Raw genomic sequence first — 57,671 nt, 5'->3', positions numbered from 1 at the left:
TCGTCATTGGTGCGCATTTCGTGAAACAGCGCAGTACCGAGACCGGTGCGTTTGATGGTCTTCAGGAACTGCTTTGGAATGATCATATCCGTATCGATATTGACGATCGGAAGGGGCGCAGCGACCCCGGTCAGGGTTTCAAATTTTTCCATTCTTCTATCTCCTGAAAGATGTGCGCGTCTTGCCGGACCGGGTCCGGCCGGCCCCTTGAGACCGGCCCCCTGAAACCGGCGTCACTGCCGGCCTCAAGGCCCTGGTCCTTAGGCCGCCAGGCTAGTGGCCTGATCGACGCCGAGCATCAAGTTGAGGTTCTGGACCGCCGCGCCGGACGCGCCCTTGCCCAGATTGTCGTAAATCGCGATCACTGCTGCCTGCGCCCGTGCATCATTGGCAAAGACATGCAGGCGCAGCAGGTTGGTATCGTTCACCGCCTGGGGGTCCAGGTATTCCGACTTGTCCAGCGCCTCCAGCGGCGTCACCTCCACGAAGCCGTTGGCGGCATCTGCAAAGTGATCGGCAAGCGCTGAATGCAGTTGCTCTCCGCTCGGAACCGTCTCCAGTGCGGCAAGGTTCAGCGGCAGCACGGTCAGCATGCCCTTGTAGTAGTTGCCAACAGACGGGGTGAACAAGGGCGCTGAGTCCAGCAGCCCATATTCGGTCATTTCCGGCAGGTGCTTGTGGTTGAAGCCCAGCGCATAGGGCGCAAACACATTGGCCTCCGTGCCCCGGCCTTCATAGTCGCCGATCAAGCCCTTGCCGCCGCCGGAATACCCCGAAATACCCTGGTAGGTCACGGGGAATTCAGATGGCACCAGACCCGCCGCCACAAGCGGGCGCAGGGACGCGATCAGGCCCTGGGGCCAGCAGCCCGGATTGGTCACCCGCATGGCACCGGCAATGATATCGGCCTGATCCCGGTCCATTTCGGCGAACCCATAGACCCAGCCCTCTGCGACCCGGTGGGCGCTGGAGGCATCAATGACGCGGGTGGTGTCGTTTTCGATCAGCGCGACGCTTTCCTTTGCCGCCGCATCGGGCAGGCACAGAATGGCCACATCCGCCGTATTCAGACACTCGGCACGGGCAACGGGGTCCTTGCGGCGGTCTTCGGGAATGGAGATCAGATCCAGGTCACGGCGCGTGGCAAGGCGCTCGCGGATCTGCAAACCCGTCGTTCCCGCTTCACCATCAATAAATACGCGCGCAGCCATGGCCCGCTCCTCTCCTTCCTCAGATAAAAGTCGACGCCGTCATACACCCAAACGCCGGTCTTGTCACCGGATTGTCGTGCGACGAGACTTCAACGGGCCCTTGAGTGATACTCATCATTGGGCCTCATGTCGGAGGCGGCCGCGACCCGGTTGCTCATGTTGAAAAAGGCTGCAACAGAGGCAATGTCCCAGATGTCCCGGTCACTGAACCCCGCATCCCGCAGGGCCTGGCGGTCGCTTTCCAGAATCTCCGCCGGTTTTTCAGTAAGCTTCACCGCAAAATCCAGCATTGCCCGCTGCCGAGCGCTGAGATCCGCGACCCGGTAATTCATCACCATCAATTCGCCCAGCACCGGGTCTCCCGACAATTCCCGTACCGCTGCTCCGTGCGCGGTCAGGCAATAGAAACAACGGTTGACGGCAGATACCGCAACGGCAATCATCTCCCTCTCAAGCTTGGAGAGTCCGCACTCTGCCAGCATGAGGTCGTTATACATGCCGGTGAAGGCCCGCAATTTCGCCTCATCGAAGGAATAGGCCGTCAGCACATTGGGAACCAAGCCGAGCTTCTCCTTGCACAATTCGAAATAGCTTTGCGTTTTTTCACTCAAAGAATCTGTTGACTCAATTTGCAAGGCCGTGACTTTGCTTGACAATTTTTTACTCCCGTCATGAAAATTTTTAACAAGCTGCACTAGAAAAGCATACCACGCGGCCGAGCCACAACGAAGATCGCCTAGGGGGATTAGGAATGCCGGACAAACACGACGTTGAGAAACAAAAGCTCATCGGCGAGGTGCAAGCAGGGCTGAACAAGACCGATCCTGAGCTGGCGGAATTTGCAGCCGCCTTCTTCGACAGGGCCGCAGCGGAAGACCTCGTCGCCTATACTGCCGATGATCTGACGGGCTTTGTCAGCGACGCCTGGCAGGACTTCCAGACCCACGACCTTGGCACCCACCGCATCAGCATCACCGACCCGGCCTTTGCCAAGAAGACCTCCCGGGCCAACGGGCTCTCCGTGATTGAGATCGTCAATGACAACATGCCGTTTCTCGTTGATTCGGTCATGGACGAGCTGCATGCCAGCAAGCTGGACGTGCATCTTGTACTGCACCCGATCTTCATCGTGGAGCGGGACGATGCCGGCAAGCTTGTCACGGCAGCAGCGCGCAAGAAACCGGCCAAACGCAAGGACCGGCAGGAAAGCCTGATCCATATTCATGTGACGCGGATTGATTCAGAAGAAGCCCGTACCGCCCTGAGCGGCCGCCTGGACAAGGTCCTTCACTCCGTGCGCTCGGTGGTCAATGATTTCAAGCCGATGCAGGAACGGCTGGCCGACGCCATCGACACCTACAAGACCACGCAGATTCCCGGCAGCAGCGACGATCTGTGGGAGGCCATCCACTTCCTGGAGTGGATGGAAAACAACAATTTCATTTTCCTCGGCATGCGCGAATACAAATTCGAGGGCGGCGCGGAAGAAGGCGAACTCTCCCCGCACGAGGGAACCGGGCTCGGCCTTCTGGCAGACCCGGATGTGCGCGTGCTGCGGCGCGGTTCCGAATTCGTCCAGATCACGCCGGAAATCCGCGAGTTCCTGAAAAAGCCCGAACCGCTGATCATCGCAAAAGCCAATGTGAAGAGCACCGTACACCGGCGGGTGCACATGGATTATGTCGGCGCCAAGCTCTATGACGATGATGGAGTGCTGACAGGTGAATTGCGCATTGTCGGTCTGTTCGCCTCCACCGCTTATACCGAGCCCACCAGCACGATTCCGTTCCTGCGGCGCAAGGTGGCCAGTGTCCTGGCCCGGGCCGGATACGGCTCCGAAAGCCATTCCGGCCGGGCGCTGCGCAATGTTCTGGAGGCTTTTCCAAGGGACGAGCTGTTCCAGATCGACAGGGAGCGGCTTTACGACTTTGCAATCGCGATCCTGCAGCTGGACGAGCGACCGCGCATCCGCGTTCTGGCGCGCCCGGACAAGTTCGACCGCTATGTCTCCATTCTGGTGTTCGTGCCGAGGGACCGCTATTCGACCGAAGTGCGGATCAATATCGGCACCTATCTGGCCTCGGTCTTTGAGGGCCGCCTGTCGGCCTGGTATGTCACCTATATGGAAGGGCCGCTGGCCCGGGTGCATTACATTGTCGGCCGTGACAGGGGCGAAACCCCGGCCCCGGAGCAGGAAGAGCTGGAAACCGCCGTGGCAGACATGGTGCGCAGCTGGTCGGACAGCGTGCGCGATGCCCTAACCCGCGACTTTCCAAGCGCCAAGGCGCGCCAGCTCGCCGACCGCTATTCCCTGTCGTTCCACGGCGGCTACAAGGAAGTCTACAATGCCCAGTCGGCGGTGCTCGATATCGTCAAGCTGGAAACCCTGTCCGGCCTGGACGACACCACCATCACCTTCCACCGTCAGACCGGCTCCAATGCCAACCGCCTCGGCCTGAAAGTCTACCATTGCGGTTCCCCGATCCCCCTGTCGGCCCGGGTGCCGCTGCTGGAGAATATGGGCTTCAACGTGATCAACGAGCGGACCTACAGGGTGACGCCCGCCGACAAGCCGCTCTCCTATCTTCATGAAATGACCCTGGAAAGCCATTCGGGCGAGGATTTCGAACTGCCCGAAGACCTGCGCGAACGGCTGGAAAGCATGTTCATGGCGATCTGGAAGGGCCAGGCGGAAAATGACGGCTACAACCGCCTTGTCATGACCGCAGGGCTTGCCTGGCGGGATGTGGCTGTTGTCCGCGCCCTGTCAAAATATCTGCGGCAAGCGGGCATTCCGTTCTCCGAAGACTATATGTGGCGAACGCTGAACAACTATCCCGTGATCACGGCCAAGCTGGTGGAACTGTTCCATCTGCGCTTCAACCCGGATGTCACCGGCAAGGACCGGGATCTGGGCTCGGCGCGGCTGGCGGCGGAACTCACCAGCGATCTGGAGGAGGTCTCCAGCCTTGATGACGACCGCATCCTGCGCCGGTTCCAGAATGTGATCGGCTCGATCCTGCGCACGAATTTCTATCAGTTGGACAGCGGCGGCCAGCCTAAGCCGACTTTCTCCTTCAAGATCGACAGCCGCGAGATCGACGATCTGCCACAACCGCGCCCGTTCCGGGAAATCTTCGTCTACAGCCCGCGGGTGGAAGGTGTGCATCTGCGCTTCGGCATGGTGGCGCGCGGCGGCCTGCGCTGGTCGGACCGGCCCCAGGATTTCCGCACCGAAGTGCTCGGCCTCGTCAAGGCCCAGCAGGTCAAAAATGCGGTGATCGTGCCGGTTGGCGCCAAGGGTGGCTTTGTGCCCAAACAGCTGCCCCCGGCCAGCGACCGGGAAGCCTGGTTCACGGAAGGAACGGAAAGCTACAAGACCTTCATCAACGCCTTGCTGGATGTGACCGACAATCTGGACGAAGACACGATCCTGCCCCCGGACCGGGTGCAGCGCTTCGACGGCGACGACCCCTATCTCGTGGTTGCCGCAGACAAGGGCACGGCGACCTTCTCCGACACGGCCAACGGCCTGTCCGAAGGCCGGTCCTTCTGGCTTGGCGATGCCTTCGCCTCCGGCGGCTCGGCCGGGTATGACCACAAGAAAATGGGCATCACCGCCCGGGGCGCCTGGGAAGCGGTCAAACGGCATTTCCGGGAAATGAACCGGGACATCCAGAGCGAACCGTTCACAGCCGCCGGTGTGGGGGACATGTCCGGCGACGTCTTCGGCAACGGCATGCTTCTGTCCAAGGCGACACGGCTGGTCGCCGCCTTCGATCACCGGGACATATTCCTGGATCCGGACCCCGACCCGGCCAAGACCTGGGTGGAACGCAAACGCCTGTTCGACCTCGGACGGTCTTCCTGGAACGACTACAACACGGATCTGATTTCCAAAGGCGGCGGGATATTCTCCCGCCAGCTGAAATCCATTCCACTGTCGCCGGAGATCCAGGAAATGCTTTCGCTGGACAAGGCCAGCGCGACGCCACAGGAGGTGATGACGGCCATCTTGAAGATGGAGGTGGACCTTCTTTGGTTTGGCGGCATCGGCACCTATATCCGCGCCACCACCGAGACGGACGCGGATGCTGGTGACCGGGCCAATGACCCGATCCGCATCACCGCGCCGCAACTGGGCGCCAGGGTCATCGGCGAAGGCGCCAATCTGGGCCTCACCCAGCTGGCCCGGATCGAGTTCCACAAGAAGGGCGGCCGCTGCAATTCCGATGCGATCGACAATTCTGCCGGGGTGAACTCCTCCGATATGGAAGTCAATATCAAGATCGCCCTGGGAGCTGCGGTGAAGGCGGGCAAGCTGAGCCTGGAACAACGCAACGACCTGCTGGCGGAGATGACCGACGAGGTCGCCGATCTGGTTTTGCGCAACAACTACCTGCAGACCCTTGCCCTTTCCATGACCGAACTCAGGGGCGTGGAGGATTTCGGGTTTCAGGTGCGCATGATGCGCCGCCTGGAACAGGACGGCCTTCTGGACCGGGAGGTGGAGCAGCTGCCCGACGAGGCAGCCCTGCGGGACTTGCGCAAGGCCGGTCAGCTTTTGACCCGCGCAGAACTCGGCGTGCTTCTGGCCTATGCCAAGATCACCCTTTATGATGCGCTGCTGGACAGCACCGTGCCCGATGACGACTACTTGGCGCGCGAACTGGTGCGCTATTTCCCCAAGCAGATGGCCGCGACCTATCAGGACGAAATCAACGGCCACCGCCTGCGCCGGGAAATCATCGCCACCATGCTCGCCAATTCCATGGTCAACCGGGGCGGGTCCACCTTCCTGACCCGGCTCATGGACCAGACCGGAGCCAGCCCGGCGGAGATTGCCCGGGGGTTTGTGGCCGTGCGCAACAGTTTCGACCTCACCGACCTCAACACGGAGATCGATGCGCTCGACACGAAGGTCGACGGCGCCCTGCAGCTCGACCTCTATTCCGAAGTCCAGACCCTGCTGCTTGAACGGGTGATCTGGTTCAAGCGCAATGTGTCCTTCGACAAGGGCCTGTCGGCGGTGGTGGAACGCTTCCGGACCGGCATTGCCGATCTGCGCGGCCGCCTGGAAACCCTGCTTCCGGAGCAGCCGGCTGCAACCCTCAACGATCGCGCCGCCGACTTTGTCGCCAAGGGCGTTCCGGAGGGCCTTGCCCGGCGCATTGCCTGGCTGCCGGCGGAACAGGCCATTCCCGATATCGTGATTGTTGCAGAGGGAACCGGAGCGGATCTGGAAACAGCGGCGCGGGCCTATTACGAGGTCGCCCACCACTTCCAGATCGGTGCCATGCATGAAATGGCCGGGAACCTGGAAGTTCGCGACTACTATGACGGCCTGGCTCTCGACCGGGCGCGGGCGACCCTCTTTTCCGCTCATCGGACTCTTGCCAGCGCCTCGATCCGGGCAGGCAGTTTCCCGGCCTGGCTGGAAGCTCATGAAACCGAAGCGTCAAGCAGACACCGGGCGGTCCGGGAAATTCTGGATGGCGGTTTGAGCGTCTCCAAATTTTCCGTAGCGTCCAGTCTTTTGGCGGAAATCTGCGGAGCAGACTAGCTCAGAAGACGAGCCTTTCTGGCGCTGGACCCGCGTCCAAAAGGCCTATAAAGATCACCTGGGAGAACCGGCCGGCAGCCTCGCTGCGGGCCGGTTTCGCGTCAGGTACAGGATCCAGTATGACTTCCGCTTCCAACGTCCTGCCGCCCAAAACGGATCGCCGCGCGATCCTGTCATGGGCGTTGTTCGACTGGGCTGCCCAGCCCTTTTTCACCCTGGTCACCACCTTCGTCTTCGCCCCCTATTTTGCCTCCGCTTTGGCACCGACGCCGGAAGCAGGGCAGTCCCTCTGGGGCTATGCGACAGCGGCCGCCGGGCTGGCCATCGCCCTTCTGGCCCCGGTGCTGGGCTCGGTGGCAGATGCAAGCGGACGCCGCAAACGCTGGATCTTTGCGCTGTCGGTGCCCTTTGTTATCAGCTGCTGGGCTTTCTGGTACGCAGCTCCTGGCAATCCGAACGGTATTCTCATCGCCCTGGCCGCGTTTGCGGTTGGCACGCTGTGCATTGAAATCGCGACTGTCTTCAACAATGCAATGATGCCTTCGCTGGTGCCCCATGATCAGGTCGGGCGCCTGTCCAGTTTCGGCTGGGGCATCGGATATGTCAGCGCGCTGGTGACCCTGGTCATCGCCCTGGGGTTCTTCGCCGCCAGCCCGCAGACCGGTGTCACATTGCTGGGGATCGAGCCGGTGTTCGGTCTCGACGCCACAACACAGGAAGGCGACAGGGCGGTCGGACCGTTTTCTGCTCTCTGGTATCTTGTCTTCGTGCTGCCAATGTTCCTGTTTGTGCCGGATGCACCCCAGCGGGCCCGGATGGGTGCTGCGGTCCACCGCGGCCTGCAAGCGCTCACCCGCAATCTGGCCACTGCTCGCGGGAACAGGAACATCTTCCTGTTCCTGATTGCCAATATGGTGTTCAAGGACGGTCTTGTGGCCCTGTTTGCGTTTGGCGGCATCTATTCGGCCGGTCAGCTCGGCTGGGGCTCCATCGAAATCGGCACATTCGGCATCATTTTAACAATCACCGGAACCCTGGGCCTGGTTTTGGGCGGCCCGCTGGATGACCGGCTCGGCGCAAAACCCGTGATCCTGGTGTCCCTGATTGTGCTGATGATCAGTGGCCTCGGCCTCATATCGGTTGACCGAACAACCGTCTTTTTCGTCATCCAGACCCCCCCGGCCCCCGAAGGCGCCCTGTTTGCCTCCCTGCCGGAGCAGGTCTTCATCGGCCTCGGCGCATTGATCGGCGCTGTGGCCGGCCCGTTGCAGGCCTCCTGCCGGAGCCTTCTGGTACGCCTTGCCCCGCGTGAGCACATGGCCCAGTATTTCGGCCTGCTTGCCCTGTCAGGCAAAGTGACCAGCTTTCTGGCCCCGCTGACCGTTGCCCTCGTCACTGCGCTCTTCAACAGCCAGCCGGCGGGCATGTCGGTCATTTTGGTCTTCTTCGGCGTGGGATTCTGGCTGATGACCCGGGTTCAGGAACCCAGAAGCTGATATCAGGAAAAAAGCAACCCGCTGCTCCAGCCCCTGAAAGGGTCCTAATCGCCTGCGGCTCGAAGCGGAGGTCTGACCGATACACAGTGGACCTCTGCTTCCCGCTTCTGGTCATAAACTAAAGCCGAAGGCCCGCATTCCAATCAGCAAGCCTTGACCACATGCGCGATCGCGTTCGATTCAAAGCGGTCGTGTCGGAATTTTGGGCAAGAAAAGGCGGAAATTTACGACAATGAACGCGTCGGCCGAAAATAAATCAAGTTCCGACGAACACCTTGTCTCATTCCCGCTTTCGCCGATGCGAAGCGCTTAATGCGCGATCATGATATGGCGCACAGCAGTATAGTCCTCCAAAGCATACATCGACATATCCTTACCGTAGCCGGACTGTTTGAGGCCACCGTGAGGCATTTCATTGACCAACATAAAGTGCGTATTCACCCATGTGCAGCCATATTGAAGAGCCGCCGAAGCTTCCATGGCTTTGCCTATGTCCTTTGTCCAGACAGATGAGGCAAGGCCGTAGGGGCTGTCGTTGGCCCAATCAAGCACCGGATCGTCATCGCCAAAACGGGTGACTGAAACCACCGGACCAAAGACTTCACGTTGCACAATTTCATCAGATTGGGTCGCACCTGCCACCACCGTTGGCTGGAAGTAAAAACCGCCGCCGTCAACAACCCCGCCACCAGTTGTGATCTCGATATGGGACTGTTCAGCGGCCCGTTCCACAAAGCTTGCCACACGGTCCCTTTGGCGGGAGGAAATCAGCGGGGGGATTTCATTTTGGCCGTCGTCATCGTTGTTGAAGACGATGCTTGCGGCGGCCGACGTTAAATCGGCAACAAATTTGTCGTAGATGGATGCATGTGCATAGACACGGCAGGCCGCCGTGCAATCCTGACCTGCATTATAGTAGCCGAAAGCCTTGAGACCTTCGACTGTGCGGGCAAGGTCTGCGTCGCCATACACAATCACCGGCGCTTTGCCACCTAGCTCCAAATGGGTGCGTTTCACGCCCTTTGACGCGGCCATCAGCACCTTCTTGCCCGTCGCGACATCACCGGTAATTGAAATCATATCAACCCCGGAATGGTTCACCAGCGCATTGCCAACGGACCCGCCTTGCCCGGTAATCACGTTCACGACACCGTCGGGAAGAATGCCCGCTAAGATTTTCGCGAAAGCGAGTGCCGTAAGAGGTGTCTGTTCTGAGGGCTTCATGACCACTGTGTTGCCTCCGGCAAGGGCGGGCGCCAATTTCCAGGCCATCATCATGATCGGATAGTTCCAAGGGGCAATAGAAGCGACAACACCGATGGGATCGCGTCGGATCATTGAGGTGTGACCGGCCATGTAGCTGCCCGCAACGGGCCCGTGCATGTTACGAACAGCCCCGCCAAAAAAGCGGAAGCAATCCGCGACGGCCGGAATTTCTTCGTTGCGCACTTCGTTGATGGGCTTGCCGCAGTTGAGCGCTTCCAATTGGGCCAGATTTTCCAGGTCTGCTTCGACAGCGTCCGCGATCTTCAACAACAGAGCCGACCGTTCACTCGGTGTGGTTTTGCCCCAAGCTGGCGCAGCGGCCCGTGCGGCAGCCACAGCGCGGTTGATCTGGTCGGTGTTCGCTTCTGGCATTTTTAACAGGGTTTCGCCGGTCCGTGGGTTCAAAACCGTTTCTTCGTTTTCCGTTCCCGCTTCAAATTTGCTTCCAATCAGCATTTCCGTTTGCATGGGTATGTCTCCCTTTTTTATTTACCCTGACCGGCAATCGTCTCTGTTCCGCGTGTCAGGTAGTAGGCGGCGAGAATGGGGATGAAAGTGACGAGAACAACCAGCAGCGCGACCACATTGGTGACGGGGCGTTGCCGGGGCCTGACAAGTTCCTCCAGCATCCAGATCGGAAGCGTCTGCTGTTGCCCGGCTGTGAAGGTTGTGACGATGACCTCGTCAAAACTAAGCGCGAAGGCAAGCATGCCACCGGCAAGCAACGCGGTTGCAATATTTGGCATGATGATGAAGCGCAGTGTCTGAAAATAGGTCGCACCCAAATCCATAGACGCTTCCACGAGAGAACCGGAAGTTCGCCTGAAGCGGGCCACGGCATTGTTGTAAACAACCACGATGCAGAAAGTCGCGTGGCCTAGCACAATCGTCCAGAAGTTGAACGGAATGTCAGCGATATTGAAGGCAGACCGCAAGGAAATGCCTGTAATTATGCCGGGCAGCGCGATCGGAAGGATAACCAGGAGCGAAATTGTTTCTCGCCCGAAGAACTTGAACCGCGCGACGGCTGCTGCACAAAGCGTACCGAGAGCCATGGCAATAGCCGTCGAAATTGCCGCGACCCGGAGCGACAAACCCAAGGCCTCCCAGACATCGGGACGGTTCCAAGTGACTCCAAACCATTGAAGCGTGAAACCGGGTGGCGGCCATTGATATGACTTGTCCTCGGTGGTGAAGGCGTAGACAAAAATGAGCAGGATGGGCAGATGCAGGAACAAGAGCCCACATGTCGCAGCAATTTTCAAACCAAGGGAGGCATTAGAGCGCATCGAAAGCCCCCGCGCGTTTGGCAAGTGTCAGGTAGATGCCCATCATTAAAATGGGCACAACGGCAAAAGCAGCGGCGAGCGGGATGTTTCCGGCTGTGCCCTGGAATTGATACACAGCCTGACCGATCATCCTTGCCGACGTGCCGACTATTTGCGGAATAATGTAGTCGCCCATGGTGAGCGAAAAGGTGAAGATCGAGCCTGCGACAATGCCCGGCAAAGCAAGCGGGAGAATGACATTGCGCAACGTTTGGCTGGGCGAGGCGCCAAGATCGCCGGAGGCTTCCAACATGCTGGGCGGCACCCGCTCCAGCGCAGCCTGAACGGGCAGAATCATGAATGGCAACCAGACATAAACAAAAACCAGGAATGTGCCGGTCCAGCTGACAGACAGGGAGTTGCCACCGATAACCGGTATGGCCAGATAGGCCTGCAGGATCCAGCTCAAATGCAAAGTATCGAACAGCCAGTTTAGGATGCCTTCTTTCGCAAGGATCAGCTTCCACGAGTAGACTTTGACGAGGTAACTCGACCAAAGCGGCAACATGATTCCGAGATAGAAAACAGCCTTCCAACGGCCCTTGGCATAGCGGGCAGCATAGTATGCGATTGGAAACGCTATGATCGCCGATGCGATTGTCACCGCGCTTGCCATGACAATCGTCCGGACGAGAATGTCGAAGTTCGACGCGCGAAACAGTTCAGCATACGTTTTTAGAGTGAACTCGTACCGCACCAGACCCGTAAATTCGTCGATCGAGAAAAAGCTCTGGGCAAGCAGCGCAAAGAGTGACCCAAGGTAAACGATGCCGAGCCAAAGTAACGGAGGCGTCACAAGCAAAAGCAACAGGATCGTCGGCCGCCGCCAGAGCGAATCCGAAATTCGCGAAGATACCGTCGCTGGTTCAGACATGTTGACCCCGCATCACGTGCAGCGCACCGTCATCCCAGGTCAATTGCACCGATGCGCCCAGATCCGGCACGGTTGCGGTCTTGGGCAGCAGCACGGACAGACGCGCTTCACCGACATCCAGCTCAATCCGGTGGGCGACTCCCAAAAAAGCTGAGCCGATGACTTTGCCAGTCAATTTGCCGCCGGTATCGGTCAATCGGATTTGCTCAGGTCGCAAACTTGCCGGTGCGCTTTGTCCGGCGAGATGCTTGACCATGTGAGGCGCAAGCACGTTGGAAGAACCGACAAAGTCTGCCACGAATGGCGTTTCAGGCCGGTCGTAAACATCCTGCGGCGCACCGATCTGTTGAATGTGGCCCCGATCGAAAACCGCCACTCTGTCGGCCATTGAGAGCGCTTCGCCTTGATCGTGAGTCACAAATATGAAGGTGATGCCGAGCCGGCGTTGCAGCGTTTTAAGCTCACTCTGCATTTGCTCGCGGAGCTTGAGATCCAGCGCCCCCAATGGCTCATCAAGAAGCAAGACTTTCGGCTGAAGCACCAATGCGCGTGCCAGCGCAACACGTTGGCGCTGGCCGCCCGAAAGTTCCGACGGCTTGCGGCCCGCAAAGCCCCCGAGAGCAACAAGCGACAAGGCTTCCTCAGCCGCCTGATGCCGTGCCGCTTTTTTCGCGCCGCGGACCATCAATCCGTAGGCAACATTGTCCAGGATATTCAGGTGAGGGAACAGGGCGTAGTCTTGAAAGACGGTGTTCACCGGGCGGCGATAAGGAGGAACCCGGGTCGCGTCTTCGCCGAAGATCACAACGGCGCCACTGGTTGGTTGTTCAAACCCGGCAATCAGGCGCAAACAAGTGGTCTTGCCAGAGCCTGAGGGGCCGAGAAGAGCAAAAAACTCGCCCTCCGTGATGTCCAGGTTTACCGCATCAACTGCCCGGACTTGGCCAAAATGACGAGATACGGATCGGAGAGATACAGCTGGTGTCATATTTTCCAACGCGGATTGGCGAATGTGATTTTTGCTTAAATCCTGATCTGGCCTAGCGGCCACCAATCACTCCAATGTAGTCTGAGACCCAGCGGTAATACGGAACACACTCATCCTGGCTTTCACAACGGGTGACAGGTGTCGTCCAAAAGCTAACTTTTTCGAAATCATCGAAACCATTCTTTGTACAGCCCTCAGCTGTTTGCATACCGCGCCCGTCGGTGCAGGCCGCCGGAACGGCCGGGTTGGCCCCGAACCAGACGGAAAGATCGGACATTAGGTTTGAGCTGAGAGTGTGCTCCATCCACATATAGGCGCAATTCGGGTTTGAACTGTCCACATGCATCATTGTCGTGTCCGCCCAACCCGTTACGCCCTCTTCGGGAATGACACTGGCGATCGGCGCACCGTCGCCTTGAAGCAGGTTGCGCTGGAAAGGCCATGAACCTGACGCGGCCATGCCCTCGTTTTTGAAGTCATCGATCTGGATAAAGGCATCGTGCCAGTACCGGCTGACGAGCTTGCGCTGCTCGCGCAGCAAATCAAGTGCTGCTGCATATTGGTCAGCATTCAGCTCATATGGCGATACGATGCCGAGTTCCGGCTTGTGTGTCATCAGATACAAGGCGGCATCGGCGATGTGGATCGGGCCGTCATAGGCTTGAACACGTCCAATATTGGTTTCGCCGTCCGGCAGATTTTGCTCCTCAAAAACCACCGACCATGACTTTGGTGGAGCGTCACCAAACACCTCGGTGTTATACATCAAGATATTGGGACCCCACATATACGGTACTCCGTAATGGGTGCCGTTGACGAAATGCCAAGGTGCTTCTTTCAAACGGTCATCAACGGTGTCCCAGCTCGGGATCAATGCCGTGTTGATCGGTTGAACCCGCTTGCCGGCAACCATTCTGAGGCTGGCATCTCCGGAGGCAGTAACGAGGTCAAAGCCACCCTCGTTCATTAACGCGACCATCTCATCAGATGTATTGGCTGTTTTGACTTTGACCATGCAGCCCGTTGTTTCTTCGAACTTGGTGACCCAGTCAAAATCGCCGACCGTCTCTCCGCGTTCAATGTAGCCGGGCCAGGCAACGATATTCAGCTCGCCTTCGCCCTTGCCAAGTTCCGTCACCATATCTTGAGCAAAAGAAGGCGCAGCGATGGACGCACATACGCTTACAACTGCGGTGGTTTTCAGTAACTGTTTCATGATCACCCTCTGAGGCTTTTTCTGCGCTGCAGAAAAAATTGAGCCAGCCAGCTTGAATTGGCAAATTCAATATTCAATGACGTCGTATCGGAAATTCCGATATCAACGTAGGCGAGGGGCGTGAAAACTCTGAGCTACCGAAATGAAAGCCCGCGTAGTTCCTGAGATGCTTGCACCGCGCCGCCAGACCAGGCCCACTTGGACCACTGGCAGCTGCCCGGAGACGTCTCGGCTCTCAATCCGCTCGCCTTCAAGTGACCAGGGCCGATATACAAGATCGGGCAACAGTGCGACGCCAGCGCCACTGGCGACCAAAGACCGAACGGCCTCAACTGAGCGTGTCTTGAACGCAACGGTCGGTTTTTGGGCAAATACATCAAGGAGGCGCATGGACTCTGCCTGCATTTCATCCACGTCGAGCAGAATGAGCCGCTCCTCGGCAAGATCCTCAACCGCAATGCTCTGCTTAGTGCCCAGCCGATGCCCAAGCGGTAGCCATAACCGATAAGGCGACACAACAAGGATTTCGGAATGGAGCGCATGATGGTTTCGAAGATTTGTAACCACCATGATGCCGATGTCGAGTTCGCCACCAACGAGAAGATGCTCCAGGTAATCGCCCGTGTCTTCGATGGCCCGGGTATCAATATTCGGTTGAGCGCGGCGGAACCGAGACAACAATTCAGAAAGCACGTAACCGGCTGTCAGGGATGTAACACCCAGGTTGAGCACTCCGGAAACGGTACTCTCCCGGGAACTGAGGTTGATCTCGGCGTTCGAAACTTCCGTTAAAATGGCTTTCGCATGCCGAAGAAACACATGACCGTCATGGGTGAGTTCAATACCGCGTCTACGCCGTTCGAAGAGTCTGACACCAAGGCGGGCCTCAAGATCCTTGATTGCTTCTGTAACCGCGCTTTGGGATACAGACAGCTCGACTGCGGCCCGGCTAATCGTACCGAACTCGGCGGCCCCAACAAAGTAGCGGGCTTGTTTTAGCGTAAACGACATGGCAAAGCCTCAAGAAGAGCCAAATGATCAATCGAATCAAACATTAGGCTCTTCAAACAGCTTTGCAAATTAGCATCAGAGATCCAGCACAAAAACGAACTGAGTATTTTGGTGAAACTTCCAGGCGGGAGACCTTCTTTCAACCCGCAGGGAGCCTCCGTTGCAAGCCCTTACAGATCTTCACAAGCGGTGCAACCAGCGGCCGTTTTCAGGACAAGACCTCAAGCGGGCCAACGACCGAAAAGGGGACGCAAAGAGGCCGTTCGTGTCATCCGTGATGAAAGCCTGTTCTGAACCCAAATTGCGAGATGCTGCACAAAGTCTGAATGGTGGCTTACAGCATAGTCTACTTGCGTGCCCTTTAGCGCGATGCGATCACCGCCGCAGCCCCGCCAAGACAACCTGCACCCAAGCGGTTGGCCATCCTCACCGCACGCGGGGTGTTCAGGAACCGCCGGGCGTGGTGGGCAACAGCGATCCAAGCGAGGTCGACAAAGGCGAGGCTTGCGACTGTCACGCAGGCCACGACTGCCCATAGCCCGATGCTCACACCCGAAAGGTCGATAAGCGTGGGCAGAAACGCAACATAGAAGACCATTATCTTTGGATTGCCCAATGTCAGGGCCATCCCGGCAGCGAACATGGACCAACGCGATGAAGCATCGGGTACGGCATCGGCCCCAGTTGCGGCCGGCTCGGTCCACATGCGCCATGCAAGCCAAAGCAGATAGGCCACCCCCAAATACTTGAGGACAACAAACGCGGTGTGGAAGGTCTCCGCTAGGGCCGACAGCCCCGCCATCGCGAGCGTTAACCAGATCACCTCGCCTAGCCACATCGCCGCGACGAAAGGCGCGACGTCGTGCCAGCCACGCGTGATGACACGCGACACCAGCGCAGCAATGCTGGGTCCAGGTGTGCCCGCGTTCAGGATCAGCGCGGTGACGAAGAGAAGAAGTGCAATAGGTTCCATTCGTGCGCTCCGGAATGGCAGTTGTTTGCGGTCGAGGTTCTATGGCCAGACGGGTAAGCTAATGTTCTGGTGTCACCTTTACCTGCCATGCAACGAACGGCGTTGTTCAAGATGAGATTATGCGCTGGCAAATGACCCGTTTTCGGCCGCGGCTCGGACAGCCTAAGCTCATACCACCGCAGAGCCGGGGAAGTCACCGTTTCTTATTTGTTGCAGTTTCCCAAAACCTGTCCGAACCCGGAAAGCCCTACTGAACCAAGGAGTTCAGCTCAATCGATTCCGATATGCCCACATTTCAGTTGGGGGCTGGCCGATGAGCCGTTCTTTTCTTTTTCAGAAAACGCCGCCCGCACCGGTGAAGGCGTGCGGCGTGACACGGCCAGGCGGGCCTGAAAAGCCACCGGAGGTCACGACATGAGAGCGTTCCGCCGTGTCGCGCGTCCTGGACGATGCCCCCGCATCACCCCGTGACACGCGCCTTGCTGAACGCTCTCATGGCACAGTCCAACAGGTGCTTGTTTGGTGAGGTTGATATTATAGCGTGTCACGATCAATCGGGTTTGCCTTTCGCTGCCTGAAATCAGAGGTTTCAACGCAAAAGACAAAACGGTTTGAAACCATTTGAAGGCGACACGCCCTAGTGGCGGAAGTGGCGCATGCCGGTCAGCACCATGGCAAGGCCCGCCTCATCTGCAGCAGCAATCACCTCGTCATCACGCATGGAGCCGCCCGGCTGGATGACCGCCGTTGCCCCGGCTTCCGCTGCCGACAAGAGCCCATCGGCAAAGGGGAAGAAAGCATCTGACGCGACCACGCAGCCCTTGGTCAAGGGCGTTTCCAGCCCGGCAGCTTCCGTAGCATCCAGAGCCTTGCGGGCCGCAATGCGCGCGGAATCCACCCGGCTCATCTGACCCGCGCCAACGCCGACGGTCGCCCCATCCCTGGCATAGACAATGGCGTTGGATTTCACATGTTTGGCGACGCGGAAAGCGAATTTGAGATCCGCCAGTTCCTCTGCGCCCGGTACGCGTTTGGTGACGACATTCAGATCCAGATCGTCAACCACTCCGTTGTCCCGGGACTGGACCAGAAGCCCGCCTGCAACGGATTTGACAAACAGGCCCCTGGCGCGGGCATCGGCCAGACCACCGGTCACCAGCAGGCGCAGGTTCTTTTTCGCCGCGATGATCTCACGGGCTGCGTCATCGGCCTCCGGCGCGATGATGACCTCGGTGAAAATCTTGACGATTTCTTCCGCTGCAGCCGCATCCAGCGGCTGGTTCAGGGCGACAATACCACCAAAGGCAGACACCGGGTCACAGCGCAGCGCCTTTTCATACGCTTCCTTCAGGCTGGCCCCTTCGGCCACGCCGCACGGATTGGCGTGTTTGATGATCGCAACAGCGCTGGTGCGCTCCGGGTCGAATTCACTAACCAGCTCGAAAGCGGCATCCGTGTCGTTGATGTTGTTATAGGACAGCGTCTTGCCCTGGAGCTGTTCGGCAGTGGCGACACCCGGCCGCTGTTCGCCGGTCTTGTAAAACCCTGCCGTCTGATGCGGGTTTTCGCCATAGCGCATGACTTCCGCCAGTGCCCCGCCGACCGCCCGGTGCGCAGGCGTGGCCTCGTCCAGCTGGTCCGCCATCCAGTTGGAGACCGCAGCATCATAGGCCGCCGTGCGGGCAAAGGCTTTCAGGGCCAGTCTCTTGCGCAGACCAAGAGGCGACTGGCCGCCATTCGCGTCCAGATCCGCAATCACCGTGTCATAATCTACCGGATCGGTCACAACTGTCACATAGGCATGGTTCTTGGCCGCAGCCCGGGTCATGGCCGGGCCGCCAATATCGATATTCTCAATGCCCGTGGCATAGTCGGCGCCGGACGCAACCACTTCTTCAAACGGATAAAGATTGCCGCAGAAGAGATCGATGCCGGTGATCCCGTGCGCTGCCATCGCCGATTTGTGGTCCGCATCGTCGCGAATGGACAAAAGACCGCCATGAACCATCGGATGGAGCGTCTTGACCCGCCCGTCCATGATTTCCGGAAACCCCGTGACTTCGGAAATGTCCAGAACCGGCAGCCCCGCGTCCTTCAGAGCCTTGTAGGACCCGCCCGTGGACACCAGTTCGACACCGCGCTGCGAAAGCGCCTTGGCAAAGGCAACCAGGCCGGTCTTGTCAAAAACGGACAGGAGCGCGCGCTTGACAGGCACCAGTTCGGGAACGGGAACGGCTTTGGACACAATGGCCATGAATTTGCCTCGCAAATGGGAACGATCAGGGAATTGACGTCGCCCTATCACGTCTCAAGACAAATCGGAAGGTCTGGGGCAGCCCTATTCCTCAAGCGGCAGGCCGGACGGCTCGTCGAAATCACTGGTCCCGCGGCGGCTCAGCCGCGCCGAGGCGGTCTTGCGGAACTGCCAGCCAACGGACGGTGCTTCCTGAAGCGATCCGGACACCACGATCTGCGCGGTCTTGCGATGGCCATAAACATCAGAAAGATAAATACTTTCCTCCAGCATCATCTCACAGCCCGGCGCCTCAAACTCCCAGGCTTCACCATCCCGGCAGACCAGCAGCACCGCCGAGCCGCCCCGGAGCATGGAGGTGCGCAAGGCCGGGTGAAGATGAAAGCGCAAGGCATAACGGTGTTTGGCATTGAGCGGGCCAAGGGCCCGCAACGTGTCAATTCCATCCAGAACCGTGCCATCGCCGGACAGGCGCATATCCCGTTCATGGATAACCTGGAATGCGGCCGCATAGCCGTCATGGGAGGCCGTGATCCGGCTGCCCGCCTGATCATCCTCCCGTTCCAGCGGCACGGAGAGCGGACCCGACAGGACCGGCGCCCCGAGCAGGCGACCGAAGGGCTCATCCGCCAGAAAGCGGCAGGATGAAGTGTCCTCGATTGTCACGGTCGAATGGGCTGCGGTCGACCGGCTGACCTTGCGCCAAAGGGCGTTGGATTTCGGCGACACCCCGCAGTTAACCACAAGACGGTTAGGGCCGGAGGAAAATTCGAAGGACAGACACCCGGCATGGGCATCGCCTGAAACATAAAGGGCCGGAACCGGCCCCGTATCGACAATCACGACGGAATTGCCGCCCACCAGCCGCTGGTACCCCGAATGGGGGGCATTGAGCGGCGGCGCCCCGCGCGCATCATCATAGGCCAGGATCGTCGCCACAAGGTCGTTTGGCGTGGAGCCCATGCCGTTGAAATGGGCCAGCGCTCCGTCCCCATGGCGGAAGAAGCGCAGCAGCGGCATCATCCGGTCCACCGATTGCAACATGGCCGGGGGCATTTCCAGCCCCTGGGCGACAAAGGCCTGACGAATAGGCAAAAGGTCTGCCATAATATCGATAAGCGCGCGGGGACTGCGCGAGATATGCCCGCCATCGGGCAAGATCTGACGGCTCAGCTCATGTTCCAAACGGCGGATGCTCTGGCGGGAAAACCGGCCTTGTCCAGCCATTGAAATACAGGCGGATGCAACGGCCAGCGCTGCCTGCAGCCGGACAACCCCGTCCTCGGTCTCGTTGATGGTCTGGCGCAGATACCGCACCTGATAGGCAAGCGACTTGACGAAGGCCCGGTAGAAATCGTGGTCCCCGTCCTGAAGGATGAACGGCGAATGGGCCAGCCAGGACAGGATCCGGCGGGTGACAACCGGAGCTTCCCAGCCAATATCATGGCGGCGGCCACAATGACGGATCCAGTCTGCCACCAGCACGCGGGCATTCTGGCGCGCAATCTGGCTGTCGGAGGCCCTGAGATCCCGCAGCCAGCCAAAACTGTGCAGCGCGCGCAGCCAGTCTTCATGCACGGCGCGCATTTCAAACGGGGAGCGGCCCTGGGTTTCCACCAGGTGGCCTGAGAACAGGAACCGGCCGCCATAAATATCGCCCGCATTGGTTTCGTCGGCGGTGCGCAGGTCCTGAGGAGCAATCAACAGACGTGCGGGCACGGCTGAGAAGGGCTGCAGGCGGAACAACGGTCCGCCATGCAACCATCTCAGTGTCCGGTGCCAAAAATGCAGGACCACAAGACGCCAGATCCGGCCCCTTTCATGCAGGCTTGCAAATTTCACCGGACCATCCCCGACGCTGATGGTCTGCGCGCGACTATAAGGTTTCTCCACCTTGTGGAGCCGATCGGGCACAGGCTCCTGAGCCACATCCGTTTCAAGAGCCTGTGCCCTATTGCTCTTCAACATGACAACTGTTCGTTAAGGTTAGCATTTCGTTGATGAATCATTGCAACCGAACCGTTTATGCACCGTTAAGACAGCTGAAATCTGGCCGCAAAGAATCCATCCATGCCCATATTGCCATTGCCGGAGCTGGCGTCGTGACACGGCAGGCAGCGCAGATAGCCCTCCGCCGAAATGCACTGGCTGAGCCCTCCGGTCTCCTCCGGCGTGACCGGCTTCAGCTGCACACGGCCGGCCTGACGCTCAAGAAAGGCCGACGCCTGGGCCTCCCCTTCTGCCGGTTCCAGCGAACAGGTGCAGTAGACAAGCAGACCCCCGGGCTTGATCCAGGACAACACCCGGTCCAGCAGATCTTGCTGAATTTCGGCAAGTTTTTCAATATCATATGGCTTCTTGATCCAGGCCACATCCGGATGGCGGCGGAGCGTGCCCGTCGCGCTGCAGGGCGCATCCAGCAGCACGGCATCAAAGGGGCTTTCGGGCTCAAAGCTGCGCAGGTCCGAAGCAACGGCCGTGACTGCCAGCCCAAGCCGCGCCATGTTCTGGTCCAGACGCTTCAGGCGGCTTGCGGAAATGTCAACCGCGGTCACCTTTGCCCCGGCTGCAGCCAGCTGGGCGGTCTTGCCCCCCGGCGCAGCGCACAGATCGGCAACCCTCAGGCCCTCAATCTCCCCCAGAAGGCGGGCCGGCAAGGCCGCGGCAGCATCCTGCACCCACCAGGCGCCATCGGCGAACCCGTCCAGCGCCTCCACGGCACCCTTCTTCTCCAGCCGGATGCTGCCGGCCCCGACAAGAGTTCCACCGAGCCTTTCTGCCCAGCTTTGCGGGTCAGCCTTGGCGCTCAGATCCAGCGCCGCTTCTGTCTGGTGCGCCCTGGCAATCGCCCGCGCGGTGTCCGGTCCATACGCCTCCTGCCAGCTCTCCCACAGCCAGTCAGGCGTGTTCAAGCACTCCGGATCCAGATCTTCGGTGATATCGTCCCGCTCCCGCCCGAGACGGCGCAGAACTCCGTTGACGAGGCCCTTATAGGGCCGGGCTCTGCGGTCCAGCCCCGCATGATCCACCGCAAGCGAGACCGCAGCCCGGTCCGGAATGTCCAGAAACAGCATCTGCGACACAGCCGTGTGCAGAATATCCAGCACCCTGCCAGTCTTTTCCGGGATCGGCCGGTCCAGCAACCGGTCCAGAACTTCGCCTATTTCGCCGCGGTGGCGCAGGGCCGCTCCGATGATGGCCCGCACAAGCGCCCGGTCGTTGGCCGCCAAAGCCCGGAAGCCGGAATGGCCGGAGACGGTGTCCAACTCTCCGTCCAGTGGCCGTTTCTTGTGGACCACATTACCCAGAATATCGGCAGCAACCTTACGGGCAGCAAATCCGGGCTTTTCCGCAGTGTCTGCAGAGCTCCCGCTGGGGGCGCCCGAAGGCTTTTGGAAGGGCGGTTTTTTCGGGCGCGTGGTCAAGTAAACTTCCTGAATGGGCCGGCAGAGCGGCGAAAACCAAGCGCCGCAGCCGGGATCTCCGGCTGCGGCGCATGTCCATGATTTTAATCCGATTGGGTCGCGGGGAAAAGCGATTTGTTGCCGCACGCTTTTTAACGCTGGAGGCCTAGAGTATCGTAAGGTGAATTTGAAATTTGCCAGTAACCTTCTTGAATCTGAAGTTCGTTCGGAACCTGCCTGAAAATGTGACGACTTCAGATCAAGGTGACTAACCCCAGGGACCTTTCGGGCGCCGGGGCTGCGGGGGGGACCGGTCACGGCCTCCGAGCCCCGACCACGGGCCGGATTTCGATCCAGTGTCCGGGCCGGACCGGGCGCCTGGCCGCGCAGTTGCGCCGGACCCGGACCAAGGGCCTTGCTCAGCGGCAGGCTGGGCCCGGGAGAACAGGCCGCTGGAGCGCCCCCCGGTGCCAAGGCCCGCATCGGAGAGTTTGCGCAACTCGTCAATCCGGTTCTGGGTGTTCGGGTGGGTCGAGAACAGATTGTCCATGCGCTCCCCGGACAAGGGGTTCATGATAAACATATGCGCTGTTGCCGGATTGGCCTCAGCGTCCGGATTGTGAATGCGCTCGACACCGCCTGCGATCTTCGCCAGAGCGGAGGCCAGCCACATGGGTTCGCCGCAGATCTGGGCACCCATGCGGTCCGCCGCATATTCACGCGTGCGCGAGATCGCCATCTGCACCACCATTGCCGCCATGGGGGCAACGATCATCATCAACAGAGCACCGACGATACCCAGCGGGTTGTTGCGGTTGCCACCAAAGAAAAAGGCAAAATTGGCAAGCATGGAGATGGCCCCGGCGATGGTCGCCGTGATGGTCATGATCAAGGTGTCATGGTTCTTCACATGGGCCAGTTCATGGGCCATCACACCAGCAGCTTCTTCCGGCGTCAGCATGTTCAACAGTCCGGTGGTGGCAGCGACCGCAGCATTTTCCGGGTTCCGGCCCGTTGCAAAGGCATTGGGCTGCGGATTGTTGATGATATAGACCTTGGGCATCGGCAACCCGGCATTGTGAGCAAGCCGCTGCACCATGCGGTAAAAGTCCGGCATGGACCGCTCATCGACCTCCTGCGCATGATGCATGCGCAGAACCATCTTGTCCGCATTCCAGTAACTGAACAGGTTCATGGCCGCAGCAATGGCCAGGGCAATGATCATGCCCGCCTGTCCGCCGATCATGAAGCCGATGCCCATAAAGAGCGCGGTCATGGCCGCCAACAGCATGGCTGTTCGAAGATAGTTCATTGCCGCGTGTGTCCGTTTCCTGCGTCCAAACAACAGGCGCCGAGGCCCGGCCCCCGTTCAGGCCGCCCGCGCTCAACGCGCTCTTCGCACCGGATCATCATGGCGGGATCCAGCCGCTTCAAATCACCTGTCTAGATGGGTATGGCTGCCATTTTTGGCAAGCTTACCCTATAACCCATGACAGAACCTTTATTCTTCTCAAAGGCAAGCCCGAGCCACACGATCATGACCGACCCGAACAAAGACCCGATCACCGCCTACAGCCAGAGCGACGCGCCGTCTCTCAAAACGGATTTGGAAGAAACGCCCCGCAAGCGGTTCGAAGACCTGCCCCCGGCCGCCCAGCGCGCTCTTGCCGAAGCCGAAGAGCGGCGCAAGGAGATCGATGCAAAACAGGCCACCCTGCCCGAAGAAGTCAATGGCCGTGGCGGGCTGGAACCCACCCGCTATGACGATTGGGAAATCAAGGGCCTGACGGTGGATTTTTAAGACAGACCAACCCCACTGGCCGCCGCGCATGGGCGGGCCCGGTCCGCCGGAGGCTCACGGCTTAAGCGGACATTTAGGGTTTCTTGGGATGATACGGGCCGATCCGACTTGACGTTCCAGTACCCGGCCGAGAGGCAAATTCCTTGGCATCTTCCCGTAGTCTCCTGCCCTTCTGGCAGTCCCAAGCCGTCCGGATGGGTTTTGGCGGACCCGCCTTTCTGTGGCTCCTGATCATCACGGCGGCAGGAACTCTGGTCACCCTCTGGAACGCCCGCAAGGAAATATTCACTCTGCCGGCGGCCTTGAAGGATACGCGGGTGGAGGATCTGGCCACGTTCTACCGGGCGTCGGAAATGACCAATGCGGGCGCGGCGGCCAGTGTCTACACGCCGGACCTCTTCCGCAGCGGTCTGTCCGAACGGCTTCAGGACCTGATCTTCCTGAACCCGCCCCATGCCCTGGCGCTGTTTCACCCCTTCGCCTGGACGGATTTCGCTACATTCAAGGCCGCCACCATGGCGCTCACCTTGGCTGCGTTGCTGGCCCTGCCCCGGATTACCGGACAGCCCTGGGTGCTCTGCCTTCTGTTTGCCGCTTCCACCGGGGCGGTTCAGATCCTGTTGCGTCTTAACCTGTCCCTTTTTGTGATCACGCTGATGGTCTTTGCCCTTGTGAAGGCGCGCGAGCGGCCGGTTCTGGCCGGGCTCGCCCTGTCGCTGGCGACCATCAAACCGCAATACGGCCTTCTGGTGCCGTTCTTTTTGATGGGCATTGGCGCCTGGCGCTGCATCTTGTGGGCGGCAACGGGCACGCTCGCGCTTGGTGCTGCCACCCTTGCCCTGTTCGGGCCACACGTGTTTGAGGCCTATCTGGCCTCCCTGTCCCATCCACTCTACCAGGCCTATGCCCTTACCGCGCTTGAATGGGACACGTCCTTACGGTCGTTTCTGGGCCGGTTGGGCTTTCCCCCGGGCCTGCGCACCGCAGGCGTCGGCCTGGCACTCGTCCTCGGGGCGGTTTGCGCCTACCGGCTGCCACAGACCTGGCCTTATCCTCTGCGCCTCGGGTTCCTGCTGCTGTTATGCGCGGCCTGCGCGCCATCCTTCATGTATTATAGCTGGCCTCTGTTTGCCGCCGGGATCCTGTTCATGACCCGGGATTTGCCGGACTGGCCGATGGGTCTGCAGTTTCTGGCCGGGATCGCCTGGATGCAGCCCCTTCTTTATGTGCTCCTGCTGCCCCTGCCGCACACAGTGATCACGGCCCACGCCATGCTGGTCTTCATCCTGATGATCAGCGTGCCTGTCTGCTTCTTTCAGCTGGCCCGCTCCAGGCTGCCCGGCCCGGGCTAGGGGCAGCCTGTGTTTCGCACAGTTGCAAATCCGGACATCCCTGTCAGGATTGCACCATGCGGAACGATGTTGAAGCGTGTGTGCGCGGCTGGGATGGCAAAAACCCGAAATGTCTTACCGCCGCTTGCGAGATCTGGAGCGGCGACCCAGCGTTTTTGTCCTGCCTTGTCGAACTGTGTGAGGCAGACGCCACCCAGACCGGCGCAACCTGGTTGATCAAACGAAACTTTGACAGAAAGGGGCCGCCGCTTTCAGCAGAACTTACGCAAAGGCATCTCAAAGCGCTTCCCAAAATAACCCATTGGGAAGCCCGGCTGCATGTGCTGCAATATCTGGAACATCTTGATCTGCCGGAGGCTTCCGGGCCCGCCCTTTCAGAGTTCGTCCGCGCAGCCAGGTCCTCAGACAACAAATTTGTCCGGGCCTGGGGCTTTTACGCCCTTGCGGTGCTTGCAGAGCGCTTTCCCGGTTTTCACTCCAAAGCGCAAGAGCAGCTGCTGGCCGCGCAAGCGTCAGAAACTGCGGGCTCGGTCAAAGTCCGCATCCGCAAAGCCCTGGAGAGGCTGAAGAAGAACCGGGCGGCACTCGGCTAGAGCGTCTTTCAAATTCGGAAACCACACTAGAAACATGACCTTGCTAGTCACCTTCTTGACTCTGAAGGTCGTTCGGAGCGGGCCGGTAAATGTGACGAACTTCCAAGTCAGGTGACGAGAATGCAAATCGCGTTAGATCGATTTTGCCTTCCACAGCCTGACATCAGAGATTTCAAGGCAAAAGACAAAGCGGCTTGAATCCGGATGAGAACCCGGCACACCCTAAACCAGCTTGCGCACTTGCCCGGCCACGGCCCGGGCAAGGTCCGCTTGCGGGGCCGCGTCGAAATGGACCGCGTCAACCGGGCTGGAGGAGATCACCGTGCCCGTATCGAAAAAAGCCGTGCCATAGATTTTTGCAAGTTCGGCATAGACGCCCGCCAAGAGCCGGGACTGAACGCCACCATGGGCGTTTGAATACACCCCCTCAAATTCCAGCCCGGTGAAATCCCCCAGCGGCGGCGGCGACATCAACAGCACTTTGGGTGCCCGCCCTTCCACATCATCGCTTGCGCGGGTCGCGGCAAAGAGCACCCGGCTCATGGCCCGGCCGATGGCCTTGGCGCTCAGGTTGAACCGGTCCTGCAGATCATTGGAGCCGAGCATGATGATCAGGACATCGATCGGCATATGAGTGGTGCGGATGGTGGCAAGATGGGCGAGCCCGTTCTTGTCACCCCGGACCGGATCATCATACACGGTCGTGCGCCCGTTGACGCCCTCCTCGATCACGTAGAAATCCGGGCCGAGTTCGGCCTGCAGCCGCCGGGTCCAGCGTACATCATGGCCGTATCTCGATTTGTCCACAGGGTTGAATCCCCAGGTGAGGGAGTCGCCAAAACAGACTACGGAAACGGGGTCCTTTTTCCCGGTCATGGATTTCCTTTCACAATCAAGGTGTGAACCGTTTTCAGACCTTAGAAAAGTTCGATTCATCAGGCAATCGGGACCCCGAAAACGCTTGGCCCCGCGCTTGGTTAATAAGAGATTTACCAAGGAGACGATAGGGTCGGGTCACCGTAATGCGTAATGACAGCCGGATGTTGAATGACTGCCAGCTCCAAAGCCTATAAGCGCGGCGCCGTCCTGCCGGGCTCCAATCCTTTTCAGCGCCTTGCCGAGCTTCTTGACGGCGAGACCCCGGGGCGTGACCCGATTATGATGACCATCGGAGAGCCCCAGCACGCGATCCCGGATTTTACGGCCAGTGTCCTTGCCGATAATATGGCCGATTTCCGCCGCTATCCGCCCATTGCCGGAACACCGGAGTTCCGCAAGGCCATCGCCAGCTGGCTGGACAAGCGTTACAATCTTGATGGAATGGTCGATCCCGAACATGGGGTGCTGCCGCTCAACGGGTCCCGCGAGGGTCTGTCCTTCGGCGCCATTGCCGCCCGCGACCAGCTGGACAAGGGACTGGACCATCCGGTGGTGATCCTGCCCAATCCATTCTACCAGACTTATGCCGCCGCCGCCCATATTGCCGATGCCGAGGCCGTTCTGCTGGACGCCGTGCCGGGCCATAATTTCCTGCCGGACCTGGACAATCTCGACCCTGAGCTTCTGGACAGGACGGTTGCCTTCTACGTGGCCTCACCGACCAACCCGGAAGGCTACCCTGCCGGTATGGCCTTCTGGCAGCGCCTGATCGGACTGGCGCGTGCCCACCGCTTCTATATTTTTGCCGATGAATGTTATTCGGAAATCTACCGCAGCACGCCGCCGGCCGGTATTCTGGAAGCTGCCAAGGCGATGGGCACGGATTTTTCCAACATCATCGTTCTGAATTCCCTGTCGAAACGCTCGAACCTGGCCGGTCTGCGCTGCGGATTTGCCGCAGGTGACCCTGACTTCTTGAGAAAATGGGCCCGGTTCCGGGGCCTGGCGGCGCCGCAGGTGCCCCTGCCCAATCAGGCCGTGGCGGTCAGAGCCTATCAGGACGAAGACCATGTCATTGAAAACCGCAGGCTCTATAATGAAAAATTCGAGACCGCCGAACGCCTGCTCGGCCCGATTCTGGGGCCGGTGACCACAGAAGGCGGGTTTTTCCTGTGGCTTGATGTCGGCACCTGGGGCGACGGCGTCACCGTGACCCGGCGCCTGTGGCAGGACATCGGCGTAAAAGTACTGCCGGGCAACTATCTCGCCTCGGACCAGTCGGATGGCAGCAATCCGGGCCGCGATTTCATACGGGTCGGGCTGGTCGCCCCGCTGGAGACAACACGGACCGCGCTTGAGCGCATGGCAACCTGGTTTGGAGACAAAGCATGAGACGGGCCAGCGCAGTGCGCGGCAACGGCCGCCGATCTTCTGTTGACCTTCTGGATACGGAAAGCCCGTTCAAACGGTTTTTGCGGCGCAATCTGGTGGGCGCCTGCGGGCTGGCGATCATTGCCTTCGCCGCAATGCTGGCCGCCTCGCTCGCAACCTGGTCGGTCAACGACCCCAGTCTCAACCACGCCACCAGCGCGCCGGTGCGCAATGCCCTTGGCGCGCCCGGCGCCGTCCTGGCTGATATCCTGATGCAGACCATTGGCCTGGCCACAGCCGTGTTCCTGATCCCGCTGGTGCTGTGGGGTTGGCGGCTGCTGGCCGGACATGCGCTTGGAATCGGCCGCAGGAAACTGTTTTACTGGGCCGCCGGGTCAAGTCTTGCCGCAGGTGCGCTTGCTGCCCTGCCCGTTCCCGACAGCTGGCCGCTGCCGACCGGACTGGGCGGATTTTATGGTGATATGGTGCACCGGATTCCAGCCCTGATCACCTCCAACATGACCAGCGGGGCGGCCACCATTGTCGGCAGCCTGGGCCTTGGTGTTCCGGCCATCTTTCTGCTTCTTTCCGCCGCCGGCTGGCTGGGCGCCCGCAGCAGCGCCGAGGCGGCCGCACCGGAGAAGACGGCCAAGACCAAACGCTCCACCAAGACCCCCAAGGGCCATGGCCGTTCACTGGAAGAAGAGCTTGGCCTGGAGGATGAGGAAGATGGCGAATCCCGCCTCTCCGCCGCTTTCGGCGCCATGGTGGGCCAAATGGAGCATTGGCGGCTGCTGGGGCTGTCCAGGTTCCGCCGTGCCACCGGCCAGACCCAGGGTCATGACGCCCATGACGAAGAAGAATGGGACGAAGACGGCTTTGGCCCCGATGACGGCGGAGATGACGGTGAGGACGGCAGCGATCGCCGCAAAGGCCGCTTCAGCGCCCTGAAAAGGGCTTTGACCGGCCGTTTGATGCCCGAAGAGGATGACGGTCTGGACGCCTTTTACGAGCGCGGCCAGCAGGCGCATGACGACGACTATGATGATCCCTACGCCCCGTCCGCCTATGACGAAGAGGGGGAAGGTTTTGAGCCGGAGGATCTGATGATCGACAAGGGGCCCGTTTCCGGTGTGCGGCCGGACCCGGCCCCGGTGCCTGTACCTGTGCCCGTCGGCATTGCATCGCCGCCCTCCGCGGCTCCGGCACCCGACGCTGCTGCCCAGGCACCCCAGGCGGGCCGGGTCATTCCACCTGCGCCTCGCCCGAAACAGAGCAAACGCGCCATTGACGAGGCCCAGCCTTCGTTCCTCGGTGCTCCGGAAGACTATGAGCTGCCGCCCTTGCGCCTGCTGGCCGAACCCCAGGCCGGCGGCAAGGTGCCGGGTCTGTCCGCTGACGCGCTGGAACAGAATGCCCGCATCCTGGAAGGGGTTCTGGAGGATTTCGGCGTTCGCGGGGAAATCATCGAAGTTCGCCCCGGTCCGGTCGTGACCCTTTACGAGCTGGAACCGGCCCCGGGCATCAAGTCTTCCCGCGTGATCGGCCTGGCCGACGACATTGCCAGATCCATGAGCGCGATCTCCGCCCGTGTTGCCGTCATTCCGGGCAAGAACGCCATCGGCATCGAGTTGCCGAATGCACGCCGGGAAACCGTTTATCTGCGCGAATTGCTGGCCGCCCAGGACTTTGAAAAGAACAAGGCCAAGCTGGCGCTCGCGCTCGGCAAGACCATCAATGGCGAGAGCGTTGTGGCCGACCTGGCCCGCATGCCCCACCTGCTGGTGGCCGGGACCACCGGCTCGGGCAAGTCCGTCTCCATCAATACCATGATCCTGTCCCTGCTCTACCGGCTGACCCCGGACCAGTGCAAACTGATCATGATCGATCCGAAAATGCTGGAATTATCCATCTATGACGGCATTCCGCACCTGCTGACCCCGGTTGTGACCGATCCGAAAAAGGCCGTTGTTGCCCTGAAATGGACGGTCCGGGAGATGGAAGAGCGCTACAAGAAAATGTCCAAGATGGGTGTCCGCAACATTGACGGATACAACACAAGGATCAAACAGGCCCTCGAAAAAGGCGAGAATTTCACCCGGACCGTGCAGACCGGCTTTGACCGGGACACCGGCCAGCCGATCTACGAAGAAGAGGAACTGCCGCTGGAGGCGATGCCGTATATCGTTGTCATCGTCGACGAGATGGCCGACCTGATGATGGTGGCCGGCAAAGACATTGAAGGCGCGATCCAGCGCCTTGCACAGATGGCCCGTGCCGCCGGCATACACCTGATCATGGCCACCCAGCGCCCGTCGGTGGATGTGATCACTGGTACGATCAAGGCCAATTTCCCGACCCGGATTTCCTTCCAGGTAACCTCCAAGATCGACAGCCGCACCATTTTGGGCGAAATGGGCGCCGAGCAGCTGCTGGGTATGGGCGACATGCTGTTCATGGCTGGGGGCGGCCGCATCCAGCGTGTTCACGGCCCGTTTGTGTCCGATGACGAGGTCGAGGACATCGTCAAGCATCTGAAGGTCCAAGGTACACCGCAATATCTGGAAGCGGTGACTGAGGAAGAAGACGAAAGCGACAGCCCCTATGATGGCGGCGGCGGTCTGGCCGGGGGCGGTGAAGGCAACGAGCTCTACGACAAGGCGGTTGCCATCGTGCTGAAGGACAAGAAGGCCTCCACCTCCTACGTGCAGCGGCGTCTGTCGATCGGCTATAACCGGGCGGCTTCCCTGATTGAGCGCATGGAGCAGGAAGGCCTGATCAGCCCGGCAAACCATGCCGGAAAACGGGAGATTCTGGTGCAAAACGGCGTTGAAGACGAGTTTTAACTCCCAAATGCCAAAGCTTTGCCACACAGTCTTTATAGCCAAAAGCTCAAACTGTTCGGCTTAACGAATTAGGACACTGCATCATGCTGAAACGCTTTGCTCTCCGCCTCGTCCGGTCCTTGAGCCGCCCGGCGCTCGCGGCCGCCTTGGTCCTGTCGCTGCTGGTTCCGGCCCATGCGCTGACCCCTGACGAGCAAAAGACACTGAAAGAGCTGAGCACCTATTTCAACTCCGTGAAGACCATGCACGGGGACTTCATCCAGTTCGGCCCGGATGGCAGTCAGTCCGACGGCAAGTTCTATATGGCCCGCCCCGGCAAGGTGCGGTTCTACTACAACAAACCCTCGGTGCTGGACATTGTGGCCGACGGCAAGTCGGTCTCCGTGCGCGACCGCAAGCTGAACACCCAGGACATATGGCCCCTTGGCCAGACACCGCTGCGCTTTCTCCTGTCCGACAATATCGACCTGGAAAAGGACACCAATGTCACCAATGTTCTGGTGGAGAAGGACCTGATCACCGTCACAATCTTCGACAAGACGAAGTTCAATTCGGGCACGCTGACCCTCATTTTCGACAGTGAGGATTTCGCGCTCAAGCAATGGACCGTGACCGACCAGCAGGGCTATGACACCTCTGTTGCGGTCTATAATGTGGTGTCCAACGCGCCGACCAATCCGGACCTGTTCAAGATCGACTATCTGGCCAATGCCAATCAGCGCAAGGGCCGCAATTGACATCCGGCAAGGACCCGGAACGCCGATCTCTCGTCTTTGACCTTCTAGACACTTACTGCGCCCGCCACGGCTTGCGGCTGACGGCTGCAGATCCTTACGGCCATGCGGGACTGGTGGAAGCCCCCGATGGCAGGCGCTGGTTCTTCAAGGGCACCCGGTTTGATCTCAACCGGTTCGGCAGCGCCGAAATTGCTGCCGACAAAGCCTATACGGCCACGTTTCTGAAACAGGCCGGTGTGCCTGTTCCAGCGCATCATCTGGTCCGCGCCGGGGATCTGGCCTGCGACACCCCTGCAAGGGCCATCCGCAGCTTTGCCGCCGAAGCGGGCTTTCCCCTCTATGTCAAACCCAATTCAGGCCGGGAAGGCCGCGATGTGATCCGGGTGGACGGCTGGCATGCCCTTTGGGACGCGCTGGAGGATTTGTGCCAGCGTCGTGACCTTCTTCTGGTCCAAAAAGCGGTCACCGGCCGGGATCTGCGGGTCCTTGTTCTGGAAGGGGAGATACTGTGTGCCATTGAACGGCAGAGCCCAAGCGTGATCGGCGACGGCATCCAGACCCTCTCGGAGCTGATTGCCGGACGGGAAACCCTTGAGCCTGCCGACAGCCGGATCGACAATGAACTCCATCGCCAGGGCGTCACCCGCAAGACCATTCCGGCCAAAGGCCAGAGGCTGCAGCTCCTGCCCGTCGCCAACCTGTCCGCCGGTGGCACGGCGCAATTTGTGACCGGTAAGGTGCCTCAAGGTGTTCTGGATCTTGCTCGTCTTGCCACAAGCACACTGGGCCTGACTTATGCCGGAATCGATCTGATCCTGCCCGCGTCCGGCGGACCCGGCACAGGACCGGTTGTCCTGGAAGTCAATGCGGCCCCTGGGCTTTCAACCCTTGCCCGCCAGGGTCCGGAGGCATCGCACCAGGTGGAAGCCCTGTATCAAAAACTCTTCGCCGTGGCTTTTCGCTGAAAGTGAAGCCTCGGCGCGGACGGGACAGGCTTCCTTTTCCCCGCTCACGCAATCGAGATTTCACGGGCCTGTTTGAGCTTGGCGACAGGTGGATTGCTGGTCCTTTCCTTCAGCCAGGCAAACAGCTCCGCCACCCGCATGGGCTTTGCGAAGTAGAACCCTTGCGCAATCACATAACCCAGCGCTTCCAGCGCTCGGGCTGAGTCCTCATCTTCCACACCTTCGGCCACGGGCAGCATGTTGGTCTTGCGCCCCAGCAGGCAGGAGATCTCGCAGATCGCCTGACATTTGGAGCTCGTGAGCATGTCTTTTACAAAGCGCTTGTCCACCTTAAGCTCTGTGAAAGGCACCTGAACGATCTGCTCCAGCGACGAATATCCCGTGCCGAAATCATCAATCGACACGCCAAACCCGGCCATCCTAAGGCGTGTCAAAGTGTCTATAGCACGCCCGACGCTGGACGAGGCGGCCGTTTCCGTCACCTCCAGCACCAACCGGTTGGTCTCCAGCCCGGCGCTGCGGACAATTTGCAAGAGCTTTTCTGCAAAACCAATGTCGTCGAAGGTCACGGCGGAGAGGTTGACGGACACGGTCAGGCCCGGGCTGATCGCGGTCAACGGCCCCAAATCATGGCAGACCGTTTCCATCACGAACCGGGTCAACTGGTTCAGCGTGTCGGGGAAATGCTCTGCCATTTCGATGAAGTCATTGGGCATGATGAGCCCATGGTCGGGATGGTGCCATCTGATCAGCGCCTCGACCCCCACCGGTTCCCGGTCCTTGAGCCGCAGCTGAGGCTGATAGACAACAAAGAACTGATCCGCCGACAAACCGGCCAGAATGTCGCTCTGGCCGAATTCCCAGCCTTCACTTGTGGTGGCCACGTTCTTGCAATTCGAGTCGCGGAAATGCTCATCGGCCGTCTCCAGCGCCGCGTCGACCGCACTGAGAGAAATCGGTTTGGTCAGGACTTCCAGAACGGTCAGATTGCTGGCTCTGGCGCCCTCCCGGGCAGAGTTCAGGATAGCCGGATCCTGACCGCTCATCAGGATCAAAGAGGCCTTGGTGCCGGTGCTCGACAGAAAGCGGATGCATTCGATCCCGTCCACTTCCGGCATGAACAGATCCAGAAAGATCAGGTCGGTTTCAACTGAAAAATTCTCCGCAAACTCGCTGGCATTGGTTGCGATGGCAACGGTATGGCCAAGATCCTCCACCGCCTCCTTGAGGAACATGGCGAATTCGGTCTCATCGTCATAGACCAGAACCTTCATGGCGTCTTACCTTCGTCAAGACATCTGCGCACAGCCCGGGCCAGCCCCGCGCGGTTGTAGGGCTTTGCCAGAAAATCCGTGGCTTTGAGATTCGCTTTTTCCAGAACTTCTCCGGGAAAACCTGAAGTATAGAGGCATTTCAGGCCGGGTCTCATATCCCGTGCCTGATCCACCAGCTCAACCCCATTGAGCGGCCCCGGCATGACGATGTCGGTAAAGAGCAGGGATATGCCTCTGTCGACCATCAACACTTGCAGCGCTTCAGCTGGCGAGGTGCAAGTGCGGACTTCATAGCCAAGCTCCTCAAGGGAGGTCTTGGCGTAGTCCGCCAGCTCCGGCTCATCATCGACCACGAGCACCTGCTCCTGGCCTCTTGGAATCCCCGCAGACAACTTTTCAGCAGCAGGCGCAACCTCCGGCATATCCTCCAGAAGCGGGATATAGAGGCGAAAACAGGTGCCGACGCCCGTTTCGGAATAGACATTGATATCGCCGCGTGAGCGTTTGACAAAGCCATATACCATCGCGAGGCCGAGCCCGGTGCCCTGCCCCTTCGGCTTTGTGGTGAAGAACGGCTCGAAAATCCGGCTCTTGACCTCTTCGGGAATGCCAGGGCCGCTGTCGGCCACCGAAATCACCCCGTAGCGGCCGCAAGGCAGATCCGCAAGGCCGGGGGCATAGCTGTTTTTTTGAAGATGAATCTCATCCAGGGAAATGGTCAGCGTGCCGCGATTATTCATTGCATCGCGCGCATTGACTGCAAGATTGATCAGGGCATCCTGAAGATCACCCACATCCACATGGGCCTTCAGTGGACTGGGCAGAGGCCGGATCGTCAGCTCGACACCCTTGGTCATCGAGCCCTGGAGCAGAGCCTCCACATCCTTGACTGCAGTGTTCAGTTCACAGGTCAGGCTTTCCGAATAATAATCCTTCTGCCGGGAAAACGAGAGCAGCTGCTGGGTCGTGCGGGTGGCACGCGCCGCCGCCGAATGGGCCTTTTCAAAATAGCCGGCCAGTTTCGATCCGGGCTCGGCCCGGCGCAGGCCAAGCTCCAGATTCCCGACAATAATGCCCAGGATATTGTTGAAGTCATGGGCGATCCCGCCGGTCAGTTGCCCGATCGCTTCCAGCTTCTGAGCCCGCTGCAGCTGGTTTTCCAGCTTTTCCTGCTCACTCAGATCCGTCAGTGATCCGATGAACTGGATACCGTCCGGCAAATCCACCTCTCCCAAACCAAGCGTCAGTGGAAAATGCGTACCATCCTTGCGCCGCCCCAAGACCCGGCGGGCCTGACCCAGAAAGCGTTTTTCCCCGGTTTCCCAATATCGGGCCAGGAAGGCATCATGCCGAATCGCGTGGTCTTCGGGCATAAGCATCGCCGCATTCCGGCCAATCACATCCGAGCTGTCATACTGGAACATGCGCTCGGCTTCCCGGTTGAATTCAAGAACAGTGCCTTTCGCATCAATCAGGATAATCCCAACAAGCGTGTTGTTGAGCGCCGCCCGAATGCGCGCCTCGGCAGCCTGCAGACGTTCGGTTGTGCGCACCTGAGCGGTGATATTGCGCCCCGTACCCCGATATCCCCTGAACTCCCCAGTCTCGTCATAGGCGGGCACTCCCGAGACGCAGATGACCTGTTCCGTACCGTCGGTTCCCATCATCCGGTAGGTGAACTCGCTGAAGGGTTCGCGGTTCGCAATCGTGGCGTCGAGCCAGCTCCATTTTTCCTCTTGCCGGTTTTCAGAGGTGACTTCATGCCGGCTTTTGCCAAGGATCTTGTCCGAATCCAGACCCTTCATGCCCAGCTGATTGCCGGACAGATGAGTTACCTTGCCATCAATGCCAGTCTCCCAGATCCAGTCCGAGGCGGTCGCTGTATAGTCCTTGAACTTCTGCTCGCTCTCGCGAATGCTGCGCTCGTTTTCCTTCAGCCGGGTGATGTCCGTACGCACCCCGACAATGCCCCCTCCGGGCAGTCTCCGTTCGGAAATCAGCAGCCATTGGCCGTTGATATGCCGTTGCTCTAACGGTTCGTCCGGCGGATTTGCATGATGGGCCAGGCGTTGGCGCAGCCAATCCTCTTCCCGGCCAATGGCATCGGCGAAGTAACCCGCATTGACACCGTCTTTCAAAATCTCTTCAAAGGTCCGTTTGAGCCGCACATAACCTGCGCCCTTGCCGTAATATTCCCGGTATTTCCGGTTGCAATAGACCAGCCTGTCATCCTGATCAAAAACCGCAAGACCTTCCGAAATCACATTGGCAACATCGTCCAGAAGGGTTTGCAGTCTGGCCGTCTCATGGTCCTTTTCGTATCTCGCCTTCTGGCCTTCCAGCTGGTGGACCACAAGCCGCGCCATGGCCGCCAGCGTGCCACGTTCATCAGCTGTGAGCTCCCGGGGTGCCCTGTCGGCTATGGAGAGTGTACCAATCTTGAAGCCGTTGCTGGTGATCAGTGGGGCGCCCGCATAAAAGCGCAGCTTCGGCCCGCCCGTCACCGCCGGATTGCTGCTAAATCTTTCGTCCACCGCCGCGTTGGAAATGCAGAAGGGCTGATCCTGCGAAATGGCATGGGAGCAAAAGGAATCGCCGCGCGGCGCCGCATTCACGCCAAGGCCGATCTGGGACAGAAATTTCTGCTGGTCCCGGCCGACAAAGCACACGAAGGCGATGTCTGTCTTGAAGATGGCCACAAGGGTTTGCGTCACATCGTCAAACAGGGAATTGGCCTCATGCTCCAGAAACTCAAAGCTCTTGAGTTCCGCAAGTCTGGCCGCTTCGTTCAAGTCACCCCGTAAATTTACCACTGGCATTTACTTGCTTATTTAAATCAAGATCAATAAACCAGGATCAAATCCAGCCACATGATCGCTTGTATTCGCGATCATTATATCGAATTTATAATATAAGTCGTTAAATCACTTACGACGCCTACAAAAATAACTCTCATTAAAATACTAAAATCTATTTTATTCGGTCCATTATAAAAAGTAACGTCTTTTCTGAGCAAACCAAAGCCAATACCTTAGGTAAAAGTTGCATATCAAAGTTATTTCTTATTTTGATTGCGCTTTTGAAACAGGAAAGAAACAAGGCCAGCTCAGGGGCTGGCCTGTTCTGCGACCGGCTTTCGAACGACCGCGTCTGGTCTCTGGTCCCTACGGCCGCATAATGCAGTGCCGCTGCGCCCCTTCACCGTTTCAATGGTCACCCAGCTTGGTGTCCCGGGAATAGTCCCCGTCCACCTCTTTGGTCACCGCCTGACCGCAAATGGTTGCGCCGCGGGCCGCGTCATAGGTGAGGGAGGGCGACCCGGACAGGCTCCAACCCTTGTTGAGTGCTTCGGTGACCCGGTGGCAGAATTCGCTGTCATCCACGCCAGTGATAAATCGGTATAGCTTCATGAAGATCTCTCGTTGTCATTGGCCGTACGTGCCTCAATGGCATCGGCAATTGCAAGCACCCGCTTGCCCATTTCCGCATGTAGCCGTTCCACCATCTTGCCGTCCACCTGGATTGCCCCCTTGCCCGCATTTTCGGAACGGCCGAAGGCATCATTGATTCGCCGGGCCCAGGCCACTTCCTCGTCCGAAGGGCTGAAGGCCGCATGGCAGGCGGCAATCTGCTTGGGGTGGATCAGCGTTTTGCCGTCCATTCCCATATCCACCCCTTGCGCGCATTCGGCGGCAAAGCCTTCCGCATCCTGAAAGGCGTTGAACACCCCGTCCAGAATGTCGACCCCTCCGACTCGGGCCGCCGCCACGCAGGTCATCAGCCAGGGCATCATGGCTGCCCGCCCCGGGGCCAGACGCGCCCGGGTCTCCTTGGCCAGATCATTCGTACCCATGACCAGGCAGGACAGGCGCACCTGCGGATCCTGGCCGCAAGCCCCGATGGCTGCTGCGTTCAGCATGGCTTCCGGTGTTTCCATCATCGCCCACAGCTTGACGGATGCCGGCGCATTGTGGCGGGCCAGCATGTGGGCCACACGTTGCAGGTCGGCAGGGGAATTGACTTTGGGCACCAAAATCCCGTCCGGCCCCGCCTTGACGGCGGCCTCCAGATCCGCCTCGCCCCAGGGCGTGTCCAGCCCGTTGATGCGGATCACCACTTCCCGCCCCTCATAGCCGCCAGACCCAACCGCCTCGGCAATCTGGGTCCGGGCCAGATCCTTGACATCAGGGGCTACCGCATCTTCCAGATCCAGCAAAAGGCAGTCGACATCAAGCGTCCTGGCTTTTTCAAGCGCGCGGGCATTGGAGCCCGGCATATAGAGCGCGGAGCGGCGAGGTCTGATCGGTGAGGTCATCGCAAAGTCCCAAGGCTGTCAACAGTCGTTGCGCCGCAGCATAAGAGATTGCGCGGCGGAACGAAATCCACCGAAGGGGGAAGACCCGCGCCTTCCATTAGAGCACGATGCTCTAGGCAGCCGCCTTGTCTTGCCCTTTGAAAATCATGTCTTTGGCCGCTATCACCGCCCCAAAGGTGATGGCCAGGCAAGCCAGGCCGACGGAGACAGTCAAAGCCCCGAAGCCGAAGGCAATCAGAAGCAGGGTGGATAAAAGAGGTGCGGAATAGGCTGCCGCCCCCAGAACCTGAATGTCGCCGCGCTTGACCCCGATGTCCCAGGTAAAAAAAGCCAGCCCGACCGGGAACAGGGCCAGGGCTAACACCGATCCCCATTCCAGCGCTGACGCGGGCCAGACCGTGTCTTCCCAGATCAGATGGCACAGAACCGATAACAGCGCCGTGGTCAGGCAAAATCCGGCCACCGCTTCTGTCGGGACCGTTCCAAGCCGCCGGGACAGCACCGAATAGCTCGACCAGAACAGCGAAGACACCACTGCTGCCCCATACCCAAGTGCAAACTGGCCGGAAAACTGCACCCCTTCACCACCGGTGATCAGCAGAGCGGCACCGGCAAGGCCCAGCACCGTGCCGGCAATGTGATGCAGCCGCAGCTGTTCGCCGGGCAGAAGGGCGGAAAACAGCACGATCAGCAACGGCCAGGTGTAGTTGATCAGATTGGCTTCCACCGGCGGCGCATTGCGGATGGCCGTAAAATAAAAGAAGTGAAAGCCGAACAGGCCAACGGTGCCGAACACCCAAACCTTGAGCGGCTGGCGCAGCAGGGAGAGTTTCCCCCTGGCAGCCACCCAGACCAGTGCCAGAAGACCCGAGGTGCCGAAACACAGGGCATTCAGCAAAAAGGGCGGCACACCGCCGGATCCGGCCCCAAACAGGCCGAGCGTTGCCCACATGAGAACCGCGCTCAAACCGATCACCGTTGCTTTCATCCGCGCGGCCCGTTCCATCATTCCATCCCGTTTCCGTGTCCTTACCGCTCTTGGCACGAAAAGCTGCACAGCAAAAGCAGGAAACGGCGAGAAGTGGAATTTGATTCAGGTCCTTGATCCCGGTTGCCGTTTCGGGACATGTTGGGCCACCACGACCATTGACTTGTCATTCCCGGGGAATACATGACCAAAGCGGAGATCAGAGCCCTTGGGCCGGAAGAGGCCCATCAGCTCGCGCCACTTATTGCTGAAAACGCCCAGGCCCTCAAACGCGGCGCCCCGCGCCGGCCGGACGAATATTACGCCGAACGCATTCTGGGCGACAAAACGGCGGAGGTTCTTGGTGCCTTTGTTGACGCGGAGCTGATCGGCTTCGGCGTCTATTTTGACCTTCCGGAACTGATCACCGGACTGAGGATCGGCCAGCTGGATGATATTTATGTGCATCCCGACCACCGCAATCAGGGTGTCGGGCGGAAGCTGATCGACACATTGGTCAGCGAAGGCCAGAAACGCGGCTGGCTGCACCTGCGCTGGATTGTTCCGGGCAAGAACGCACCTGCAGTTGCCCTTTATGAAAAGATCGCCGAGCCGGATCACCGCAAGAGCTACCTGATCCCGATCGACCGGGTTGCCGGCGACTGATCCTTTCAGGACACCAGGCTCCCGGTCTTGGCCGCCTGGCCGGACGGGAGCCAGCACATCACCAAATATTCAGGTGAAGGCAAAGCACATTGCATCCGCTTTGCCTTTTGCGGCATGCACCAGGGTTCACCTCCCTAACTTCCTGCAGAAAACAGCGGTGGGATCCGGGTCAACGGCATGAGCCCGGCCCTGACCAGTCCCCGCTCAAGGGAAAATGGCAGCACAATGGATGGCTCCCCGTCCAGCTCCTTGGTCAGGGGCGCCATGTTCTGGACGACCGTGCGCACCAATTCATAGTTCTTGTCTCCGCTCGGGAACAGCGGCTTGAGAGCCGCCATAAACGCCTCCGGATGACCAATGGTCAGGCTCATCTGCCCTGACAGCGTGCCGTCGCCATTGATCACTAGCTCCCCATGCGCTGCCACACGGCTCGGCCCGATCACCGTCTCCAGAAGCACCAGCTTGACCGGCAGCCGGCCATTGCCGATCTGCACCAGGGCGGGCAGCTTCAGCCCATCCAGAAGCAGCGCCCCGCCGGTCACCTGAATATGGGCGCGCAGGTCGATGGGTTTGCCGAATTCCGGTACTGACTTCAGCCTCAAGGCATTTACGGACAAAAAGCCTTCAGCATCATCCTTGCTATCCGGCATGTGCCGGATGTGAAGCTCCGCCTTGTCGGCTCCAAAAAGCCCAGAGGAGAGCGTGTTCTCCACCGCCGCTTCGGGCTGTTGCACAATCGCGTCCAGCGCCCCGAGACCACCATCGGCCAGTTTGATACTGGCCCGGGCGGTTTCCCAATGCATCTCGCCCAAAAGACCGCTCAGGGGCTCCGAAACAGACGCCGGCGGCTTCGCCTCGAAAATCAGATGCCAGGGATTGTAGATCAGCGCAACCGCGTTCAGCGCGCCGACGGCGCCTTCCGCCCCCGCCCGGTCGCGGGAGGCAAGGTCCCGGCAGGAGACTTCGTAGCGGAACGGAAACCCGCCAATGGACAGGTCCGAGCAAGACAGATCCAGTCCCTGGCGCCCCAGGGACGCCATTTGCTGATCCAGCTGGCCGGCCAGAACGGACCGGCCGAAAACCCAGGCGCCGGACCAGCCTGCGATCACCAGACCGATTGCAACCAGCAGCAGAATATAGCGGCGCCTTGATGATCCGGCAGATTTGGATGTTCCCTCTGACACTCTTTTGCTCACCCTCTTTGCGGCTCCAGCTCCAGCCAATAACAGCTGGCAGAGGAAATCCTTTTTGCCAATTCAAGTGATGGCGCAAAACTGTGGGATCAGCAAGGCATGGCGCCGCGCCTGTTGACGTTTCGGCCAAGGAGCGCGAAACACGGGTCTCGTGGGGGGCAGACAGCAGGACCGGAAAGGCTGATTGGACGAGATGAACGACTATTGGGTGTTTGGCTACGGCTCCTTGATGTGGAATCCCGGATTTGACCATTTGCGCTGCGAACCGGCCCTGTTGCGCGGTGCCCACCGGGCGCTTTGTGTCTATTCCTGGGTTCACCGGGGCACCCAGGAGCGGCCCGGCCTTGTCTTTGGTCTCGACAATGGCGGCGCTTGCCGGGGCATGGTCTATCAGGTTTCTGAAGCGGTCTGGCCGCAAACACTCGACTATCTGCGCGCCCGCGAACAGACCACCATGGTCTACAAAGAACACTGGCACGGCGTTGAACTGGACACGGGCGAGACCGTCAAGGCGCTGGTCTATATGGTCGACCATGACCATGCGCAATATGCAGGTGCCTTGCCCAGGGAAACGCAGCTTGAGATTGTTAAGGGAGCGGCCGGAAAATCCGGTGAAAACCCTGAATATGTCATCAACACAGCCGCCCATCTGGAAGAGATGGGCATTGCCGACACCCACCTTGCCTGGCTGGCGGCACAGCTGAAGGCTCTTTGACAAACACCAGAGCCAGGGAGCTGGCCCCAGCCCTGCCCGCTGGCGCTTCAGGCCGCTGGAGCATCGGGTGAGCAGACTGCAGCATTTGATGCCCGCAAGCAGCTCATTCGGCAAGGCAAGGCACGTCTCGCGGCGCGACGCGGAGGACCAGGCAAGCGGCGCAACGCTGCCGATGGGCTGCGTTCCATCACCCGAAGGGCCAGATCTGCTTTTTGCGCTGACATCCCAGGTGCCCGGCGGCGAAAGGCAAATAAGGCAAATCCAGTCAGGCGCGATTTGCTCTAAGCGCATCGGCGGACGTCAAGACCGGTGAAGGCGACGGCGCCCGGCGCGCTTCGTCCATCAACCGGTCGCTGGCAGACTCAATGCTCTCAACCATCTGTGCATAAAACGCATCTGGCGCCATCCCCGGCTCTATCGGTGGCAGGATCTCGACAATCACCGTGCCCGGATACACCTTCCAGGACGAGCGCGGCCAGTAGAGCCCGGCATTGTGGGCAATCGGCACGACCGGGCAGTTCAGGTTTTTGTAAAGATGGGCAATGCCGTATTTGTATTTCGGCTCCGCCCCCGCCGGACGGCGTGTTCCTTCTGGAAAAATCAGGATCTGACGGTCTTCGTCAATCGCTTCCCGGGCGGCTTCCATCATGGCCGCCAGCGCTTCGGACCGTTTGCCGCGATTGATCGGGATCTGTTTGAACTTGGCCGTGTACCAGCCGAAAATCGGGATCCAGCGCAGTTCCCGCTTCAAGATGAAGGTGGGGCTGGAGAAAAGCGGGATCAGGCTGACCGTTTCCCAGGCGGACTGGTGCTTCATGGCTGCGATAAAACCGCCGTCAGGCAGGTTTTCCAGCCCCCTGAACTCCACCTTGATCCCGGCCACCACGCGCATGAGCCACAACAGGCTGCGCGACCACAGCGGCACGATGCCCCAGCCCCAGGAACGTGGCAGCAGCATGACCGGAGAGAACAGGAGCATTTCAATCAGTGTGACCGTATAAAACAGCACCTGAAACAGGGTGGAACGGATGAGAATCATGGCACCAGAATATGTGAACAAGGCCCGCGTGGCCCCCGGCCCATCTGCTGACAAGCGTCAGGAAACGGCTTTGACGGAGTTACGCAGTCTGGCGAGGATATACTTCACATATTCGCGCATGAGAAGCCGGATTGTCTTCGGTTCCCGGTACCAAGTGTCCAGTTTCAGATCTGCTGAAAACACCGGATAGGCGATCAGCTCCACATCCGGCAGTGCGTCGGACAATTCGGCCTGGGCCCGGGGCAGATGATAGGCGCTTGTGACGACCAGCAGGGACTTGAAGCCGTTTTTCCGGACCCAGTTTGCGGTCTCGGTGGCATTGCCCGCCGTGTTCAGGGCCACTCTGTCCAGATCAACGCTGCCTTCTTCCAGTGGCATGTGGGACGAGGTGACGGCCGCCAGCTGCTTGCGAGTCGTGCCGGGGTGAACCCCGGAAATCAGAAGGCGGCTCGCATGGCCTTCCTCCAGCAGCCGCACGGCTTCATTCACCCGGGCATGGCCACCGGTCAGCACCACAATGGCATCCGCATTTGCTGCTTGCGGCACTTTCGCAGTCGCGATCTGATGGGCAAAGACCAGAAACTGGATCATGACCGCTGCGCCAAGGGCGGCCGGAACCAGAAGAAAGGCAAGCCTGAGGCCGAAGCGCTTTCGGCGGGGAGACCGTGACCTCTTGCCCCGTCTGCCTTCCGCGCGGACGTCAGACAGCGCAGACCCTGATCCGGCGGCAGGGCCACCGTCCTTCGATGCTGGGTCTATTACAGTCTCCGCGTGCAGCATAGCGCCATTATGATAGTTGATTCGGCCAATTTCGCGGCATTCGCCTCAGAAATCAATCCACTTTCGCAAGATGGGCCTTGACCGCAAGGCCGGACGTCAGTGCGGTCAGGATTGCAACCAGGAACACAACTGCGAACACGCCAAAATAGCCCGCCAGGCTGACGGAAACGGATCCGAACAGGGCCGACAGCTGGTCGGTTCCCGCCTGTCCGGTGCCCTCGCGGGTAAAGACATCCAGCAGCACGAAACACACAATAGCGGCAACCCCGCCGGAAACGCCGCCCTTCAGGCCCAGCAGCAGAAAGTGCCGCTGGAATTCCCGGGCGATGAAACTGTCCTCGGCGCCGACAAAGTGCAGCACTGAGACCACGTCCTTGTTGCCCGCCATGGCCGACTGGGTGGCAAAGACAACGCTCAGCACCATGGAGCCCAGCATCAGGAACATGATCACGACACCACCTGCGACCACCGCACCGGCCATGGCCGACAGGCGGGCGGTCCAGATGGAATGATCGTCGACACTCGCCCCGGTCACCTGGCGGGACACGGCCGCCCGGAGCTGGGGCAGATTGAGAAGCTGGGGATCACGCACCGAAATCTGGATCAGTCTTGGCACCGGCAGACCGTCCAGCTCAAACCCTTCACCAAGCCAGGGCTCCAGCAGCGCCTTGGTGTCGCGGTCCGAGAGAGCCCGGACCGAGCCAACACCCGGAAATTCCTGAACCAGGGCCACCGCCTTGTCGATTTCCCGGAGCATATCGACCCCTTCGGTCGGCCGGATCTGGATCGTGATTTCCCGCACAAGATCGTTCTGCCAGGCATCGGCCGCGTCCCAGACGACGGAGAGGGCACCGACCGTCAGGCAGGCCAGAAAGCTCATGATCGCTACAACAAGGGTCAGCGCCCGGCCGGCCACCGACTGGGGCGGCACAATAGCCGCAGCGGGCCGCAGCTTGGCCTCGTCCGGCGATCCTTTGGGCTGCGGTTTCGGCCCGGCTGGTTTTTTCGGCCGCTTGACGACCGGATCGCGGCGCCTGGGCGGTTTGACGGTCACCACGGGCGCCCGCTTGTCATTATCCATATCTGTCCTGGCCATTATGCTGCCCGATCATGGTCTGCCGCCAGCATGTGCAGAAGCGGGTATTTTGCAAAAGTCAGATCCGTCTTCTAGTCGAAAATGGAAAGGCGGCCATCCGCAAGCACCATTCGCCTAGCATCCACCTGTTCCAGCAAGGCAATATCGTGGGTTGCGATGACCACGGACGTGCCGAGTTTGTTCAATTCGATGAACAGACGCAACAGGCGCCGCGCCAGGGGCGGGTCCACATTGCCTGTCGGCTCATCCGCCAGCAGCACTTCGGGCCGCGTGATCAGGGCGCGGGCAATCGCGGCGCGTTGCTTTTCCCCGCCTGAAAGCACCGGAGGCAAAACATGCATGCGCTCGCCAAGACCGACCCATTTCAGCAGGTCGATCACATCGGAACGGTATTCCCCTTCCATCTTGCCGACCACCCTGAGCGGCAAGGCCACATTTTCATAGGTCGTCAGATGGTCCAGAAGCCGGAAGTCCTGAAACACCACACCAATCTTGCGGCGCAGTTGCGGCAGCTCCTGCTTTTCGATCACGCTCAGGTCACGGTTGAACACCTTGATAAGGCCGCGCGTGGGCTGAAGCGACATGAACAGGAGGCGGATCAGGCTGGTTTTGCCCGCTCCGGAGGGTCCGGTCAGGAACTGAAACGACTGCGGCTCGATCTGAAAACTCAGGTCTCGCAGAATCTCCGGCCCCATGCCGTATCTCAATCCGACATTTTCGAAGCGGATCACGAATTTGTCTCCTGTTGATGGACCGGTGCTATCATCACGCCGTTAACGCTGCATTAATCATATAAAGGTCCATTAGAGGCCTGAAAGCCTGTCTCAGGAATTGTCGGCACTTGTCCAACGCTTGATGCCGGTTTCGACCCGTCGGTCACAAGACAATAGCGCGCGAGCAAGCCATGGCGAAAGGTCTTCGCTCATGAAGATCACATGTCCGGACTGCAGTACGTCCTATGAGATCAAGGCCGAGGCCGTCGGCCCTGAAGGACGCAGTGTGAAATGTGCCAAATGCGGCAGCCGATGGTTCGTCTCCCCCGATGAAGGCAAGGAGGAGACGGCAAGCTTTGAAGCGCCCGCAAGCGAGCCCTCCCCCAAGGACGAAGCCGACACAGAAGAGGCCGCGACGGATGAGGCCGAATGGGCTGCCGATGCGGCCGCCGATGGCGACGTGGCCGCGTTTCCGGAAGAAACGGCACCGGAGGACAGTCCGTCAGATGACGAGGCCGCATTCGCCTCCACCGGCGCCAACACAGCCACGCGCAAGGACGAAGAGCAGTTTTCAGCAGATCTGGCTGAAGACGACAGCCCGGCCGAGCCGCCGGCCGATATCGAGAGCCATGCAAAACGGCCGAAAATCACCGTCAATCCGGACAAGTTCCGCCGCAACCATATCGGCGCGCTCCTGAACTGGATGTTCCGCCGCAATTACCGGCGGGTGGTCGGCATTCTGGTGTTTGTTGCAGCCCTGTCGGCGGTCGGCTCTTTTGTGCTGCTGCGCGACACCATGGTCAAACAGTTTCCCGATCTGGCCAGCCTGTTTGAAATGGTCGGCTTCGACGTTAATCTGCGCGGCCTGGAGTTCCACAATTTGCGCACATTCTCCGAGCTGGAAGACGGCAAGAGCGTTCTGGTGGTGGAAGGATCGATCCGCAATCTTGAAGACCAGTCCAACCCCGTCCCGGCCGTCAGGCTGTCCATCCGCAATGCCGATCACCAGGAGGTCTATGCCTGGACCGTGGAACCCCGTACAAAGGCGCTTAACGGATTTGACGAAACCCGGTTCCGAACCATTCTTGCAGATCCGCCCGACGGGGCGTTCGACATTCAGGTCCGCTTCACCGACCGCGGCCAGCGCCAAATAGTACTCGAGTGAATATGACAGCCGATATCCGCACCCTTTTTGATGAAGATGCCATTGCCACCCGCGTGGCCGCACTTGCCGCTGAAATCGCGGAAGGCAAACCCCAGAACCTTCTGGTGGTCGCGGTTCTGAAAGGCAGTTTCATTTTCGCGGCCGACCTTGTGCGTGCCATGCACCGCAGCGGCCTGGAGCCCGAAATGGAGTTCATGCACCTGTCTTCCTACGGCGCCGGCACGGAAGGATCAGACACCATCCGTGTTTTGCGCGATGTCGAAAGTGACGTTAACGACCGCGATATCATTTTGGTGGATGATATCCTGGAATCCGGCCGCACACTTTCCTTTGCCAAGGAGCGGCTGATGGACCGGGGAGCCCGCTCCGTTAAGATCGCAGCCTTGCTCGACAAACCGGAGCGCCGCAAAGCTGCCATATCTGCAGATTATGTGGGATTTGCCTGTCCTGATAAGTTTGTCGTCGGATACGGTATGGATATGGGCCACGCTTGGCGGCAGTTGCCCTTTATTGGATATGTCGTTGCTTCCGGGGACGAGGCAGCGGCTGACGACGGGACGGGAGGTTGAGCATGGCTCGCATTCTTCTGACAGAAGATGATGAAGCGGTTCGCAGCTTCGTGCGGCGTGCCCTTGAACTCGACGGGCATTGTGTGGAAGTGGCTGAAGATGGCGGCGAAGCTGTCGAAGTCCTGACGCGGGAAAAAGGTGCCTTCGAGCTGCTGGTATCTGACATCAAGATGCCGGTCATGGACGGGATTGCCCTGGCGCTTCACACAGCGCGCGACTATCCGAAAATGCCGATCCTCCTGATGACCGGTTTTGCCGATCAGCGCGAACGGGCCAATGGCCTGGATGCCCTGGTGCATGATGTCATCACCAAGCCGTTTTCCCTGGCCGATATCCGCAAGGCCGTGCGCCATGCCATCGCCGGAGAGCTGCCGCAGGACACCCGCCGCTACGCCTGATATGGGCCGCGTTCCGAAGTGAAAAAGTGCACGGCCCCTGCCTTTCTTCCGGCCGCCTGACCTCATTTATTTTGCCTGTTTGTTTCCGACCGGCGCCTGACCGCCCCCGGAAGCGCACTCAAAAAAGCATCGCACCAGCCACATATTGATGCTTCTCAACGGACGCTGCGTCTCCTACCCCTGCTAAGGACAAATGCATGACCGGGAGATGCACCGTGACGACCCCCTTTTTCTGGAACGAGTTGACCACCTATGATTTTGCGGCACTCGACCCGGACCGGACGGTCGCGGTTCTGCCCATCGCCTCCACCGAACAGCACGGGCCGCATCTGCCCATCGCCACCGACGTGGCGATTGCACAGGGGATGCTGGACGAAGTGCGCCGCCAGCGTCCAGCGGATCTGGCCAGCCTTGTTCTGCCGCTTCAGGAAATCGGCAAGGCCAATGAACACAAATACGGGCCGGGCACCCTGTCCCTGGATGCGGACCTGCTGATCCGCTGCTGGACCGCCATTGGCGAAAAAGTGGCTGAAGCCGGGGTGCGCAAGATGGTGATCGTCAATTCCCATGGCGGCAACACGGATGTGATGAGCATTGTTGCCCGGGAATTGCGGGTCCGCCGCGACATGGCCGTTGTCAGTACCCAATGGGGCCGGTTCGGCCACCCCGAAGGCATGATCTCCAGCCACGAGGCCCGCTTCGGAATCCATGGCGGCGAGGTCGAAACCTCCCTGATGCTGCATTTCCGGCCCGAGCTTGTGAAAATGGACAAGGCGGACAATTTCGTGTCCCGGGCAGAAGACATGGCACGCAGCTCAGCCTATCTGCAGCCCCTCCCCCCCCATTCGCTGGCCTGGATCGCCCATGATCTCAATCCGGCCGGAGTGGTGGGAGATGCTTCCAAAGGCACGGCTGAAAAGGGCAAAGCCATTGCGCAGCACCAGGCCAAAGAGTTCATTGGCCTGATGCAGGATCTAGCCGCCTATCCGCTCAGCGCGCTGTACCGGCCGGACTGATCAGCGACCCCTGTCCGGAACAATTGCTGCGGCGACCGGTCCAGCCAGCTGAACTCAGGACACCGGCAGCTTGCCGTCCTGTTTCAAATCTTCGACCAGATCCGCCAGGTCCTGCAACAAAACTTCGATGAACATGCTTGTGGCCGCGTCCATGGTGGTGCGGGCCCGGGTGATCAGTTTCATGGGCTGATGGTGGGTGCGGTGGCCCTTCAGCGGCCGGAACACCAGCTCTCCCCGGCGGCATTCGGCAATCACATCCAGCGGATTGAGCAGGCTGACCCCAATGCCCCGGCGCACAAGCTGGCGCAGGGTCTCGGAGGAATTGGTTTCCAGAACCGGTTCGATCGGCACGGGCAGGCTCGACAGGACAAGATTGATCACATCGCGCAAACTGGTACCCGTCTGCGCCAGAACCAGACGCTCTTGAACAATATCGGCCAGGTCCACCGGACCGCTTTCCCGGGCCAGGGCATGGTCCGGCGGCAGCACGGCCCCAATCGGGATGTCGAATGTGGCCAGAGTGCGGATACCCGGCGTTGCTGAAATGTTGAAGCCCAGGCCGATATCCGCCTCTCCTGTCAGCACCGGCGTGATCGTGGTGGTGCCCGCATCGCTGCGCAGCTTGATGTGAACCCGCGGATGCTCCTTGATATAGTCCGCGATGATCCCGGGCAGCGGGCCGGAGGCAAGGCCGACCGTGGTCACCATCGAGACCTGGCCGGCCTGGGGCATCTTGAGGGCCCGGATGCGCGTTTCAAGCCTCGAATAGTCCTTCAGCACATCGCGCACATGTTCAACGCAAAGCTCCCCTGCGGCAGTCAGCCGCAAACCACGCGGCAAACGTTCAAAAAGCGGGCTGCCGAATTCCTCTTCCAAGGCGAGGATTTGCCGGTTGATGGCAGACGAGGACACATTCAGGCGCTCGGCGGCTTTACGGATCGAGCCGCAGCGCGCAATCTCGTCAAGATAAGTCAGCTTTCGGGAATGCAGCATTTGAACCGCCTCTTTCTTGCGCATGATGATGAAATCACCACCAAATTTCCGACCGATGACTTTTGGGCAGCGGTGTTGGCTAATTTTGATGCTTTTCAATATACGCTCACAAAGCTCAAATACCCTGAATTTCCAAATGTTTTCAAGCTGGCGCCTTGAGAGGGGACACAACATGAAACTCAGACGTACTTTGGAAGCACTGTTTGCGGCGGGTCTTTTTGGCCTCGGCGCAACATCTCAGGCCCTCGCACTGGACGAGGTCTCCTATGGCACCAACTGGCTGGCCCAGGCCGAACATGGCGGGTTCTACCAGGCGGTTGCCGACGGCACTTACGAGAAATACGGCCTGAAAGTCACGATTGTGCCCGGCGGGCCGCAAGCGGCCAATGACGCCCTGCTGATCTCCGGCAAGATCGACTTCTACATGGGCGGCACCCTGAAGGGCTTCGACTATGTGAAGGAAGGCATTCCACTGATCAATGTCGCCAGTATCTTCCAGAAGGACCCGCAGGTGCTGCTGGCCCATCCGGACCAGGGCATCGAAACATTCGACGACCTTGCCAAGCTGGATACCATCTACATGGGCAAGGACGGCTACATCACCTATTTCGAATGGATGAAGAAGAACTTCAAGGGCTTCTCCGACGCCCAGTTCAAGCCCTACACCTTCAACCCGGCGCCCTTCATCATCGACCCGAAGTCCGCCCAGCAGGGCTACCTGACCTCCGAGCCCTACAAGATCGAAAAAGATGCGGGCTGGGCTCCGAAAGTCTTCCTGCTCGCCGATGAAGGCTGGACCCCCTATTCCACCTTGATCACCACGAAAAAGGCGCTTGTCGACGAGAACCCGGATCTGGTTCAGCGCTTTGTCAGCGCGTCTATCGAAGGCTGGTACAATTACCTTTATGGCGATAACAGTGCCGCCAACGATCTGATCAAAATAGACAATCCGGACATGACCGACGGCCAGCTCGCCTATTCCCTCGCCAAGATGAAGGAATACGGCATTGTGGATTCCGGCGACGCGCTGGAGCAGGGTATTGGCTGCATGACTGATGCCCATTTCAAGACCTTCTTCGACACGCTTGCTGCCATTGGCGTGGTTGACGCCGGTCTGGACTACAAGCAATCCTACACGACCCAATTCGTCTGCAAGGGCGTCGGTCTGGATCTGAAAAAGTAAGCCCTGCTTGCTTTGCCCCAGGGCTCCGCCCGCCCGGGCGGAGCCCTCTTCATAAATTTCCGGGAATATCATGGTCAGCACTGAACTGGGCGACACCAACAAGACGGCCGCATCCGGCCATCGTCCGCTCGTTGCAATGGAAAAGGTCTCGAAAGTCTTTTCCAACGGCACGGTCGCCCTCTCCGGCATGTCCCTTACCGTCAAGACCGGCGAATTCATCAGCCTGCTCGGCCCGTCCGGCTGCGGCAAGTCCACCGCTCTGAGAATTATCGCCGGGCTCGGCGGTGTCTCGGATGGCAGCATCGACTGGCCAAGCTTCCGCATCAATTCCAAAGGTCTGCCGGACGGGGATATCAGCTTCGTCTTTCAGGAGCCCACCTTGATGCCCTGGCAGACCGTGTTCGGCAATGTCTATCTGCCGCTGCGCCTTAAGGGCATGAGCAAGAAAGCTGCCGAAACGCCAATCCTGTCGGCCCTGGAAAGCGTCGGCCTTGAAGATTTCGCCAAGGCCTATCCCCGGGAACTGTCCGGCGGGATGAAAATGCGCGTTTCCATCGCCCGGGCCCTGGTGACCAAACCCAAGCTCCTGCTCATGGATGAGCCGTTTGCAGCGCTTGATGAAATCACCCGCCAGAAACTCAATGACGATGTGCTCACCCTTTGGAAAACCACCGGCATTTCGGTGATCTTCGTGACCCACTCGGTCTATGAATCGGCCTATCTGGCCAACCGCATCGTGGTCATGAAGGCCCGTCCAGGCCGGGTCCATGCGGATTTCCCGCTCCATACCAGTCTGGAGCGCGATGCGCTTTACCGGACCTCCGAAGAATACCGCAGCACCTGCGAACAGGTTTCCAGAATGCTGCTGGAAGCCATGGGCGAAGAAGGACACTGATCAGATGGACACGCCCCAACCGTCCGGCCGCGATCCCCAGAGCCTCGCCAGATGGCGGGAAACGGTGCTGTCCTTTGCCGTGCCGCTTCTGGTGATCATCGGCCTGATCGTCCTGTGGCATGTGACCGTCGTCGTCAACAAGATCCCCCACTATATCCTGCCCGGCCCAGAACGCGTGGCCAAGGCGCTCATGACCGACTGGCCGATCCTGCTGCCGGCTCTTTGGGTGACCACCAAAATCACCCTTGTGTCGCTGGCGCTGGCCCTGATCGGCGGCGGCGGCATGGCCATCTTGCTGGTGCAGTCGAAATGGATCGAAAGGGCACTTTACCCGATCACCGTCGTGCTGCAGGTAACCCCAATCATTGCCATTGCACCGCTGATCCTGATCTACGCACCCTCCACCCAGGTCGCCCTCCTGATCTGTGCCTTCGTGGTCGCCTTCTTCCCGGTCCTGTCCAACATGGTGCAGGGCCTCAAAAGCGTGGACCATAACCTTTTGAACCTGTTCGAGCTCTACGGCGCCTCGCGCTGGCAGACCCTGGTCTATCTGAAGCTGCCCGCCTCTCTGCCCTATTTCATGACCGGCCTGCGCATCGGCGGCGGGCTGGCGCTGATTGCAGCTGTTGTTGCCGAATTCGCGGCCGGGTCCGCCGGAGCCGGATCAGGGCTCGCCTTCCGGCTTCTGGAAGCGCAGTTCCGCATGAATATTGCACGTCTCTTTGCCGCCCTGATCCTTCTGGCGGCCCTCGGCGTCCTCATTTTTGCCATCACGTCGTTTATTTCCTGGTGGTGCCTGCACCGCTGGCATGAAAGCAGTCTGAAACGGGAAAACTGATGTTTACCGACCTTCCCCGCAGCCCGCGCTTCGTTCTGCGGTCCGCGACCCTGCCCCTGTGCACCGCCCCCGGTCTGGAGGCGCGGGCAGAAGAAGGCCTTGCCCTGGCCGATCTGATCATCGCGGACGGAACCCTGGAAGCAGTCCTGCCAGCCGGAGCTGCCCCTTCGGAGATCGAAGGACCTGACCTTGGCCGGGCTATGGTCTGGCCCGCCTTTGCCGACATGCACACCCATATCGACAAGGGCCATATCTGGGACCGGCAACCCAATCCCACCGGGGACTTCGACGGGGCCCTGTCGGCAGTGCGTGCGGACCGGGAGGCCAACTGGTCGGCAGAGGATGTGGCAACCCGCATGGATTTTTCCCTGCGCTGCGCCTATGCCCATGGCACCAATCTTCTGCGCACCCATCTGGACAGTCTGGCGCCGCAGCACCGAATCTCCTTTGAGGTGTTTGAACAGATGCGCACCACCTGGAAAGGCCGGATCGCGCTTCAAGCCGTCGCGCTGTTTCCGCTGGAGGCGGTGGACGATGAGGTCTATTTCACCGATCTGGTGAATGTGGTGGCCCGGGCAGGCGGCCTGCTGGGCGGGGTAACCCAGCCGGGGCCGGATCTGGACCGGCGCCTGGACACGCTCTTCCGCGCAGCGTCCAAACACAATCTGGACATCGACCTTCACGTGGACGAGACCCAGGATGCAAATGTGCTGACCCTGCTCGGCGTTGCCGAGGCGAAACTGCGCAACAGCTTTGACGGCATGGTGACCGTGGGCCATTGCTGCTCCCTGGCCCGCCAGGACGAGGCCTCCGCGGCCCGCACGATTGAGCGGGTGGCCAAGGCGGATCTCTCCGTCGTCTCCCTGCCCCTGTGCAACATGTATCTTCAGGACCGGGGCAGCCAGGACGCACCGCGCCGCACCCCACGCTCCAGAGGGGTCACGCTGCTGCATGAACTCACAGCCGCCGGTGTGCGCACCGCCGTTGCCTCCGACAACACACGTGACCCGTTCTACGCCTATGGCGATCTGGACATGGTGGAAGTGTTCCGTGAAGCGGTGCGCATTCTCCATCTGGACCATCCACTGGATGAGGCGGCAAGAGTGGTGACCACCAGCCCGGCGCGCTGCCTGGGGCGGCCGGAACTGGGCACGATTGCCGCCGGACAGCGGGCCGATCTGGTGCTGTTCAACGCGCGCAGCTGGAGCGAATTTCTATCCCGTCCGCAGGCAGACCGCATCGTGATGCGGAATGGCATGGGCATCGACCGCAGCTTGCCGGACTACCGCGACCTTGACCCGCTGATGAAAGACTGAAAATGGCTGACTACAAACAGATCATGGAAGATCTTGACGGCATCGCCCTGGAAGACAATCCCCGGCTGGTTCAGGCCAAGAGCCGCGATTTCTACTGGTATTCCCCGATCCTGAAGGCGCAGCTGGAGCATGTAACCGGAAACCTCATCGCCGCCCCGAAGGACGAGGAAGAGGTGATCCGCGTTCTGAAGACCGCCTATGCCCACGGGGTGCCCGTGACCCCGCGCGGCGCCGGAACCGGCAATTACGGCCAGGCCATGCCTCTTTCCGGCGGAATTGTCCTCGACATGTCCCGCATGACCGCGGTCAAGGAGGTTCATCCGGGCCGCGTCGTGTGTGAAGCAGGCATCGTGATTGCCCAGTTGGACAAGTACACGCGCGAACATTCCGGACAGGAGCTGCGCTTTCATCCTTCAACGGCGCAAACAGCCACCATTGGTGGCTTCATTGCCGGTGGCTCCGGCGGCGTCGGGTCGATTACATGGGGAGGCTTACGGGATATCGGCAACATTCTGCGACTGCGGATCGTGACGATGGAAGCCGAACCCCGGGTGCTGGACCTCTCGGCTTGGGACCTCCAAAAGGTCAGCCACGCCTATGGCACCAACGGCATCATCACCGAAGTGGAAATGCCGCTCGCCCCGGCCTATGACTGGGTGGATGTGATTGTCGGCCATGGCAGTTTCATGGATGCGGTGGTCTTTTCCGACAAGCTGGCCCGCAGCAACGGCCTGCTTTTAAAGGAAGTCGCTCCGATTGCCGCCCCGATCCCGTTTGACTATTTCACCCGCCACAAACCCTGGCTGAAGGATGGCGAGGCCGTTACCGTGCTGATGGTCGCCCCCCATTCCATGTCCTCCGTCGTGGCGCTTGCCGAGAGGATGAAGGGCGAAATCCGCTTCCGCTCCGATGAAGTGGAATCTATGAAGGGCATTCCCCATGCCTATGAGCTGGCCTGGAACCACACCACCTTGCGGGCTTTGAAATTCGACAATGCCTTCACCTATTTGCAGGTGCAGTATCCCGGCCCGAACCATGTGGAACTGGTGCGCAAATCAACTGCGATGTTCCCCGGCGAAATTTTCGGCCATCTGGAGTTCCTCCGCTTTGACGGGCAGATCCAGTGTTCCGGCCTGCCGCTGGTGAAATTTACCAGCGAAGACCGCTTGGAAGAGATCATCCGCCTGCATGAGGACAATGGTTGCCGCATCTTCAACCCGCACCGCTACACGCTGGAAGAAGGCGGCATGAAGCAGACCGACCAGGTACAGCTGGATTTCAAGAAGGAAACCGATCCCAAAGGGTTGCTCAATCCAGGCAAGATGATCGCCTGGGACAATCCCGATTTCGATTTCAATTCCGGGAAGACCTATCTCTTTCCGGGGCTGCAATCCTTTGCCGGGGCTTAAGTCATGCGGGTTCTTGTGTTGCACTCTCACCCCCAGGACACCAGCTACGGCCGGGCTCTTTATCACCAGACCTGCGAAAGCCTCGCCGCAGCCGGCCATGAGGTCGACGGCTGCGATCTTTATGCGGAAGGTTTCGATCCGGTTCTGTCGCGCGAAGACCGGGACATTTATCATGACGTTCCTCAAAACCGGGCCAAAGTGGATCCCTATTGTCAGCGGCTGCTGAAAGCCGAAGGGCTGGTGATTGTCACCCCGGTTTGGAATTTCGGCTTTCCCGCCATGCTGAAAGGCTATTTTGACCGGGTCTGGCTGCCCGGCGTCTCCTTCCATCTCGAGGACGGATCCTTGACGCCAACCCTGCGCCACATCCGCAAACTGGGTGCCGTAATGACCTATGGCGGCAGCCGCTGGCGGGCATTGGCCGTCGGCGACCCGCCGCGCAAGATCGTCAAACGGGTCATCCGGGCCCAGATCAAGATCGGGGCCCCGGTAAGATATCTGGCCCATTACGACATGAACAACTGCACGCCTGAGACCCGGTCCGCCTTTCTGAGCAAGGTCAAAAGCGAAATGGAAGCCTTCTGACGCTTCGTCCATCCACGAAAATCAGACGATTTTCGCGGCAGTCACTTCCACTTCCACCAGAAACTCTTCCCGGGTGAAGCCTCCCACCACAAGCAATGTGGACACCGGCTTCACCGGCCCGGTGAACCGGTCCCGGACGGCCATATAGGCGGGAAAATCCTCCCGGCGCGTGACGAAACCCGAAATCCGGATCACATCGTCAAAGCTCATGCCTGCCTCTCGCAGGATCGCCTCAATGGCCTGAAAACACAGTTCTGCCTGCCCGGCAACATCCGGAGGAATGCAGTCATCGACGGCAATGCCCAGCTGGCCGGAAGTGACCAGAAGGCTGGCCCCCGGAGGCACCAGAAGTCCATGATTGTAGTTGCCGAAAGGTGCGCGCACGCTTGGGGGATTGAAGGTCTGTTTCACTTGGATGTTCCATCGGCGGAACGGGCTGCACCGCCTGAGCTGAAAGGGATGGGCTGAAAGGGATAGGTTGGAAGATAATACCAACCTCAATAGATAGAAACCCATCTGATGGCGCTGGTCCGGATTGGCCGGCAAGGCGCGTTGCGCAGGACGGCCTGGTTGGCCGTTCAAGCGGCGCAACGCAGTCCGGCGGGCCGGAGCAGGCCACCGAGGCCGTGTTTTGGGACTGTTCAGCTGCGTCCCAGGTTTTGAACGATAAACCATATCGCCCTGCAACCTGCTCCTTGCCGAACAGTCCCAAAACACGGTCAGATCGGTTCCTATCTAGTGAGGTTGGTATTAGCCGCCGCCGCCAGCACCACCCGAAGGGCAGCAGCCCCTCCGATGACCTCCCCGGGGACCGAACGGCCCTTCCAAAGCCTAGCAAGATTAATAGCGTTTCAGCAACCGCTCCAGATAATCCAGCTCCAGTTTCGGCCGGGATGGGTCCGAAAAGCGCTTGCGCAGCTCTTCCAGAATCCGCCGGGCCCTTTGCACATCGATTTCGTCGGGGATCTTGACCCGGTTGTTGAAATCCGGGCCCTCGGTGCGGCGCGGACGACCAAGCGGGTCCTCATCAAGAGGTGAGGGGCCATTTGGGCTGCCTGCACCTTCGCCCTGTCCCATCATCTGCTCGGTCATGCTTTGGGCCCCCCGGCGCAGCGCGTCCAGGGCGTCACCCTGCTGGCCAAGCGCCTGCTGGCCCTGCCCATCACCGAGGGATTGCTGCGCCTCGCCCATAGAGTCACCTGCATCGCCAAGGGCTTCATTCTGTCCCATGCCGTTCTGGTTCAGCTGATCCATCAGCTCCTGCAACTGCTGGGCCAAATTGCCCTGGCCCTCCTGAAGCTGCTGGAGCATCTGTTGCAGCTGCTCCTGGGTCATCTGCTGGCCCTGGCCCTGCTGTTGCCCCTGTTGCTGTTGGCCCTGCTGGTTGCCCCGCTGGCGCTGCTGGTCCTGATTGAACCGGTGTGTCTCATCCATCAGCTGCTGCTGGCGCTGGATCATTTCGCCAAGCTGATTGAGCATTTCCATCATTTCACTGCTCATGCCTTCAGGCATCATCTGCGGACGCCCGGCTTGCAGGTTCTCCAGCATCTGCTGCATCTGTGCCAGCAGCTCACGGGCCGCGTCCCGCGATCCGGTGCGGGCCAATTCCTCGATCCGGTCCAGCATTTCGCTCAAATCCTGCTGGTTCAGCGTCTGCTGGTTGCCGTCAAAAGGCTGCATGGCTTGCGGATTCTGACGCATTTGCTCGGCAAGGGCCTGCATATATTCGTTCAGGGCCTCACGAAGCTCCTGGGTGAGCTTGGCAATTTCCTCATCGCTTGCCCCGTCCTCCAGTGCCTTGCGCAGAGCCTCCTGGGCATCGCGAAGCTTCTTTTCCGCTGCCGACAGGTCCCCGTCCTCAATGGAGAGCGCCAGCTCCCAAAGAAGCGGCAGCATCGCTTTCAGCTCCTCGTCGTTTCCGGCAGCGACCAGTTCGCCATAGGCATAACGCATGCCCAGATAGTTGCGCGGCTTGAAGCCAAAATTTTCAGGTGCCAGCATCAGAGCGTCCATGGCCATGATCACCCGGTCATGGTTCTGGGCGTCCAGCGCCAGGGTGCGGCGCTGTTCCACGATGGCCCGCGCCAGAGGCTTGGCAAAGCGGCGCTGGGGCAGCGTGATGCGGTAGGCCGGAGAGACCCCTTCCTGCCCCGCCTGGTCCCGCGCCAGCAAGGTCAGATCCACCTCGCTGCCCGCCCAGGGATGGGACGTCAGGTCGCGGATCGTCTCAGACGTTTTGGCCGTGCCGGAGCGCGGCGGCAGGGACAGTGGAAACTGCGGCGCCTCCACCAGCGGCCGGGGCACCCGGTCCTTGTGGTCCGGATCCGGCAGCGGCGTTATCCGCGCTTCGGCGGAAACAACCCCATAATCATCATTGACCAGATAAGAGAATTTCAGCGCGCCGCTGAGCTGTTCTTC

50 protein-coding genes (2 of these 50 cut by a window edge) are annotated in these 57,671 nt (G+C 59.8%); 22 read left to right on the top strand and 28 right to left on the bottom strand.

The window, feature by feature from the left end:
• The 3 genes from leuD to ACXAH0_RS06790 all read right to left on the bottom strand — a co-directional run.
• On the bottom strand, positions 1-152 hold the beginning of the coding sequence (gene leuD / locus ACXAH0_RS06800) for a 3-isopropylmalate dehydratase small subunit (protein WP_475186067.1). Its footprint begins 454 nt before the window's first position; the window shows 152 of its 606 coding nt (coding positions 1-152); its start codon is at positions 150-152; its stop codon lies beyond the left edge, outside the window.
• 108 nt (positions 153-260) lie between these two features.
• On the bottom strand, positions 261-1,211 hold the full coding sequence (gene argC / locus ACXAH0_RS06795) for an N-acetyl-gamma-glutamyl-phosphate reductase (protein ID WP_475189892.1): 951 nt from the start codon (positions 1,209-1,211) through the stop codon (positions 261-263).
• Positions 1,212-1,300: 89 nt separating this feature from the next.
• A complete protein-coding gene (locus tag ACXAH0_RS06790; RefSeq protein WP_475186062.1) occupies positions 1,301-1,867 on the bottom strand; it encodes a peroxidase-related enzyme in 567 nt (188 codons plus the stop codon).
• A 95-nt stretch (positions 1,868-1,962) separates the two neighbouring features.
• Between ACXAH0_RS06790 and ACXAH0_RS06785 the strand changes: the two genes are divergently transcribed.
• On the top strand, positions 1,963-6,774 hold the full coding sequence (locus ACXAH0_RS06785; RefSeq protein WP_475189890.1) for an NAD-glutamate dehydrogenase: 4,812 nt from the start codon (positions 1,963-1,965) through the stop codon (positions 6,772-6,774).
• A 119-nt stretch (positions 6,775-6,893) separates the two neighbouring features.
• On the top strand, positions 6,894-8,270 hold the full coding sequence (locus tag ACXAH0_RS06780; RefSeq protein WP_475189887.1) for an MFS transporter: 1,377 nt from the start codon (positions 6,894-6,896) through the stop codon (positions 8,268-8,270).
• A 309-nt stretch (positions 8,271-8,579) separates the two neighbouring features.
• On the opposite strand, the gene ACXAH0_RS06775 is transcribed toward ACXAH0_RS06780, so the two are convergent.
• The 11 genes from ACXAH0_RS06775 to htpX form a co-directional block, all read right to left on the bottom strand.
• On the bottom strand, positions 8,580-10,004 hold the full coding sequence (locus tag ACXAH0_RS06775; protein ID WP_475189885.1) for a gamma-aminobutyraldehyde dehydrogenase: 1,425 nt from the start codon (positions 10,002-10,004) through the stop codon (positions 8,580-8,582).
• Between the two features lie 17 nt (positions 10,005-10,021).
• Positions 10,022-10,825, bottom strand: a complete 804-nt coding sequence (locus tag ACXAH0_RS06770) for an ABC transporter permease (protein ID WP_475186968.1) — start codon at positions 10,823-10,825, stop codon at positions 10,022-10,024.
• Positions 10,815-11,738, bottom strand: coding sequence for an ABC transporter permease (locus ACXAH0_RS06765; protein WP_475186970.1), 924 nt, complete (start codon positions 11,736-11,738; stop codon positions 10,815-10,817). Before ACXAH0_RS06765 ends, ACXAH0_RS06770 begins: the two co-directional genes overlap by 11 nt.
• Positions 11,731-12,726, bottom strand: coding sequence for an ABC transporter ATP-binding protein (locus tag ACXAH0_RS06760; RefSeq protein WP_475189882.1), 996 nt, complete (start codon positions 12,724-12,726; stop codon positions 11,731-11,733). The genes ACXAH0_RS06765 and ACXAH0_RS06760 overlap by 8 nt, the downstream gene beginning before the upstream one ends.
• A 52-nt stretch (positions 12,727-12,778) precedes the next feature.
• On the bottom strand, positions 12,779-13,942 hold the full coding sequence (locus ACXAH0_RS06755; protein WP_475189881.1) for an ABC transporter substrate-binding protein: 1,164 nt from the start codon (positions 13,940-13,942) through the stop codon (positions 12,779-12,781).
• A 102-nt stretch (positions 13,943-14,044) separates the two neighbouring features.
• Positions 14,045-14,953 (bottom strand): LysR family transcriptional regulator, encoded by a 909-nt coding sequence (locus ACXAH0_RS06750; RefSeq protein ID WP_475186976.1) that lies wholly within the window; start codon positions 14,951-14,953, stop codon positions 14,045-14,047.
• Positions 14,954-15,314: 361 nt separating this feature from the next.
• Complete coding sequence (locus tag ACXAH0_RS06745; protein ID WP_475189879.1) at positions 15,315-15,926, bottom strand: LysE family translocator; 612 nt, start codon at positions 15,924-15,926, stop codon at positions 15,315-15,317.
• Between the two features lie 637 nt (positions 15,927-16,563).
• Complete coding sequence (gene purH, locus ACXAH0_RS06740; RefSeq protein ID WP_475189876.1) at positions 16,564-18,180, bottom strand: bifunctional phosphoribosylaminoimidazolecarboxamide formyltransferase/IMP cyclohydrolase; 1,617 nt, start codon at positions 18,178-18,180, stop codon at positions 16,564-16,566.
• An 84-nt stretch (positions 18,181-18,264) separates the two neighbouring features.
• A complete protein-coding gene (locus ACXAH0_RS06735) occupies positions 18,265-20,148 on the bottom strand; it encodes a heparinase II/III family protein (protein ID WP_475189875.1) in 1,884 nt (627 codons plus the stop codon).
• A gap of 65 nt (positions 20,149-20,213) precedes the next feature.
• On the bottom strand, positions 20,214-21,605 hold the full coding sequence (locus ACXAH0_RS06730) for an RsmB/NOP family class I SAM-dependent RNA methyltransferase (protein ID WP_475189873.1): 1,392 nt from the start codon (positions 21,603-21,605) through the stop codon (positions 20,214-20,216).
• Between the two features lie 247 nt (positions 21,606-21,852).
• Positions 21,853-22,896 carry a zinc metalloprotease HtpX gene (htpX, locus tag ACXAH0_RS06725; protein WP_475181065.1) on the bottom strand — a complete coding sequence of 348 codons (1,044 nt, stop codon included), beginning with the start codon at positions 22,894-22,896 and terminating at the stop codon, positions 21,853-21,855.
• 225 nt (positions 22,897-23,121) lie between these two features.
• On the opposite strand from htpX, the gene ACXAH0_RS06720 reads away from it, so the two are divergent.
• The 3 genes from ACXAH0_RS06720 (at position 23,122) to ACXAH0_RS06710 (ending at position 25,330) form a co-directional block, all read left to right on the top strand.
• A complete protein-coding gene (locus ACXAH0_RS06720; protein WP_475190036.1) occupies positions 23,122-23,385 on the top strand; it encodes a DUF1674 domain-containing protein in 264 nt (87 codons plus the stop codon).
• 143 nt (positions 23,386-23,528) lie between these two features.
• On the top strand, positions 23,529-24,737 hold the full coding sequence (locus tag ACXAH0_RS06715) for a glycosyltransferase family 87 protein (RefSeq protein WP_475189871.1): 1,209 nt from the start codon (positions 23,529-23,531) through the stop codon (positions 24,735-24,737).
• 56 nt (positions 24,738-24,793) lie between these two features.
• The gene (locus tag ACXAH0_RS06710; RefSeq protein WP_475189869.1) at positions 24,794-25,330 is read left to right on the top strand and encodes a hypothetical protein; all 537 of its coding nucleotides are present in this window, start codon (positions 24,794-24,796) and stop codon (positions 25,328-25,330) included.
• 222 nt (positions 25,331-25,552) lie between these two features.
• On the opposite strand, the gene ACXAH0_RS06705 is transcribed toward ACXAH0_RS06710, so the two are convergent.
• Entirely contained in the window at positions 25,553-26,206 is a 654-nt protein-coding gene (locus ACXAH0_RS06705) for an SGNH/GDSL hydrolase family protein (protein WP_475181054.1), read from the bottom strand.
• A 171-nt stretch (positions 26,207-26,377) separates the two neighbouring features.
• On the opposite strand from ACXAH0_RS06705, the gene ACXAH0_RS06700 reads away from it, so the two are divergent.
• From ACXAH0_RS06700 to ACXAH0_RS06685, 4 genes are all read left to right on the top strand, one after another.
• Positions 26,378-27,601 carry an aminotransferase class I/II-fold pyridoxal phosphate-dependent enzyme gene (locus tag ACXAH0_RS06700; RefSeq protein WP_475189867.1) on the top strand — a complete coding sequence of 408 codons (1,224 nt, stop codon included), beginning with the start codon at positions 26,378-26,380 and terminating at the stop codon, positions 27,599-27,601.
• Positions 27,598-30,426, top strand: coding sequence for a DNA translocase FtsK (locus ACXAH0_RS06695; RefSeq protein ID WP_475189865.1), 2,829 nt, complete (start codon positions 27,598-27,600; stop codon positions 30,424-30,426). The genes ACXAH0_RS06700 and ACXAH0_RS06695 overlap by 4 nt, the downstream gene beginning before the upstream one ends.
• A gap of 83 nt (positions 30,427-30,509) precedes the next feature.
• Positions 30,510-31,163, top strand: a complete 654-nt coding sequence (locus tag ACXAH0_RS06690) for an outer membrane lipoprotein carrier protein LolA (protein WP_475181039.1) — start codon at positions 30,510-30,512, stop codon at positions 31,161-31,163.
• A complete protein-coding gene (locus ACXAH0_RS06685; RefSeq protein WP_475189862.1) occupies positions 31,160-32,128 on the top strand; it encodes an ATP-grasp domain-containing protein in 969 nt (322 codons plus the stop codon). The genes ACXAH0_RS06690 and ACXAH0_RS06685 overlap by 4 nt, the downstream gene beginning before the upstream one ends.
• A gap of 44 nt (positions 32,129-32,172) precedes the next feature.
• Here ACXAH0_RS06685 and ACXAH0_RS06680 read toward each other — a convergent pair whose 3' ends face one another.
• The 5 genes from ACXAH0_RS06680 to yddG form a co-directional block, all read right to left on the bottom strand.
• Entirely contained in the window at positions 32,173-33,402 is a 1,230-nt protein-coding gene (locus tag ACXAH0_RS06680; protein WP_475189860.1) for an EAL domain-containing response regulator, read from the bottom strand.
• A complete protein-coding gene (locus ACXAH0_RS06675; RefSeq protein WP_475189859.1) occupies positions 33,399-36,221 on the bottom strand; it encodes a PAS domain S-box protein in 2,823 nt (940 codons plus the stop codon). The genes ACXAH0_RS06680 and ACXAH0_RS06675 overlap by 4 nt, the downstream gene beginning before the upstream one ends.
• Before the next feature lie 387 nt (positions 36,222-36,608).
• Positions 36,609-36,812 carry a DUF1737 domain-containing protein gene (locus tag ACXAH0_RS06670; RefSeq protein WP_475189856.1) on the bottom strand — a complete coding sequence of 68 codons (204 nt, stop codon included), beginning with the start codon at positions 36,810-36,812 and terminating at the stop codon, positions 36,609-36,611.
• On the bottom strand, positions 36,809-37,717 hold the full coding sequence (locus ACXAH0_RS06665; RefSeq protein ID WP_475189852.1) for an HpcH/HpaI aldolase/citrate lyase family protein: 909 nt from the start codon (positions 37,715-37,717) through the stop codon (positions 36,809-36,811). Before ACXAH0_RS06665 ends, ACXAH0_RS06670 begins: the two co-directional genes overlap by 4 nt.
• Before the next feature lie 112 nt (positions 37,718-37,829).
• Positions 37,830-38,726 carry an aromatic amino acid exporter YddG gene (yddG, locus tag ACXAH0_RS06660; RefSeq protein WP_475181011.1) on the bottom strand — a complete coding sequence of 299 codons (897 nt, stop codon included), beginning with the start codon at positions 38,724-38,726 and terminating at the stop codon, positions 37,830-37,832.
• Between the two features lie 162 nt (positions 38,727-38,888).
• On the opposite strand from yddG, the gene ACXAH0_RS06655 reads away from it, so the two are divergent.
• A complete protein-coding gene (locus ACXAH0_RS06655) occupies positions 38,889-39,350 on the top strand; it encodes a GNAT family N-acetyltransferase (protein WP_475181008.1) in 462 nt (153 codons plus the stop codon).
• Positions 39,351-39,484: 134 nt separating this feature from the next.
• On the opposite strand, the gene ACXAH0_RS06650 is transcribed toward ACXAH0_RS06655, so the two are convergent.
• Entirely contained in the window at positions 39,485-40,534 is a 1,050-nt protein-coding gene (locus ACXAH0_RS06650) for a DUF2125 domain-containing protein (RefSeq protein WP_475189851.1), read from the bottom strand.
• A 202-nt stretch (positions 40,535-40,736) separates the two neighbouring features.
• Between ACXAH0_RS06650 and ACXAH0_RS06645 the strand changes: the two genes are divergently transcribed.
• Positions 40,737-41,258 (top strand): gamma-glutamylcyclotransferase, encoded by a 522-nt coding sequence (locus tag ACXAH0_RS06645; protein WP_475181093.1) that lies wholly within the window; start codon positions 40,737-40,739, stop codon positions 41,256-41,258.
• Between the two features lie 265 nt (positions 41,259-41,523).
• Here ACXAH0_RS06645 and ACXAH0_RS06640 read toward each other — a convergent pair whose 3' ends face one another.
• The 4 genes from ACXAH0_RS06640 to ftsE form a co-directional block, all read right to left on the bottom strand.
• The gene (locus ACXAH0_RS06640; RefSeq protein WP_475190034.1) at positions 41,524-42,297 is read right to left on the bottom strand and encodes a lysophospholipid acyltransferase family protein; all 774 of its coding nucleotides are present in this window, start codon (positions 42,295-42,297) and stop codon (positions 41,524-41,526) included.
• 57 nt (positions 42,298-42,354) lie between these two features.
• Positions 42,355-42,888 carry a YdcF family protein gene (locus tag ACXAH0_RS06635; protein ID WP_475189849.1) on the bottom strand — a complete coding sequence of 178 codons (534 nt, stop codon included), beginning with the start codon at positions 42,886-42,888 and terminating at the stop codon, positions 42,355-42,357.
• Positions 42,889-43,129: 241 nt separating this feature from the next.
• Entirely contained in the window at positions 43,130-44,158 is a 1,029-nt protein-coding gene (locus ACXAH0_RS06630; protein ID WP_475189847.1) for a cell division protein FtsX, read from the bottom strand.
• 86 nt (positions 44,159-44,244) lie between these two features.
• Positions 44,245-44,904 carry a cell division ATP-binding protein FtsE gene (gene ftsE, locus ACXAH0_RS06625; RefSeq protein ID WP_475180987.1) on the bottom strand — a complete coding sequence of 220 codons (660 nt, stop codon included), beginning with the start codon at positions 44,902-44,904 and terminating at the stop codon, positions 44,245-44,247.
• Between the two features lie 193 nt (positions 44,905-45,097).
• On the opposite strand from ftsE, the gene ACXAH0_RS06620 reads away from it, so the two are divergent.
• From ACXAH0_RS06620 to ACXAH0_RS06605, 4 genes are all read left to right on the top strand, one after another.
• Positions 45,098-46,051, top strand: a complete 954-nt coding sequence (locus tag ACXAH0_RS06620) for a zinc-ribbon domain-containing protein (RefSeq protein ID WP_475189846.1) — start codon at positions 45,098-45,100, stop codon at positions 46,049-46,051.
• 2 nt (positions 46,052-46,053) lie between these two features.
• Entirely contained in the window at positions 46,054-46,620 is a 567-nt protein-coding gene (gene hpt / locus ACXAH0_RS06615) for a hypoxanthine phosphoribosyltransferase (RefSeq protein WP_475180978.1), read from the top strand.
• A gap of 2 nt (positions 46,621-46,622) precedes the next feature.
• Entirely contained in the window at positions 46,623-47,018 is a 396-nt protein-coding gene (locus ACXAH0_RS06610; RefSeq protein WP_475180976.1) for a response regulator, read from the top strand.
• A 215-nt stretch (positions 47,019-47,233) separates the two neighbouring features.
• Positions 47,234-48,034 carry a creatininase family protein gene (locus ACXAH0_RS06605; protein WP_475189844.1) on the top strand — a complete coding sequence of 267 codons (801 nt, stop codon included), beginning with the start codon at positions 47,234-47,236 and terminating at the stop codon, positions 48,032-48,034.
• A gap of 54 nt (positions 48,035-48,088) precedes the next feature.
• Here ACXAH0_RS06605 and ACXAH0_RS06600 read toward each other — a convergent pair whose 3' ends face one another.
• Complete coding sequence (locus ACXAH0_RS06600) at positions 48,089-49,027, bottom strand: LysR family transcriptional regulator (protein WP_475180966.1); 939 nt, start codon at positions 49,025-49,027, stop codon at positions 48,089-48,091.
• Between ACXAH0_RS06600 and ACXAH0_RS06595 the strand changes: the two genes are divergently transcribed.
• From ACXAH0_RS06595 to ACXAH0_RS06565, 7 genes are all read left to right on the top strand, one after another.
• On the top strand, positions 49,028-49,186 hold the full coding sequence (locus tag ACXAH0_RS06595) for a hypothetical protein (protein ID WP_475180961.1): 159 nt from the start codon (positions 49,028-49,030) through the stop codon (positions 49,184-49,186).
• A 13-nt stretch (positions 49,187-49,199) separates the two neighbouring features.
• Positions 49,200-50,210, top strand: a complete 1,011-nt coding sequence (locus tag ACXAH0_RS06590) for an ABC transporter substrate-binding protein (RefSeq protein WP_475180958.1) — start codon at positions 49,200-49,202, stop codon at positions 50,208-50,210.
• Positions 50,211-50,280: 70 nt separating this feature from the next.
• Entirely contained in the window at positions 50,281-51,105 is an 825-nt protein-coding gene (locus ACXAH0_RS06585) for an ABC transporter ATP-binding protein (protein ID WP_475189843.1), read from the top strand.
• A 4-nt stretch (positions 51,106-51,109) separates the two neighbouring features.
• A complete protein-coding gene (locus ACXAH0_RS06580; RefSeq protein ID WP_475180948.1) occupies positions 51,110-51,943 on the top strand; it encodes an ABC transporter permease in 834 nt (277 codons plus the stop codon).
• Positions 51,943-53,259 carry a cytosine deaminase gene (locus tag ACXAH0_RS06575; RefSeq protein WP_475189841.1) on the top strand — a complete coding sequence of 439 codons (1,317 nt, stop codon included), beginning with the start codon at positions 51,943-51,945 and terminating at the stop codon, positions 53,257-53,259. Before ACXAH0_RS06580 ends, ACXAH0_RS06575 begins: the two co-directional genes overlap by 1 nt.
• A 2-nt stretch (positions 53,260-53,261) precedes the next feature.
• A complete protein-coding gene (locus ACXAH0_RS06570; protein ID WP_475189838.1) occupies positions 53,262-54,668 on the top strand; it encodes an FAD-binding oxidoreductase in 1,407 nt (468 codons plus the stop codon).
• Positions 54,669-54,671: 3 nt separating this feature from the next.
• Positions 54,672-55,253 carry an NAD(P)H-dependent oxidoreductase gene (locus ACXAH0_RS06565; RefSeq protein ID WP_475189836.1) on the top strand — a complete coding sequence of 194 codons (582 nt, stop codon included), beginning with the start codon at positions 54,672-54,674 and terminating at the stop codon, positions 55,251-55,253.
• 21 nt (positions 55,254-55,274) lie between these two features.
• Here ACXAH0_RS06565 and ACXAH0_RS06560 read toward each other — a convergent pair whose 3' ends face one another.
• Together ACXAH0_RS06560 and ACXAH0_RS06555 are read right to left on the bottom strand one after the other, a co-directional pair.
• On the bottom strand, positions 55,275-55,664 hold the full coding sequence (locus ACXAH0_RS06560) for a RidA family protein (protein ID WP_475180929.1): 390 nt from the start codon (positions 55,662-55,664) through the stop codon (positions 55,275-55,277).
• Between the two features lie 429 nt (positions 55,665-56,093).
• Positions 56,094-57,671 carry the 3' portion of a TIGR02302 family protein gene (locus ACXAH0_RS06555; protein ID WP_475189834.1) on the bottom strand. Its footprint extends 1,014 nt past the window's final position, so 1,578 of the gene's 2,592 nt are visible here — the last part of the coding sequence; its start codon lies off the right edge, out of view — the gene reads right to left on this strand; the stop codon is at positions 56,094-56,096.

The organism is Roseibium sp. AWQ4_290 (assembly GCF_056160985.1).
Note: the sequence above shows the minus strand (reverse complement) of the source record. Positions and strands in the feature narration are given on the sequence as shown.

Bases quoted from the DNA above. Each gene is read 5' to 3' on its own strand.
- ACXAH0_RS06580 (WP_475180948.1), top strand. From the start codon at position 51,110: ATGGACACGCCCCAACCGTCCGGCCGCGATCCCCAGAGCCTCGCCAGA.
- ACXAH0_RS06645 (WP_475181093.1), top strand. From the start codon at position 40,737: ATGAACGACTATTGGGTGTTTGGCTACGGCTCCTTGATGTGGAATCCC.
- ACXAH0_RS06755 (WP_475189881.1), bottom strand. From the start codon at position 13,942: ATGAAACAGTTACTGAAAACCACCGCAGTTGTAAGCGTATGTGCGTCC.
- ACXAH0_RS06600 (WP_475180966.1), bottom strand. From the start codon at position 49,027: ATGCTGCATTCCCGAAAGCTGACTTATCTTGACGAGATTGCGCGCTGC.
- ACXAH0_RS06785 (WP_475189890.1), top strand. From the start codon at position 1,963: ATGCCGGACAAACACGACGTTGAGAAACAAAAGCTCATCGGCGAGGTG.
- ACXAH0_RS06760 (WP_475189882.1), bottom strand. From the start codon at position 12,726: ATGACACCAGCTGTATCTCTCCGATCCGTATCTCGTCATTTTGGCCAA.
- hpt (WP_475180978.1), top strand. From the start codon at position 46,054: ATGACAGCCGATATCCGCACCCTTTTTGATGAAGATGCCATTGCCACC.
- ACXAH0_RS06565 (WP_475189836.1), top strand. From the start codon at position 54,672: ATGCGGGTTCTTGTGTTGCACTCTCACCCCCAGGACACCAGCTACGGC.
- ACXAH0_RS06675 (WP_475189859.1), bottom strand. From the start codon at position 36,221: ATGCCAGTGGTAAATTTACGGGGTGACTTGAACGAAGCGGCCAGACTT.
- ACXAH0_RS06735 (WP_475189875.1), bottom strand. From the start codon at position 20,148: ATGTTGAAGAGCAATAGGGCACAGGCTCTTGAAACGGATGTGGCTCAG.
- ACXAH0_RS06700 (WP_475189867.1), top strand. From the start codon at position 26,378: ATGACTGCCAGCTCCAAAGCCTATAAGCGCGGCGCCGTCCTGCCGGGC.
- ACXAH0_RS06640 (WP_475190034.1), bottom strand. From the start codon at position 42,297: ATGATTCTCATCCGTTCCACCCTGTTTCAGGTGCTGTTTTATACGGTC.
- ACXAH0_RS06635 (WP_475189849.1), bottom strand. From the start codon at position 42,888: ATGATCCAGTTTCTGGTCTTTGCCCATCAGATCGCGACTGCGAAAGTG.
- ACXAH0_RS06655 (WP_475181008.1), top strand. From the start codon at position 38,889: ATGACCAAAGCGGAGATCAGAGCCCTTGGGCCGGAAGAGGCCCATCAG.
- argC (WP_475189892.1), bottom strand. From the start codon at position 1,211: ATGGCTGCGCGCGTATTTATTGATGGTGAAGCGGGAACGACGGGTTTG.
- htpX (WP_475181065.1), bottom strand. From the start codon at position 22,896: ATGAACTATCTTCGAACAGCCATGCTGTTGGCGGCCATGACCGCGCTC.
- ACXAH0_RS06690 (WP_475181039.1), top strand. From the start codon at position 30,510: ATGCTGAAACGCTTTGCTCTCCGCCTCGTCCGGTCCTTGAGCCGCCCG.
- ACXAH0_RS06765 (WP_475186970.1), bottom strand. From the start codon at position 11,738: ATGTCTGAACCAGCGACGGTATCTTCGCGAATTTCGGATTCGCTCTGG.
- ACXAH0_RS06680 (WP_475189860.1), bottom strand. From the start codon at position 33,402: ATGAAGGTTCTGGTCTATGACGATGAGACCGAATTCGCCATGTTCCTC.
- ACXAH0_RS06775 (WP_475189885.1), bottom strand. From the start codon at position 10,004: ATGCAAACGGAAATGCTGATTGGAAGCAAATTTGAAGCGGGAACGGAA.
- ACXAH0_RS06570 (WP_475189838.1), top strand. From the start codon at position 53,262: ATGGCTGACTACAAACAGATCATGGAAGATCTTGACGGCATCGCCCTG.
- ACXAH0_RS06710 (WP_475189869.1), top strand. From the start codon at position 24,794: ATGCGGAACGATGTTGAAGCGTGTGTGCGCGGCTGGGATGGCAAAAAC.
- ACXAH0_RS06745 (WP_475189879.1), bottom strand. From the start codon at position 15,926: ATGGAACCTATTGCACTTCTTCTCTTCGTCACCGCGCTGATCCTGAAC.
- ACXAH0_RS06585 (WP_475189843.1), top strand. From the start codon at position 50,281: ATGGTCAGCACTGAACTGGGCGACACCAACAAGACGGCCGCATCCGGC.
- purH (WP_475189876.1), bottom strand. From the start codon at position 18,180: ATGGCCATTGTGTCCAAAGCCGTTCCCGTTCCCGAACTGGTGCCTGTC.
- ACXAH0_RS06590 (WP_475180958.1), top strand. From the start codon at position 49,200: ATGAAACTCAGACGTACTTTGGAAGCACTGTTTGCGGCGGGTCTTTTT.
- ACXAH0_RS06670 (WP_475189856.1), bottom strand. From the start codon at position 36,812: ATGAAGCTATACCGATTTATCACTGGCGTGGATGACAGCGAATTCTGC.
- ACXAH0_RS06665 (WP_475189852.1), bottom strand. From the start codon at position 37,717: ATGACCTCACCGATCAGACCTCGCCGCTCCGCGCTCTATATGCCGGGC.
- ACXAH0_RS06610 (WP_475180976.1), top strand. From the start codon at position 46,623: ATGGCTCGCATTCTTCTGACAGAAGATGATGAAGCGGTTCGCAGCTTC.
- ACXAH0_RS06780 (WP_475189887.1), top strand. From the start codon at position 6,894: ATGACTTCCGCTTCCAACGTCCTGCCGCCCAAAACGGATCGCCGCGCG.
- ACXAH0_RS06630 (WP_475189847.1), bottom strand. From the start codon at position 44,158: ATGGATAATGACAAGCGGGCGCCCGTGGTGACCGTCAAACCGCCCAGG.
- ACXAH0_RS06575 (WP_475189841.1), top strand. From the start codon at position 51,943: ATGTTTACCGACCTTCCCCGCAGCCCGCGCTTCGTTCTGCGGTCCGCG.
- ACXAH0_RS06720 (WP_475190036.1), top strand. From the start codon at position 23,122: ATGACCGACCCGAACAAAGACCCGATCACCGCCTACAGCCAGAGCGAC.
- yddG (WP_475181011.1), bottom strand. From the start codon at position 38,726: ATGATGGAACGGGCCGCGCGGATGAAAGCAACGGTGATCGGTTTGAGC.
- ACXAH0_RS06695 (WP_475189865.1), top strand. From the start codon at position 27,598: ATGAGACGGGCCAGCGCAGTGCGCGGCAACGGCCGCCGATCTTCTGTT.
- ACXAH0_RS06770 (WP_475186968.1), bottom strand. From the start codon at position 10,825: ATGCGCTCTAATGCCTCCCTTGGTTTGAAAATTGCTGCGACATGTGGG.
- ACXAH0_RS06750 (WP_475186976.1), bottom strand. From the start codon at position 14,953: ATGTCGTTTACGCTAAAACAAGCCCGCTACTTTGTTGGGGCCGCCGAG.
- ACXAH0_RS06620 (WP_475189846.1), top strand. From the start codon at position 45,098: ATGAAGATCACATGTCCGGACTGCAGTACGTCCTATGAGATCAAGGCC.
- ACXAH0_RS06705 (WP_475181054.1), bottom strand. From the start codon at position 26,206: ATGACCGGGAAAAAGGACCCCGTTTCCGTAGTCTGTTTTGGCGACTCC.